This window comes from Rhodococcus sp. OK519, from assembly GCF_003051005.1.
Taxonomy (GTDB): domain Bacteria; phylum Actinomycetota; class Actinomycetes; order Mycobacteriales; family Mycobacteriaceae; genus Prescottella.
On record NZ_QAOW01000001.1, the window covers coordinates 794313 to 850288 of the forward strand.

Annotated in this window: 58 protein-coding genes, 1 tRNA gene, 1 other RNA gene, 2 pseudogenes and 1 riboswitch (2 of these 63 cut by a window edge); of the genes and pseudogenes, 37 read left to right on the top strand and 25 right to left on the bottom strand. The window is 68.2% G+C overall.

The window, feature by feature from the left end:
- The 3 genes from C8K36_RS03760 to C8K36_RS03770 all read left to right on the top strand — a co-directional run.
- Positions 1–409: the 3' portion of a response regulator transcription factor gene (locus C8K36_RS03760; RefSeq protein WP_107983058.1), read on the top strand. 248 nt of this gene lie to the left of the window's left edge; only the last 409 of its 657 coding nucleotides appear in the window; the start codon falls outside the window, past its left edge; its stop codon occupies positions 407–409.
- Entirely contained in the window at positions 406–1401 is a 996-nt protein-coding gene (locus C8K36_RS03765) for a HAMP domain-containing sensor histidine kinase (RefSeq protein WP_107983059.1), read from the top strand. The genes C8K36_RS03760 and C8K36_RS03765 overlap by 4 nt, the downstream gene beginning before the upstream one ends.
- Before the next feature lie 99 nt (positions 1402–1500).
- A complete protein-coding gene (locus C8K36_RS03770; protein WP_107983745.1) occupies positions 1501–3006 on the top strand; it encodes a DUF4153 domain-containing protein in 1506 nt (501 codons plus the stop codon).
- A gap of 5 nt (positions 3007–3011) precedes the next feature.
- Here the strand turns inward: C8K36_RS03770 and C8K36_RS03775 are convergent, their stop codons facing one another.
- From C8K36_RS03775 to hisN, 3 genes are all read right to left on the bottom strand, one after another.
- Positions 3012–3341, bottom strand: coding sequence for a hypothetical protein (locus tag C8K36_RS03775; protein ID WP_107983060.1), 330 nt, complete (start codon positions 3339–3341; stop codon positions 3012–3014).
- 21 nt (positions 3342–3362) lie between these two features.
- The gene (locus C8K36_RS03780; RefSeq protein ID WP_107983061.1) at positions 3363–4901 is read right to left on the bottom strand and encodes a multicopper oxidase family protein; all 1539 of its coding nucleotides are present in this window, start codon (positions 4899–4901) and stop codon (positions 3363–3365) included.
- Between the two features lie 149 nt (positions 4902–5050).
- The gene (gene hisN / locus C8K36_RS03785; protein WP_258195013.1) at positions 5051–5827 is read right to left on the bottom strand and encodes a histidinol-phosphatase; all 777 of its coding nucleotides are present in this window, start codon (positions 5825–5827) and stop codon (positions 5051–5053) included.
- Between the two features lie 99 nt (positions 5828–5926).
- Here hisN and prfB point away from each other — a divergent pair, with 99 nt between their 5' ends.
- From prfB to smpB, 6 genes are all read left to right on the top strand, one after another.
- Complete coding sequence (gene prfB, locus C8K36_RS03790) at positions 5927–7030, top strand: peptide chain release factor 2 (RefSeq protein ID WP_107983063.1); 1104 nt, start codon at positions 5927–5929, stop codon at positions 7028–7030.
- A gap of 5 nt (positions 7031–7035) precedes the next feature.
- Positions 7036–7941 (top strand): mechanosensitive ion channel family protein, encoded by a 906-nt coding sequence (locus tag C8K36_RS03795; RefSeq protein WP_107983064.1) that lies wholly within the window; start codon positions 7036–7038, stop codon positions 7939–7941.
- Positions 7938–8426, top strand: a complete 489-nt coding sequence (locus C8K36_RS03800) for a hypothetical protein (protein ID WP_107983065.1) — start codon at positions 7938–7940, stop codon at positions 8424–8426. Before C8K36_RS03795 ends, C8K36_RS03800 begins: the two co-directional genes overlap by 4 nt.
- Before the next feature lie 67 nt (positions 8427–8493).
- Positions 8494–9183, top strand: a complete 690-nt coding sequence (gene ftsE / locus C8K36_RS03805; RefSeq protein WP_107983066.1) for a cell division ATP-binding protein FtsE — start codon at positions 8494–8496, stop codon at positions 9181–9183.
- A 61-nt stretch (positions 9184–9244) separates the two neighbouring features.
- Positions 9245–10162: a permease-like cell division protein FtsX gene (gene ftsX, locus C8K36_RS03810; protein WP_107983067.1), complete on the top strand. Its 918-nt coding sequence runs from the start codon at positions 9245–9247 to the stop codon at positions 10160–10162.
- A gap of 88 nt (positions 10163–10250) precedes the next feature.
- On the top strand, positions 10251–10724 hold the full coding sequence (gene smpB / locus C8K36_RS03815) for an SsrA-binding protein SmpB (RefSeq protein ID WP_107983068.1): 474 nt from the start codon (positions 10251–10253) through the stop codon (positions 10722–10724).
- Positions 10725–10793: 69 nt separating this feature from the next.
- Here the strand turns inward: smpB and C8K36_RS03820 are convergent, their stop codons facing one another.
- Positions 10794–12863: a membrane dipeptidase gene (locus tag C8K36_RS03820; protein WP_107983069.1), complete on the bottom strand. Its 2070-nt coding sequence runs from the start codon at positions 12861–12863 to the stop codon at positions 10794–10796.
- Positions 12864–12997: 134 nt separating this feature from the next.
- Positions 12998–14203 carry a lipase family protein gene (locus C8K36_RS03825; protein ID WP_107983070.1) on the bottom strand — a complete coding sequence of 402 codons (1206 nt, stop codon included), beginning with the start codon at positions 14201–14203 and terminating at the stop codon, positions 12998–13000.
- Positions 14204–14427: 224 nt separating this feature from the next.
- Between C8K36_RS03825 and ssrA the strand changes: the two genes are divergently transcribed.
- The 12 genes from ssrA to C8K36_RS03885 all read left to right on the top strand — a co-directional run bounded on the left by ssrA (position 14428) and on the right by C8K36_RS03885 (position 25806).
- Positions 14428–14799, top strand: a transfer-messenger RNA (tmRNA) gene (gene ssrA / locus C8K36_RS03830).
- A gap of 77 nt (positions 14800–14876) precedes the next feature.
- Positions 14877–15836, top strand: a complete 960-nt coding sequence (gene pip, locus C8K36_RS03835; protein WP_107983746.1) for a prolyl aminopeptidase — start codon at positions 14877–14879, stop codon at positions 15834–15836.
- 78 nt (positions 15837–15914) lie between these two features.
- Complete coding sequence (locus C8K36_RS03840; RefSeq protein WP_258195014.1) at positions 15915–16532, top strand: alpha/beta fold hydrolase; 618 nt, start codon at positions 15915–15917, stop codon at positions 16530–16532.
- A gap of 29 nt (positions 16533–16561) precedes the next feature.
- Entirely contained in the window at positions 16562–17851 is a 1290-nt protein-coding gene (locus C8K36_RS03845; protein ID WP_107983072.1) for an NAD(P)/FAD-dependent oxidoreductase, read from the top strand.
- The gene (locus C8K36_RS03850; RefSeq protein WP_107983747.1) at positions 17848–18591 is read left to right on the top strand and encodes a DUF1365 domain-containing protein; all 744 of its coding nucleotides are present in this window, start codon (positions 17848–17850) and stop codon (positions 18589–18591) included. Before C8K36_RS03845 ends, C8K36_RS03850 begins: the two co-directional genes overlap by 4 nt.
- Entirely contained in the window at positions 18591–19865 is a 1275-nt protein-coding gene (locus tag C8K36_RS03855; RefSeq protein ID WP_107983073.1) for an SAM-dependent methyltransferase, read from the top strand. The genes C8K36_RS03850 and C8K36_RS03855 overlap by 1 nt, the downstream gene beginning before the upstream one ends.
- A complete protein-coding gene (locus C8K36_RS03860; protein WP_107983074.1) occupies positions 19865–21160 on the top strand; it encodes an SAM-dependent methyltransferase in 1296 nt (431 codons plus the stop codon). The genes C8K36_RS03855 and C8K36_RS03860 overlap by 1 nt, the downstream gene beginning before the upstream one ends.
- Positions 21157–21948, top strand: coding sequence for a DUF1295 domain-containing protein (locus C8K36_RS03865; RefSeq protein WP_107983748.1), 792 nt, complete (start codon positions 21157–21159; stop codon positions 21946–21948). Before C8K36_RS03860 ends, C8K36_RS03865 begins: the two co-directional genes overlap by 4 nt.
- A gap of 57 nt (positions 21949–22005) precedes the next feature.
- Positions 22006–22368 (top strand): fluoride efflux transporter FluC, encoded by a 363-nt coding sequence (locus C8K36_RS03870; RefSeq protein WP_107983075.1) that lies wholly within the window; start codon positions 22006–22008, stop codon positions 22366–22368.
- Positions 22365–22709: a fluoride efflux transporter CrcB gene (gene crcB, locus C8K36_RS03875; RefSeq protein ID WP_107983749.1), complete on the top strand. Its 345-nt coding sequence runs from the start codon at positions 22365–22367 to the stop codon at positions 22707–22709. Before C8K36_RS03870 ends, crcB begins: the two co-directional genes overlap by 4 nt.
- A gap of 68 nt (positions 22710–22777) precedes the next feature.
- Complete coding sequence (gene pgm / locus C8K36_RS03880; protein ID WP_107983076.1) at positions 22778–24415, top strand: phosphoglucomutase (alpha-D-glucose-1,6-bisphosphate-dependent); 1638 nt, start codon at positions 22778–22780, stop codon at positions 24413–24415.
- Between the two features lie 35 nt (positions 24416–24450).
- Positions 24451–25806 (top strand): MFS transporter, encoded by a 1356-nt coding sequence (locus C8K36_RS03885; RefSeq protein ID WP_107983077.1) that lies wholly within the window; start codon positions 24451–24453, stop codon positions 25804–25806.
- Here the strand turns inward: C8K36_RS03885 and C8K36_RS25045 are convergent.
- Positions 25753–26448: pseudogene (locus C8K36_RS25045) on the bottom strand (VIT1/CCC1 transporter family protein); the annotation flags it as partial. The gene C8K36_RS03885 and the pseudogene C8K36_RS25045 overlap by 54 nt on opposite strands.
- 43 nt (positions 26449–26491) lie before the next feature.
- Between C8K36_RS25045 and C8K36_RS03895 the strand changes: the two are divergent.
- The 3 genes from C8K36_RS03895 to C8K36_RS03905 all read left to right on the top strand — a co-directional run bounded on the left by C8K36_RS03895 (position 26492) and on the right by C8K36_RS03905 (position 28047).
- Positions 26492–26980, top strand: a complete 489-nt coding sequence (locus tag C8K36_RS03895; RefSeq protein WP_107983750.1) for a MauE/DoxX family redox-associated membrane protein — start codon at positions 26492–26494, stop codon at positions 26978–26980.
- An 86-nt stretch (positions 26981–27066) separates the two neighbouring features.
- Positions 27067–27816, top strand: coding sequence for a DsbA family protein (locus tag C8K36_RS03900; RefSeq protein ID WP_107983079.1), 750 nt, complete (start codon positions 27067–27069; stop codon positions 27814–27816).
- A gap of 158 nt (positions 27817–27974) precedes the next feature.
- A tRNA-Ala gene (locus C8K36_RS03905) sits at positions 27975–28047 on the top strand.
- A gap of 246 nt (positions 28048–28293) precedes the next feature.
- Here C8K36_RS03905 and C8K36_RS25050 read toward each other — a convergent pair.
- From C8K36_RS25050 to C8K36_RS03935, 7 genes and pseudogenes are all read right to left on the bottom strand, one after another.
- Positions 28294–28422: a hypothetical protein gene (locus C8K36_RS25050; protein ID WP_258195015.1), complete on the bottom strand. Its 129-nt coding sequence runs from the start codon at positions 28420–28422 to the stop codon at positions 28294–28296.
- Between the two features lie 179 nt (positions 28423–28601).
- Entirely contained in the window at positions 28602–28898 is a 297-nt protein-coding gene (locus tag C8K36_RS03910) for an antibiotic biosynthesis monooxygenase family protein (RefSeq protein WP_107983080.1), read from the bottom strand.
- Positions 28899–29103: 205 nt separating this feature from the next.
- Positions 29104–29682 carry a DUF7676 family protein gene (locus C8K36_RS03915; RefSeq protein ID WP_107983081.1) on the bottom strand — a complete coding sequence of 193 codons (579 nt, stop codon included), beginning with the start codon at positions 29680–29682 and terminating at the stop codon, positions 29104–29106.
- Positions 29679–31415 (bottom strand): ATP-binding cassette domain-containing protein, encoded by a 1737-nt coding sequence (locus tag C8K36_RS03920; RefSeq protein ID WP_107983082.1) that lies wholly within the window; start codon positions 31413–31415, stop codon positions 29679–29681. Before C8K36_RS03920 ends, C8K36_RS03915 begins: the two co-directional genes overlap by 4 nt.
- A complete protein-coding gene (locus C8K36_RS03925) occupies positions 31412–32536 on the bottom strand; it encodes a FecCD family ABC transporter permease (RefSeq protein ID WP_107983083.1) in 1125 nt (374 codons plus the stop codon). Before C8K36_RS03925 ends, C8K36_RS03920 begins: the two co-directional genes overlap by 4 nt.
- On the bottom strand, positions 32533–33735 hold the full coding sequence (locus C8K36_RS03930; protein WP_107983084.1) for an ABC transporter substrate-binding protein: 1203 nt from the start codon (positions 33733–33735) through the stop codon (positions 32533–32535). The genes C8K36_RS03925 and C8K36_RS03930 overlap by 4 nt, the downstream gene beginning before the upstream one ends.
- Positions 33736–33998: 263 nt before the next feature.
- Positions 33999–34190: riboswitch (cobalamin riboswitch) on the bottom strand.
- 15 nt (positions 34191–34205) lie between these two features.
- Positions 34206–34418: pseudogene (locus C8K36_RS03935) on the bottom strand (rhodanese-like domain-containing protein); the annotation flags it as partial.
- Positions 34419–34550: 132 nt separating this feature from the next.
- On the opposite strand from C8K36_RS03935, the gene C8K36_RS03940 reads away from it, so the two are divergent.
- Together C8K36_RS03940 and bluB are read left to right on the top strand one after the other, a co-directional pair.
- Complete coding sequence (locus C8K36_RS03940) at positions 34551–35624, top strand: CobW family GTP-binding protein (RefSeq protein ID WP_107983751.1); 1074 nt, start codon at positions 34551–34553, stop codon at positions 35622–35624.
- A gap of 45 nt (positions 35625–35669) precedes the next feature.
- Entirely contained in the window at positions 35670–36299 is a 630-nt protein-coding gene (bluB, locus tag C8K36_RS03945) for a 5,6-dimethylbenzimidazole synthase (RefSeq protein ID WP_107983086.1), read from the top strand.
- A 6-nt stretch (positions 36300–36305) separates the two neighbouring features.
- Here the strand turns inward: bluB and C8K36_RS03950 are convergent, their stop codons facing one another.
- Complete coding sequence (locus tag C8K36_RS03950) at positions 36306–37823, bottom strand: DEAD/DEAH box helicase (RefSeq protein ID WP_258195016.1); 1518 nt, start codon at positions 37821–37823, stop codon at positions 36306–36308.
- On the opposite strand from C8K36_RS03950, the gene C8K36_RS24510 reads away from it, so the two are divergent.
- Positions 37777–37959, top strand: coding sequence for a hypothetical protein (locus C8K36_RS24510; protein ID WP_146176457.1), 183 nt, complete (start codon positions 37777–37779; stop codon positions 37957–37959). The genes C8K36_RS03950 and C8K36_RS24510 overlap by 47 nt on opposite strands.
- Positions 37960–38060: 101 nt before the next feature.
- On the opposite strand, the gene C8K36_RS03955 is transcribed toward C8K36_RS24510, so the two are convergent.
- Genes C8K36_RS03955 through glp form a run of 3 tightly spaced genes read right to left on the bottom strand, consistent with a single transcriptional unit; the run spans position 38061 to position 40673 of the window.
- Positions 38061–38474 carry a molybdenum cofactor biosynthesis protein MoaE gene (locus tag C8K36_RS03955; RefSeq protein WP_107983754.1) on the bottom strand — a complete coding sequence of 138 codons (414 nt, stop codon included), beginning with the start codon at positions 38472–38474 and terminating at the stop codon, positions 38061–38063.
- Positions 38467–39462, bottom strand: a complete 996-nt coding sequence (moaCB, locus tag C8K36_RS03960) for a bifunctional molybdenum cofactor biosynthesis protein MoaC/MoaB (RefSeq protein ID WP_107983753.1) — start codon at positions 39460–39462, stop codon at positions 38467–38469. The genes C8K36_RS03955 and moaCB overlap by 8 nt, the downstream gene beginning before the upstream one ends.
- A 14-nt stretch (positions 39463–39476) precedes the next feature.
- Complete coding sequence (glp, locus tag C8K36_RS03965) at positions 39477–40673, bottom strand: gephyrin-like molybdotransferase Glp (protein WP_107983087.1); 1197 nt, start codon at positions 40671–40673, stop codon at positions 39477–39479.
- Positions 40674–40746: 73 nt separating this feature from the next.
- Between glp and moaA the strand changes: the two genes are divergently transcribed.
- On the top strand, positions 40747–41826 hold the full coding sequence (gene moaA / locus C8K36_RS03970; protein WP_107983088.1) for a GTP 3',8-cyclase MoaA: 1080 nt from the start codon (positions 40747–40749) through the stop codon (positions 41824–41826).
- On the top strand, positions 41819–42088 hold the full coding sequence (locus tag C8K36_RS03975; RefSeq protein WP_258195017.1) for a MoaD/ThiS family protein: 270 nt from the start codon (positions 41819–41821) through the stop codon (positions 42086–42088). The genes moaA and C8K36_RS03975 overlap by 8 nt, the downstream gene beginning before the upstream one ends.
- 6 nt (positions 42089–42094) lie before the next feature.
- Here the strand turns inward: C8K36_RS03975 and C8K36_RS03980 are convergent, their stop codons facing one another.
- A complete protein-coding gene (locus C8K36_RS03980; RefSeq protein WP_107983089.1) occupies positions 42095–42862 on the bottom strand; it encodes an SDR family oxidoreductase in 768 nt (255 codons plus the stop codon).
- Between the two features lie 22 nt (positions 42863–42884).
- Positions 42885–43730 carry an ammonia-dependent NAD(+) synthetase gene (gene nadE, locus C8K36_RS03985; protein ID WP_107983090.1) on the bottom strand — a complete coding sequence of 282 codons (846 nt, stop codon included), beginning with the start codon at positions 43728–43730 and terminating at the stop codon, positions 42885–42887.
- Between the two features lie 105 nt (positions 43731–43835).
- Between nadE and C8K36_RS03990 the strand changes: the two genes are divergently transcribed.
- Positions 43836–44390 (top strand): nucleosidase, encoded by a 555-nt coding sequence (locus C8K36_RS03990; protein ID WP_107983091.1) that lies wholly within the window; start codon positions 43836–43838, stop codon positions 44388–44390.
- Between the two features lie 13 nt (positions 44391–44403).
- Here the strand turns inward: C8K36_RS03990 and C8K36_RS03995 are convergent, their stop codons facing one another.
- Together C8K36_RS03995 and C8K36_RS04000 are read right to left on the bottom strand one after the other, a co-directional pair.
- Positions 44404–45216: an META domain-containing protein gene (locus C8K36_RS03995; protein WP_107983092.1), complete on the bottom strand. Its 813-nt coding sequence runs from the start codon at positions 45214–45216 to the stop codon at positions 44404–44406.
- Between the two features lie 9 nt (positions 45217–45225).
- A complete protein-coding gene (locus tag C8K36_RS04000) occupies positions 45226–45849 on the bottom strand; it encodes a TetR/AcrR family transcriptional regulator (RefSeq protein ID WP_107983093.1) in 624 nt (207 codons plus the stop codon).
- Between the two features lie 94 nt (positions 45850–45943).
- Between C8K36_RS04000 and C8K36_RS04005 the strand changes: the two genes are divergently transcribed.
- A complete protein-coding gene (locus C8K36_RS04005) occupies positions 45944–46507 on the top strand; it encodes an NADPH-dependent FMN reductase (RefSeq protein ID WP_107983094.1) in 564 nt (187 codons plus the stop codon).
- 94 nt (positions 46508–46601) lie between these two features.
- Here the strand turns inward: C8K36_RS04005 and C8K36_RS04010 are convergent, their stop codons facing one another.
- Positions 46602–47495, bottom strand: coding sequence for a siderophore-interacting protein (locus C8K36_RS04010; protein ID WP_107983095.1), 894 nt, complete (start codon positions 47493–47495; stop codon positions 46602–46604).
- A 555-nt stretch (positions 47496–48050) separates the two neighbouring features.
- Between C8K36_RS04010 and C8K36_RS04015 the strand changes: the two genes are divergently transcribed.
- From C8K36_RS04015 to C8K36_RS04035, 5 genes are all read left to right on the top strand, one after another.
- Positions 48051–48284: a redoxin NrdH gene (locus C8K36_RS04015; RefSeq protein ID WP_107983096.1), complete on the top strand. Its 234-nt coding sequence runs from the start codon at positions 48051–48053 to the stop codon at positions 48282–48284.
- A gap of 58 nt (positions 48285–48342) precedes the next feature.
- Positions 48343–48801 carry a class Ib ribonucleoside-diphosphate reductase assembly flavoprotein NrdI gene (nrdI, locus tag C8K36_RS04020; protein WP_107983097.1) on the top strand — a complete coding sequence of 153 codons (459 nt, stop codon included), beginning with the start codon at positions 48343–48345 and terminating at the stop codon, positions 48799–48801.
- Positions 48759–50945 (top strand): class 1b ribonucleoside-diphosphate reductase subunit alpha, encoded by a 2187-nt coding sequence (gene nrdE / locus C8K36_RS04025; RefSeq protein ID WP_107983098.1) that lies wholly within the window; start codon positions 48759–48761, stop codon positions 50943–50945. Before nrdI ends, nrdE begins: the two co-directional genes overlap by 43 nt.
- A gap of 46 nt (positions 50946–50991) precedes the next feature.
- Positions 50992–51999: a class 1b ribonucleoside-diphosphate reductase subunit beta gene (nrdF, locus tag C8K36_RS04030; RefSeq protein WP_107983099.1), complete on the top strand. Its 1008-nt coding sequence runs from the start codon at positions 50992–50994 to the stop codon at positions 51997–51999.
- Positions 52000–52166: 167 nt separating this feature from the next.
- The gene (locus tag C8K36_RS04035; protein ID WP_258195018.1) at positions 52167–52403 is read left to right on the top strand and encodes a VOC family protein; all 237 of its coding nucleotides are present in this window, start codon (positions 52167–52169) and stop codon (positions 52401–52403) included.
- 4 nt (positions 52404–52407) lie between these two features.
- Here the strand turns inward: C8K36_RS04035 and C8K36_RS04040 are convergent, their stop codons facing one another.
- From C8K36_RS04040 to C8K36_RS04050, 3 genes are read right to left on the bottom strand one after another with little or no spacing between them, the layout of a single operon-like run.
- On the bottom strand, positions 52408–52884 hold the full coding sequence (locus tag C8K36_RS04040; protein ID WP_107983100.1) for an NUDIX hydrolase: 477 nt from the start codon (positions 52882–52884) through the stop codon (positions 52408–52410).
- A gap of 9 nt (positions 52885–52893) precedes the next feature.
- The gene (locus tag C8K36_RS04045) at positions 52894–53901 is read right to left on the bottom strand and encodes an ABC transporter substrate-binding protein (protein ID WP_107983101.1); all 1008 of its coding nucleotides are present in this window, start codon (positions 53899–53901) and stop codon (positions 52894–52896) included.
- A gap of 49 nt (positions 53902–53950) precedes the next feature.
- Positions 53951–54952 carry an ABC transporter substrate-binding protein gene (locus C8K36_RS04050; protein WP_107983102.1) on the bottom strand — a complete coding sequence of 334 codons (1002 nt, stop codon included), beginning with the start codon at positions 54950–54952 and terminating at the stop codon, positions 53951–53953.
- A 347-nt stretch (positions 54953–55299) separates the two neighbouring features.
- On the opposite strand from C8K36_RS04050, the gene ctaD reads away from it, so the two are divergent.
- A protein-coding gene (gene ctaD / locus C8K36_RS04055; protein ID WP_107983103.1) for a cytochrome c oxidase subunit I crosses the window boundary here: on the top strand, positions 55300–55976 show its 5' portion. Its footprint extends 1060 nt past the window's final position; 677 of the gene's 1737 nt are visible here — the first part of the coding sequence; its start codon is at positions 55300–55302; the stop codon falls past the right edge of the window.

Consider the following 55976-nt stretch of genomic DNA (forward strand, 5'->3'; position numbering starts at 1 on the left):
CATGGTGATCGGACTCGGGGTGGGCGCCGACGACTACTTGAGCAAGCCGTTCAGCATGCGGGTGCTGGTTGCGCGGGTCTCGGCGTTGTTGCGTCGGGCCGATCGCGCCGCAGACGCCGATCTCCTGGTGCTCGGCGAGGTGTCGGTCGACCTGAGCGCCCGCCTGGTCCGGGTCGCGGGAGTCGAGGTTCATCTCACGCGCACCGAGTTCGACCTGTTGGTTCACTTGGCATCTCGGCCGCGTGCGGCGATCGCTCGTGAAACCCTGCTCGAACAGGTGTGGGGCTGGGGCGGCGCGGCCGGCAGTCGTACCGTCGACAGTCACGTGAAGGCGTTGCGTCGCAAGCTCGGTGGGGACCTGATCCGCACGGTGCACGGCGTCGGCTACGCGTTGGAGGTGCCGCGATGAGCTGGCCGCGTCCCCTCGACCCCTTCCGTTCCTTCAAGGTCAAGACCGGGCTGCTGGTTGTCGCGTCGCTACTGCTCGCGTCACTGACGTTCTGGCTCACGTCGCAGTGGCAGTTCCGATTCGCCCTCCTGTCTGCGCTCGTTGCGGCGCTGGTGGTGACGCAGGTGCTCGCGCACGGCATGACGTCGCCGCTGCGGGAGATGACCGCGGCGGCGAAAGCGATGGCGACCGGCGACTATTCGCGCCGGGTGCGGTCGACATCGCGGGACGAGATCGGCCAACTGGCCGTGGCGTTCAACCAGATGGCCGAGGATCTCGAGGCCGAGGATCGGTACCGCCGTGAGCTGATCGGCAACGTCTCGCACGAACTGCGCACGCCCATCGCGGCATTGCAGGCGGTGCTCGAGAACGTGGTCGACGGCGTTGCGACCGCCGACCGGCCGACGATGGTGTCGGCGCTCGCACAGACCGAGCGGCTGGGCAGCCTGGTCGCGGATCTGCTGGACCTGTCCAGGCTCGAGGGAGGTGCGGTCCCGCTGCGCCGAGCCAGCTTCGAGATCGAGCCCTTCCTGGACGAGGTGATCGTGCAGGCGTCCAGCCCCGAGCGGCCGCTGCGGGTGGACATCGACGTCGCCCCGGTGGGGCTGCGCGCGGTGGCGGACACCGCGCGTCTGCATCAGGTGATCGCGAACCTCGTCGACAACGCGGCACGGCACGGCTCGCAGGATTCGCCCGTGTGGATCCGGATCCGCGTGCGCGCCGACCCGCATGCCGACGAGCTGATCCTGGACGTGCACGACGACGGCCCGGGAATCCCCGACGCCGACCGTTCACGGGTGTTCGAACGTTTCGCGCGTGGCGGCGCACAGGACGGCGGGACCGGGCTCGGGCTCGCGATCGCCCGCTGGGCCGTGGAGCTGCACGACGGCCGGATCGAAGTTCTCGACACGTCCGACGGCTGCTGCATCCGAGTGGCGTTGCCGCAGAGCTAGACCGCACTCACGATCGATATCCCTTCGGGGCCGGACCATTCCGACCGGCCCCGTGATGACGCCTGCCCATCGACGGCCGGCATGGACGAGGAGGACATGATGACCGCACCGACGACGAGCCCGCGGGAGACGACTTCGGATGACGGCCTGTGGCATTGGCGGCGCGACGTGTGGCGCCGCGACCGGACGACGATGGTCCCGCGAGCGACGCTGGTCGCGGCGCTGGGGGCGGGCGCGATCGCGACCCTGATCCTGCAGACATCGGTGGTGAGCATCGCGTACCTGCTGACCGGGGCTGCGGTGGCGGTCACTGCCTTCGCCACCGTGCGTCCGCGTCCGACACAGCTCCAGCTCGCCGCTGTCGCGGGCGCGCTCGCCCTGCTCGCGGTGGCGGCCGTCCGCGGAGCCGAATGGCTGATCGTGCTGTGTGTGGTGGCGAGCTGGGTGGTGGGATCTGTTGCGCTGGTTGGAGGCTGGACGTGGACCGGACTCACGCTCGCATCCGTCGCGCTCTGGCTCACACCGGTACGGCTGGTCGGCTGGGTGGAGCGGGGCCGAAGCCGGCTGAGCATGGGCGGCGGTGTCAAGCCGGGACGGGTGATCGGCGTGACGGCGATCAGTGTGGCGCTGGTGGCGCTGTTCGGTTCACTGTTCGTGAGCGCGGACCCGGAGTTCGGCCGGATGTTCGACTCCGTGGTTCCCGATGTACGGGTGAGCAACCCGGTCGGACGCCTGCTCGTCGGGTGCTTCGTCGCGGTGGCCGCACTGGCGGCTGCCTACTTGCGGCGGCGGCCCCCGACATTCGACGCCCTTGCGCCGGGCGGCGGTCGTCCGATCGCGCGGTGGGAGTGGGTGGTACCGCTGGTGCTGCTCGATGCGCTGTTCGCCGGCTTCGTCGCGGTGCAGGTGCGGGTGCTGTTCGGCGGCGACCGGCACGTCCGGGACACCGCCGGACTTACGTACGCGAACTACGCGCGGCAGGGTTTCTGGCAACTCGCGGCGGTGACCGTCCTGACGCTGATCGTCGTTGCCGTGGCGGTTCGGAAGGTGGACCGCGGCAACGCGCGGGACCGGGTATCGGCACGGGTGCTGCTGGGCGCGCTGTGTGTACTGACGCTCGTCGTCGTCGCGTCGGCCGTGCATCGGATGGCGCTGTACGAGAACGAGTTCGGTTTCACCCGGTTGCGTCTGGGTGTGATGGCGGCGGAGCTGTGGTTGGGCGTGGTGTTCGTGCTGCTGCTCGCGGCCGGGATTCGGATGTCGGCGCGGTGGCTGCCGCGGGCGGTACTGGTGTCGGCTTCCGTGGGTTTGCTCGGATTCGCCGCGATCAATCCGGACGGCTACATCGCCGAGCAGAACGTGAAGCGATACGCCGACACCGGCGACATCGACGTCCAGTACGCGCGCGGCCTGTCCGTCGACGCCGTGCCCGCGCTCGACCGCCTACCCGAACCGGTGCGGTCGTGCGCACTGAACGGCATCGGTATCGGCGTCCGCGACGAGCCGGCATGGTTCGAGTACAACGCGTCCCGGTCGCGGGCGACGCAGATCCTGCGGGCGAGGCCGGTGGGTCCGTGTAGCCCGGGATTCGGCTCCACTCTCTAGCGGGGCTAGCTCCAGGGCTGGATCGGCCGCTTCACCCACATGATCTTCTCGTCCGCATGCGCCGGCGTCGCCCGCGGATGACCCGGATGCGCCGCAGCCCAGCGCGACTTCTCGTCGAGCTGTTCCGCGACAACCGTCCAGGTCTCTCGCGTGCTCGGCGGATTGACGCTCGCCTCCCGCGCCAGCTTGCGCAGTTGCGCGTCGGGCAGGTCGAGGAGTTCGGCGCCGCTGATGGCGCGCTCCCAGATGTATCGGGCCAGCTCGGTCGCCTTCTCGCGTCGCTTCCGGTCGGCCGCATCCGTGTGGGCGAAGTCGACCTCGTTCGGATCCGTCATCTACATGTACCTCTCGCCGGACTACCCGCCGTGACCGCCGTGTCCTGCGGTCGCGGGCGCGCTCGTACCCATCTGCATCGGGCGCGGTGTCGCGCCGGGTTCCAGAACCAGGAACTGTCCCATCATGCCCTGATCCTCGTGCAGCAACAGATGGCAGTGGAACATGTAGGGGATGGTGGGATCGGTGTACTCGGTGAAACGCAGCGCCAGCCGGATCTGCTGTCCCGGCGGGGTGTAGACGGTGTCCTTCCAGCCGGACAGGTGCGCGGGCGGCGGGGAGCCGTCGATGTCGACGACCAGGAACTGGACGTCGTGGACGTGGAAGTTGTGCGGCCAGTTGTCGACGTTACGGACCGTCCAGATCTCGGTGGTGTCGACGGTGGGAGAGAAGTCGATGCGGTTCATGTCCATCCGCGCGCCGTTGATCATGAACCACTGCAGCTCGAAGTCGCGCTCGGTGACGGCCGTCGACGGGGCCAGCCGAGCGATCGGCGCGAGGGTCGACGGCAGGCCGGGCGACGGGCCGAGGGTGCGTTCGGGACGCAACTCGACGATGTCGACGGTATCGGTGAACCCGAATCGCGCGGCGGCCGCGCGGTCGAGCCCACCGTGGTCGTCGGCGGGAACGGAGCGCAGCACTACGTCGGAGCCGCCGCGCATCGCAACCACGATCTCGGCGCGTTCACCCGGGCTGAGCGGTAGCCGCCGCAGGGCAGTGGGCTCGGACACCAGACCGCCGTCGGTGGCGACCAGTCGGAACTCGCGGTCGTCGGAGAACGCGAGGTTGTAGGTTCGGCCGCCGGAACCGTTGAGGATGCGCAACCGGACCAGTTCGGTGGTCACCGGCAGGTAGGCGCCCGAGATTCCGTTGGTGACGATGGTGTCGCCCAGCAGTCCGACGTCGGTGGGGTCGGACTCGTCCAGCGCGCCGTCGGAGGTGAAGCGCTTGTCCTGGACGATCAGGGGGATGTCGTCCACCCCGTAGTTCTTCGGGAGGTCGATCCCGTCGGTGACGTCGTCGTCGACGAGGAATAGACCCGCCAACCCCCGGTAGACGTGCTTTTCGGTGGAGCCGTGCGGGTGCGGGTGGTACCAGAGCGTCGCGGCCGGCTGATTCACCGTCCATGTCGGCTCCCACCGCGCTCCCGGCTCGACGGCCTGGTGCGGGCCGCCGTCGTACCGGGCCGGCACGTGCATGCCGTGCCAGTGCACGGTGGTCGGCTCGGGCAGTGCGTTCTCGATCGTGAACGCGACGGCCTCACCGCGTCGGGCCCGGATCGTCGGCCCCAGCAGGGACCCGTTGAAACCCCATGTCGCAGTGCTCTTCCCGGCCAACAGCTCGGAGTTCCCCGTGCGGGCCGTGAGTGCGAAGTGCCGGGTGCCCGCGGCGTCCACGGTCGAGTCCGCGAGCGGCGGGATCGGGAGGGCGCGCGTGAACTTCCCGGTCGGTGCGGCGCCCGGTGCTGGGGGGCTCGACTGCGCCGCCACACATCCGGCGGACGCGGCCAGTGGGACGGCGGCGAGGCCGATCAGGAAGGACCGGCGGGATATGTGCGTCACTGTGCTCCTCGAAGACTGCGGCGAATTTCTGCCTGAATCCAGTCTTCGTGGCGAGCGACGAGTAAACCCCCGCCCTGGGGCCGGTGAGTACGACCGGAGAGTCCTACCCGTGGGCCTTGTGCGGGCCGCGACGCCGTGCTACTTCGGTGCTAGCGCGACCGCAGGCGGGCGAGGACCTCGTCGTGCAACCGTCCGTTGGTGGCCACCGCGCTGCCGCCGTGCGGGCCGTCGGCGCCCTCGATGCTCGTGAACCGACCGCCGGCCTCGCGCACCAGGATGTCCAGCGGCGCCAGATCCCACAACGACACCTCGGGCTCGGCCGCGATCTCGAGGGCGCCCTCCGCGAGCAGGCAATAGGAGAAGAAGTCGCCGTAGCCGCGGATGCGCCACACGTCGTCGGTGAGATCGACGAACTGATCGCGGATCCCGCGGTCCTTCCACCCGGACAGTGACGAGAACGCCAGGCTCGACGACGCCAGGTCTGCGACCGCGGATACCGACAGCTTGCGGGCGTCGCCGCCGTCGTACGACGTCCACGCGCCCTCCCCGGCCGACGCCCACCAGCGGCGGTTCAGCGCGGGCGCGCTCACGGCGCCGACGACGGGGACACCGTCCTCGAGCAGTGCGATCAGGCTGGCCCACACGGGGACGCCGCGGACGAAGTTCTTGGTGCCGTCGATCGGGTCGATCACCCACTGGCGTCCCGCGAACTTCGCGTGGCCGCCGAACTCCTCGCCGAGCACGTCGTCGCCGGGACGCTCGACGCCCAGCACCGCACGCAGCGCACGCTCGACAGCCAGGTCGGCGTCGGAGACGGGCGTGAGGTCGGGCTTGGAGTCCACCCTCAGATCCAGCGCGCCGAACCGGGCGCGGGTGATGGTGTCGGCTTCGTCGGCGAGACGCAGGGCGAGTTCGAGATCGGTCACGGATTCGACGCTACTGCACGGTCGGTGCAGCCTCGATCGGTCGCACATGTGGCCGGTGCAACGCCGAACCCGTCGATACACCCGGTAGCCTGGATAACTGTGCATCCTGACGTTTCCGCTGACCTCAACGAGCTCGACGCCACTCTGACCACGGTCGAGAAGGTTCTCGACGTCGAGGAGCTGCGCCGCCGCATCGACGAACTCGAACACCAGGCGTCCGATCCGGAGCTGTGGAACGACCAGGAGCACGCTCAGAAGGTCACGAGCCAGCTGTCGCACGCGCAGGCCGAACTGCGCCGTGTCGAGGAGCTGCGGTCGCGGCTCGACGACATGGGCGTGCTCTACGAGCTCGCCGAGGAAGAAGGCCCGGACGCCGTCGCCGACGTCCATGCGGAGCGCGCCCAGCTGCGCACCGACATCGAGGCGATGGAAGTCAAGACGATGCTGTCGGGCGAGTACGACGCGCGTGACGCGCTCGTCAACATCCGCGCCGGCGCCGGTGGCGTCGACGCCGCGGACTGGGCCGAGATGTTGATGCGCATGTACATCCGCTGGGCCGAGAAGCGCGGCTACAGCGTCGAGGTCTACGACACGTCCTACGCCGAAGAGGCCGGCATCAAGAGCGCCACCTTCGCCGTCAAGGCCCCCTACAGCTACGGCACCCTCTCGATCGAGATGGGCACGCACCGCCTGGTGCGTATCAGCCCCTTCGACAACCAGGGCCGCCGCCAGACGTCGTTCGCCGAGGTCGAGGTTCTCCCCGTCGTGGAGACCACCGACCACATCGACGTCGACGAGAACGACGTCCGCGTCGACGTCTACCGTTCGTCCGGCCCGGGCGGCCAGTCGGTCAACACCACCGACTCGGCGGTGCGCCTGACACACGTCCCCACCGGCATCGTCGTCACCTGTCAGAACGAGAAGTCGCAGCTGCAGAACAAGGTCTCGGCGATGCGGGTCCTGCAGGCCAAGCTGCTCGAGCGCAAGCGCAAGGAAGAGCGGGCCGAGATGGACGCCCTCAAGGGCGACGGCGGCAGCTCGTGGGGCAACCAGATGCGCTCGTACGTCCTGCACCCGTACCAGATGGTCAAGGACCTGCGCACCGAGTACGAAGTCAACAACCCGTCGGCCGTGCTCGACGGTGAAATCGACGGATTCATCGAGGCCGGCATCCGCTGGCGTATGAGCGAAACCCAAGCCTAGGACGTATGCAGACCACACATCTCGCCCTGACGTTCACCCCGTACGACCGTTTGCTCGAGTGGCTGAAAGTCACCGGACTGCCCATCGCGCTGACGATCCTCGGTGCGCTGATCCTCGCCCGGTTCGTGAACTGGGCGGGCGGTCGCATCACGCAGCGCATCGACGACAACTACCAGCAGGGCGACGCCCTGGTGCGGTCCGAGGCGACCAAACATCGGCACTCGGTGGCGCAGGTCATCACGTGGGTGGTGATCACGATCATCTATGTGATCACCGCGATGAAGGTGCTCAACCAACTGGGTCTTCCCATCGGAAGCCTCGTGGCCCCGGCCACGGTGCTCGGTGCCGCGCTGGGCTTCGGCGCGCAGCGCGTGGTGCAGGACATCCTCGCCGGATTCTTCATCATCACCGAGCGGCAGTACGGCTTCGGCGACACCGTCCAGATTGCGATCACCGGGTCGGGCACGGACGCCGAGGGCGTGATCGAGGACGTGACGCTGCGGGTCACCCGCATGCGGAACGCCGATGGTGAGGTCATCACGGTCCCCAACGGGCAGATCGTGAAGGCCGTCAACCTGTCGAAGGACTGGGCGCGGGCCGTCGTGGACGTGCCGATCCCGGCCACCGCCGACATCAATCGCGTCAACGACATCCTGCACCGGGTGGGTGTCGACGCGTACGAGGACAAGAGCCTGCGGCCCTTGCTGCTCGACACCCCGTCGGTGATGGGTGTCGAGAGCCTTGCAGTGGACCAGGTGAGCGTGCGCATGGTGGCTCGGACCCTGCCTGGCAAGCAGTTCCAAGTGGGCCGCGCGCTGCGAGTCCGGGTCGTGACGGCGCTGCGCCGGGCCGGAATCACGGTCGCGGCCGAACTCGAGACCGATCCCGTGGTCGGAGGTGACGACGCATGAGCCCGCAGGAGAAGGTGTCGCTGCTGTGGAAGCGGATTCCCCGCAAGCTGTTCGGCGGCAGGATGCGTACCACCACCGTCGTCATGTGTCTGCTGTGGTTGGGCCTGGCGATGCTCAACGCGGATCTCAACCCGCCGGTCGAGCCGGCGACGACGAACCATGTGCCCGCCGTGAGCGAACCCAGCCCCGCGGCGCCGGTCCCGGAACCGGCCACGTCGTCCGCGGAGCCTTCGACCACCACCACCGCGCCCTCGTCGGTGTCGTCCTCCGAGACGGCGACGGAGACGTCCACCGGGACCTCTCGGCCCGGCCAGCAGTCGGGGACCTCCACCACCACGCCGGGCGCTGGCCGCCAGACGACAACCGAGACGAGTGCGCCGACTTCCTCGTCGCAGTCGTCGGCAGGTACGCAGACGCCGGAGCTGAACCAGGACCAGAACCCGGTGGGCGAGGCCACGACGACGGCGCCGACGCCGCAGGGCTGACGCTTGCTCGATCCGGGGCGCGTCGTTACCCAAGGTCACCGTTAGATAACGGCTAGACTGGCTCCCTGTGATCAGCGTCAAGGATGTCTCCAAGTTCTACAAGGCCTCCACCAGGCCCGCCCTGGACAAGGTGAGCGTCGAGATCGACAAGGGCGAGTTCGTCTTCCTGATCGGACCGTCCGGCTCCGGCAAGAGCACGTTCATGAAGCTCCTGCTCAAGGACGAGGCGCCCACCTCCGGCGACATCCACGTCGCCGACTTCCACGTCAACAAGCTGTCGGGCCGCAAGGTGCCCAAGCTTCGGCAGAGCGTGGGCTGCGTGTTCCAGGACTTCCGCCTGCTGCCGAGCAAGACGGTGTCGCAGAACGTCGCGTTCGCACTCGAGGTGATCGGCAAGCCCCGCTCGGTGATCGAGCGGACGGTGCCCGAGGTGCTCGAGCTGGTGGGGCTGTCGGGCAAGGCCGACCGCCTGCCCGGCGAGCTGTCCGGCGGTGAACAGCAGCGCGTCGCGATCGCCCGCGCCTTCGTGAACCGTCCGCTGGTGCTGCTCGCCGACGAGCCCACCGGCAACCTGGACCCCGACACCAGCGCCGACATCATGCTGCTGCTCGAGCGGATCAACCGCACCGGTACCACCGTGCTGATGGCCACGCACGACCACCACATCGTGGACTCGATGCGCCGCCGCGTCGTCGAGCTCGACCTCGGCCGTGTGGTGCGAGACGAAGCACGGGGCGTGTACGCCGTCGGCCGCTAGGCCCGACGTCCTACAACCCAGCCGAACCGTTCGACCTGACGACGTAAGGACCCCCTCCCCGATGCGTGCCAGCTTCATCTTCAGCGAGGTCTTCACCGGCCTGCGCCGCAACCTCTCGATGACCGTCGCGATGATCCTCACCACCGCGATCTCGTTGGGACTGTTCGGCGGCGGCCTGCTCGTCGTGCAGATGGCCGACAAGACGCAGCAGATCTTCCTCGACCGTGTCGAGGTGCAGCTCTTCCTCACCGAGGACATCTCGACGTCCGATCCGGACTGCGCGGCGGACCTCTGCCGCGGCATCCGCGCCGATCTCGAGAGCACCGACGGGGTGGTCGCGGTGCAGTACCTCAACCAGGACGACGCCGTCGCCGACGCCACCGACCGCGTGTTCAAGGACAACCCGGAACTGGCATCGCTGGTCAGCGCGGAGAGCTTCCCGGCCTCGTTCAAGGTCAAGATGAGCGATCCCGACCAGTTCATGTACATCAACGCCGACTTCTCGGCTCGGCCGGGCATCGACAGCATCCTCAACCAGCGGGAATTGGTGGATCGGCTCTTCAGCGTGCTCGGCGGCATCCGCAACGCAGCCTTCGCGATCGCGATCGTGCAGGCGATCGCCGCGATCTTCCTGATCGCCAACATGGTTCAGGTGGCCGCGCTCACCCGTCGCACCGAGGTGGGCATCATGCGACTCGTCGGCGCCACCCGCTGGTACACGCAGTTGCCGTTCCTGCTCGAGGCCGTCGTCGCATCGCTCATCGGTGCGGGGCTGGCCATCGCGGGTCTGTTCGGCGCGAAGAACCTGTTCATCGACAACGTTCTCGACGACATCTACGACGCGAACATCGTGGCGCGGGTGTCCAACAGCGACGTACTCCTGGTGGCGCCGTTCGTCGTGATCGTGGGCGCCGGCATGGCCGCGATCACCGCGTACATCGCGCTGCGCCTCTATGTCAGGGACGGGCGCGATAGCTAATCGGCTTGCATGGGCTCCTATGCTGGAGTCGTACCAGTACAGGTCAGTGCAGAGCTGACAGCGGATCGACGACGGTGAGGGCCCGCACGTGAAAGAGAAGGGCCGCAAGGTCATCGCGACCAATCGCAAGGCGCGACACAACTACACGATCATCGACACCTACGAGGCGGGCGTCGCGCTGCTCGGCACCGAGGTGAAGAGCCTGCGCGAGGGCAAGGCTTCGCTGGTGGACGCGTTCGCGACCGTCGACGACGGCGAGGTGTGGCTGCGCGCGCTGCACATCCCCGAGTACACGCAGGGCACGTGGACCAACCACTCGCCGCGCCGCACCCGCAAGCTGCTGCTGCACAAGCGGGAGATCGAACATCTCGTCGGCAAGACCCGTGAGGGCAACCAGACGCTGGTGCCGCTGTCGATGTACTTCTCGGACGGCAAGGTCAAGGTCGAGCTCGCCCTCGCGAAGGGCAAGCAGGACTACGACAAGCGCCAGGACCTGGCGCGCCGCACCGCCGAGCGTGAGGTCACCCGGGAGATCGGGCGCCGCGTCAAGGGCATGCGCTGACCCCAGAGCTGTCGCAGGTGATCGCGGTGGCCGCCGCGTGAGGGGTGAACGCGGCGGCCACCGCAGCCTCTATCGAGCGACGCGCTCCCACATCTGCAGGTACGCCTCGGCCCCGCGGGACATGTCGTCGATGAACTGGTCGCCGTCCTTGCCGGCGTAGGTGCGCATGTCCTCGATCCAGTCGGGGATCATGCCGTACTGCGCCAGGCCGTCGGTGTTGAAGTCGAACGTGCGGGTGCCCGCGCGCTGCTGCTCCATCACCGTGCCGCCGTCGAATGTGGTGAACGGGTACTCGACGCCCCGCGTCCCGTCCTTGTGCGGCGCCGGCTGCGCGCCGAACCCGTTGGTGTCCGCGCCGAATCCGTACCCGAAGTAGTAGTCGTCGTCCCGATCCTCGCGGGCCGAGCGCCACTCACCGACGAAGTTCTCCGACGGCCCCGCATACGACGCCACGAAGCCGCCGAGCTGGTAGATGCGCGGGTAGTTCGACGGGTCGGTCCAGCCGTGGCTGGACACGACACCCGAGTACCGCGCGTCCTCGAGGATCTTCAGCGCCGAGTCGGCGGTCTTGACGCCCATGTGATCGACGTCGACGATCATGCCGCGCTGCATGAGGCCGCGGATCGCGTACTCGCCGAGTGGTGTCAGACCGCGGGCATTGCAGGTATCACCGGTCGGGTAGATCGGCACGGTGACGCCGGGCGGGAGCGACTTCGTCAACTCGGCGGTGGGTCGGTCGACGTTCCCGATCGGGTTGTCCGTCGCGACGCCGGTGCACGGTTCGGCCTTCCAGAACTCGCCGGTTCCGATGAAGTTGCCGATGTTGACCGCGATCCCGGTGATCCCTTCGTCGAAGCGGACGCCACCGAAGGCGTTGTCGAACTTGTGTGTCAGGACCACCTGCCGCACACCCATCGCGTACAGCTCGTCGAGGCCGGCGTCGATGTCCTGCTCGGTGCACTGCGGGACACCGTTGCGGACGCCGCATCCGAACGACTCGGAGATCTCGATGCCGAGCGTGACGGCGAGCTTGCCCGCCGCCGCGACCGCCCTGGCGTCCTCGGGGGTGCTGACGATGCGGAACCAGCCACGGCCGGGACCGCCGTACTGCGCGTCCACGTAGTCCTGGATCTCGTGCGCCTGCCGGGCCTCGATCCGGGCGGTCTCCATCTCGTCGCACGAATTGCTGCGTAGCGGATACAGCTCGCACAGCACACGATTCGACACCAGCAGGTTCGTCAGGATCCGCAGACCGCCGCGCCACGCGCGCTCCACCCAGCGGTAGTACATCTGCTCGTGGGTCATCGAGTCGTAGGACGGCACGTCCGCGAAGCTCGGCCACATGGTGGTGTCGTGCGATCGGAAGGGGTCACCGTGCGAGAGCACGTTCTCGAGCACGGCAGGCAGGCCGTCGGGCTTGTGGTCCTCGCAGTCCTGCAACGCAACCGTGACACCGAGCGGCGAGTAGGGCTCGCCGCAACGGATCTCGCCGCCGATGAACTCGTTGGCGTTCATGTGGACGTGCGCGTCGATGAAGCCACGGACCTCTTCGGGGGACGAGACGAGCGGAGCTCCGCGGGCGCCGATCTCCACCTCGGGGAAGTCGGCGCAGCCGTCTGCCGGTTCGAGTCGGAATCGTCCGGCCTCCGGATCCTGCCCGGGAGCGGTCACCGTCAGTCGGCCGTCGGCGCGGTTCACGCCCAACTGCTGACCGTCGACGATCGACGTCGCGGTGTAGGCGCCGTCGGTGAACGTGAACGTCCAATCGGTGGCGGGCGTGGGCTGTGGCGCCGCGAACACCCGGCCGGACTCGCCCGCGATGAGCGCGGTGTCGTTGCCGTAGAACAGGAATCGGCCGAGCTGCGCGGCGTGCATCCGGAACTTCGCGGCACCCGCCGCATCGGCACCGACGCGGTAGCCGTCACCGTCGCGGGCCACGAAGCCGGGGTTGGTGTCCGACGCGAGGGCGTAGCAACCACCCGCGAGTCCGTACACCGGATCGGTCGGCGGTCCGGGGTCGGTGGGATCGGGCGACAGCGGAACCGACACGGCGATCGCCGTCCCGGCCAGTGCCAGCGCCAGGGAGGCGCCGAGCACCGGGATCAGTCGGCGGCGAACGAATCTGGAGCGGACGGACATTCGGTGGGTCCCCTAACGAGCGCACTGGGCTTCAGGCGAGGAGGTTAGGGGAACCTGAACGGACGTCCAGGTGCTTTTGCGAACAAATCCCGAACAGTGGACATATACGATTTGACGGTCCGCGTAAACGCAGGTCAGCAGTCCGTCGGAGCGGGAACGCCCGCGAAGCGATCCTTCAGATAGAGGAAGGCCTCGGGCAGGCCCACGATTGCGTTGGTCATGTGTTCGGCGATGGGGTAGCCGCGGAACACGAGTGTCGCGCCCGCCTTGCAGTAGCGGTCGGCAGTCCTTGCCACCGACCCGAACGGCGTCAGGCCGTCCGTCGATCCCTGCCACATGAACACCGGTGCGGTCGGGATGCCGGGATAGTCGACGAGGCTGTTCTCCCGCATCACGGCGCGAGTCCGCTCGTCGTTCAGCAGGCTCGTGGACTTGGCGACCTCGCTGACGCCGTGCAGCACGCCCTTCGCGATGATCAGCGTGCGGCACTCGTCCTTGAGTTCCTCCCGCAGTCCGAGTCCTATCGGGGTCAGCTGGTCGCCGATGGGCAGCCGGTCGGGATATTCGCGCTCGAGTCCCACCGCCGCGGCGAAGCCCAACCCGAATCCGGGGTGCCGGTCTGCCAGGCCGAGTCCGACCGCCATCTCCTCGATATCTGCCGGGACACCGCCCTGTGCGACGCCCGCGAGCTCGACGTCCGGTGCGTACGTGGGGTTGAGGGCTGCCGCCCACGCAGTGGCCATGCCGCCACCGGAGTACCCGGCGAGCGCGACGGGGCTGTTCGACAGTCGCAGTTCCGGCAGTCGCTGCACGGCGCGGACGCCGTCGAGGGTGATCATGCCGCCGAGCTTGGCGGCGCCGTAGGCGCTGTTGGGGCCCAGGTGGTCGGGGATAGCGACCGCCCAGCCCTGTGCCAGCGCGAGAGGCAGACCGAAGACATCCTTGATCTCGCCGGTGAACAGGGCGGCCGACGGCGCGCATCGCATACCGAGCGAGTTGACGATCGCCTGGTACGACAGCACGGGCATGTCCGTCGGCGAGTTGAACGGCTTGATGACCGTCGTCACCGCCGGAATGGGTGCGCCCGCCGAGTTGGTGGACCGGTATTTGATCTGCCACACCTCGTTGCCCGGGACGAGCCACGTGTCGGCGCGGCGAACTTCGAGAATGTCACCGGGGGCCTTCGACGCGATGTCGGCCGGAGCCGCGTAGAAGGGGTCGGCGTACGGCGTCGGATACGCCGGCGCGGCGCCGGCCGTGGGCGCGGCGATCGTGCCCGTGACCGCAGCGGTGAGAGCGAGTGCGGCAGCGGCCGCCAATCGGCGCGCGAACGACGTCATCCCAGTTTCCCCCTGCGAGTGTCGAGTGACGAATGTCACCGAAAAGTCCGTCCCGGGGCCAGACATTAACGGAATGAGCAGCGGCTGAGGGGCGAAACGCATGGATGTGGCCTGCATCGACGGCGGTGTCGGCGACGGGCCCGGAGCGGTCACTGAATATCGGGATGATTCCCGCCCGCTCGCGGGTTAAAGTAAGTAGCCCCATGAAAGACGTGGGGACGTACGGGGCTGAACGGTTTCGACTGCGTACGTTGAGTTAGGGGAAGCGTGTCGGTGCAGGCAAGAGACCACCGTAAGCGTCGCTGCAAACCAATAAGCGCCGATTCCAATCAGCGCGACTACGCCCTCGCTGCCTAAGTAGCGACTGCGTGTCTGTCAGACCGGGTGTGCCCTCGCCCCGGACCCTGGCATCAGCTAGAGGGCTTTACCGTTCCACTCGGTCGCGGAGTGGGTCGGGACAACCAACAGCGACTGGGATCGTCATCACGGCTTGTTCGCGGGACCGGGAGATCCAAGTAGAGACTTAGCGAACTGCACACGGAGAAGCCCTAGCAAAGCGGCGGAGGACCCGGGTTCGATTCCCGGCAGCTCCACTCGAGAGGGGCCCGATCGGAAGCACTTCCGATCGGGCCCCTTTGCGTTGTCCGCAAGGCCGTTGCAGCAGACTCTGGGCATGGCCGCCCGCTATCCGTTCGTCGAACCGTACGAGTCCGGTCTGCTCGAGGTGACCGATGGTCACCGTCTGTACTGGGAGACGGTGGGCAACCCGGACGGCGTGCCGGTGGTCTATCTGCACGGCGGCCCCGGTTCCGGGGCGGGGCCCGGTAGACGACGGCTATTCGACCCGAACGCGTTCCGGGCCGTATTGTTCGACCAGCGTGGGTGCGGGCGCAGCACGCCCCTCGCGGACGACCCGCGGACCGACCTCTCGACCAATACGACCGCCGATCTCATCGCCGACGTCGAACGATTGCGTGAGCACCTCGGGATCGAGAAGTGGATCGTGGTGGGCGTGTCATGGGGCGTCACGCTCGGACTGGCGTATGCGCAGGCGCATCCGGATCGGGTGATTGCGATGGCGCTGGGCGCGATCACGTCGGATCCTCGTCGCGACATCGAGTGGATCACCCGCGACATGCGGCGGGTCTTTCCGCGCGAATGGGAGCGCTTCGTCGAACCGGTCGCCGAGGACGCGAAGGACGGCAACCTCGCCGCGGCGTACGCCCGATTGCTCGCCGACCCGGATCCGTCGGTCCGCGACCACGCGGCCGTCCGCTGGTGCGAGTGGGAGGACACGCATGTCTCTCTCACCCCGGGCTGGACACCGGACGCGAGATATCGGGACCCCACGTTCCGATCGGTCTTCGCGCGCCTGGTCACGCACTATTGGGGCAACGACTGCTTCCTCGCCCCGAACCAACTCCGCGACGGCATGCACCTGCTCGTCGACATCCCCGCCGTTCTCGTGCACGGCCGATACGACGTGTCCGGCCCGCTCGACATCGCCTGGGAACTGTCACGCCTGTGGCCGGGCAGTCGGTTGGACGTCGTCGAGGATGCCGGACACGGCGGAGGAAGTTTCACCGAAAATCTGATCGACGCGATCGATGCGTTTGCAGGCGTCACTCCGTGACGGGGCGATTTCGCGGCTATGTGTCGGGGGGTCCGGATCCCACCCGTCCGCCGGGGCGGTCGGTTCCGAATACCGATCGTGCGGCTACCGAGACGAACGAGTAATGCGCCGGCACTGATCGTGCTGGTGCTGCCTGGCGGCAAGGCGCGGGACCGGCGTCGATTCAGGCACTGGCAGGCGGCCGCCCTGCGGATGTGGCCGTTCACATGGATCGTTCGGCGACGTGTTCCCGGCGTCGAGGTCCGCCAGGTGCGTTACCGGGTGCGCGGGTGGAACGGCGCCGACCGCAGTCCCGTCCGCGACGTTCGGAAGGTGCTCGACGGCCTCCGTCCCGCCGGCGTCCCGGTGGTGTTGGTCGGCCATTCGATGGGAGGCAGGGTCGCGGCGGTCGTCGCCGACGATCCCCTGGTACGCGGGATACTCGCGCTCGCCCCGTGGTGGCCGGACGGTGAGGGCGCAAAGGCCCCGGCCGGCAAGCGGATGGTCGTCGTGCACGGTACGGCGGATAGCTGGACCGACCCCGTCGCATCGCGGACGCAGACCGAGCTGGCGCGCATACGCGGTGTGGACGCGCAGTGGATCGGCATTCCCGGCGCGCGGCATGCGATGCTCCGCGATCCAACGCGGTGGCACCGGATCGCGGTCGACTTCGTCCGGGACCAATCGCACCGCCTCTCGTCTCCGAATGCCACGTGAGCACCGGACACCAGGCGAGAGGGACACAGATGATCGACGGTCGGAGCTGGGGCACACGACGCAGCGTTGCCGTCGTCGGATCCGGGGTGGCGGGGTTGACGGCCTCGTGGGTGTTGGCGAAGAGCGCCGACGTGACGCTGTACGAGGCCGACGGCCGTCTCGGCGGGCATGCCGACACACATCGGGTGCGCACATCGGCCGGCGACGAACTGAGCGTGGACACCGGATTCATCGTCCACAACGACCGCACCTATCCGACGCTGCTCCGACTGTTCGCCGAACTCGGGGTGGAGACGCAGGAATCCGACATGTCGATGTCGATCCGCTGCGATGGCTGTGGGCTGGAATATGCGGGAGGGCAGGGTGTTCGAGGACTGGTACCGAGGGTCTCGACGGCGTTTCGCAGCGAGTACGTGCGGATGCTGTCCGAGGTCAGGCGCTTCCACCGACTCGCGAAGGCGACGCTCGCCGGCGCCGACTCCGACGACCGCACGCTCGGCGACTTCCTCGTGGACGGCCGCTTCTCGCCATACTTCACCGCGCACTTCATGACCCCGCTGGTTTCGGCGGTGTGGTCGTGCAATCCCGAAACCGCGCTGCGCTATCCGGCACGGTTCCTCTTCACCTTCCTCGAGCATCACGGGATGCTCGGTGTCGGCGGCTCGCCCACGTGGCGGACGGTGCGCGGCGGCAGCGCCGAGTACGTGCGACGGGTGGCGGAGCGCATCGGCGAGGTCCGGTTCTCGACGCCGGTGCGGGCGATCCACCGGCACGGCGATCGCGTCGAGATCCGCGACGACGGCGACGACCTGCGGCAGTTCGACGCCGTCGTGGTCGCGACGCATCCGCAGCAGGCCCTGAAGATTCTCGCGGCCCCCACCCCACTGCACCACGAGGTGCTCGGCGCGATGCCGTACTCCGTCAACCACACCCAACTCCACACCGACGAATCGGTGCTGCCGAGGTCCACGCGCGCACGGGCGTCGTGGAACTACCGCATTCCGTTCTGCGCGGCGCGACCCGAACAGGTTCTCGTCAGCTACGACATGACCCGGCTGCAGCGGCTGCCCGACACCGGCGAGCGGTACCTCGTGACTCTGGGCGGAAACGACATCGTCGACCCGAGTCGGGTGCTGGACACGATGGTCTACGAGCATCCGCAGTACACCCCGGCCTCCCTCGCGGCGCAGCGCCGACTGCCGGAACTGAGCGACGGCGTCGTCGCGTTCGCGGGGGCTTACCACGGTTGGGGATTCCACGAAGACGGTGCGTTGTCGGGCCTGCGTGCCGCGCAGCGTGTAGGAGGGCAGTGGACATGAGCGCCTCACCCTTGCCCCGCACCCCGGCCATCTACCGGACGGCGATCCGTCACGTGCGAACCGCGCCGCTGCGCAACGCCTTCTGCTACCGCAGCTACAGCTGGCTCGTCGACATCGACCACCTCCCGAGCCTGCCGCGGATCCTCGCCCCGCTCGCGGGATTCGCCTCCGCCGATCATCTCGGCGACCTGTCGTGGAGTCTGCGGCAGAACGTCGACGCGTTCCTCGCGGCACACGGGATCGACCTCGAGGGCGGAAAAGTGCTGATGCTCACCAACGCCCGCGTGTTCGGGTACGTGTTCAATCCGCTCAGCGTGTTCTGGTGCCACGACGCGGACAACCGACCGGTGTGCGTGATCGCCGAGGTGCACAACACGTACGGGGAGCGGCACTGTTACCTGCTGCGACCCGACGATCGCGGGAACGCGCGGGCGGTCAAGGCGTTCTACGTCTCGCCGTTCAACGACGTCGACGGTGAGTACCGCATGAGATTGCCCACCCCGGGGGAGGCGCTACACGTCGGAATCTCGCTCGAGCGCGCGGGTCAACCGCCGTTCGTCGCCACGGTCGTGGGTGAGCGCCGTGACGCGACACCGCGCGAGGTGCTGCGAGCGGCGCTCGCGGTCCCGATCGCACCACTGCGGGTGGCCGCGCAGATCCGCTGGCAGGGAATTCGACTGTGGGCCAGAGGCCTACCCGTCCGGCAGCGACCGGCGCATCGACGACAGGAGGCAGTGTGATGACCGCGACCGTGATCCCGACCGGGCGGCCCGTCGATCGGTGCGCGTGGGGAGACCTGCACCGCGCACCGTCCGGGGTGCGTGCCCGCGTCGCCGGACGCGTGGCCGACGAACTGTTCCGGCGCGCGGTCTCGCGCCTGCCGGTTCGAGTGCACTTCCCGGACGGAACGGTGCTCGGCGGCCCGTCGGCGGCCGATCCGCCGGTGATGGTCCTGCACCGACCCGCCGACTTCGCGGCCCGGGTCGGGGAGAGCGGCCTCATCGGGTTCGGTGAGTCCTATATGGCCGGAGACTGGTCGGCGCCCGACCTCACGGCGGTCCTCGAGGTCTTCGCGGCCCGCGCCGCGACGCTGATTCCGCGACCGCTGCAACGGATGCGCGGCATGGTGATCCCGAAGCCTCCGGGCAGCGAAGAGGGCACCACCCGCAATACCCGGTCGAACGTCTCTCGCCACTACGACCTGTCCAACGATCTGTTCGGCGGGTTCCTCGACGAGACGCTCACATACTCGAGTGCGCTGTTCGCCGACGACGATTCCGCTCCTGTCTGGGACGATCTCGCCGCCGCGCAGCACCGCAAGATCGATCGCCTCCTCGACGGCGCGCGGGTGCGGGAGGGCAGTCGGGTCCTCGAGATCGGGACCGGGTGGGGCGAGCTCGCCATCCGGGCTGCCGCACGTGGCGCAACGGTCCGCTCGATCACCCTGTCGACCGAGCAGCAGGATCTGGCCTGCAAGCGGATCGCGGAGGCCGGGTACGCCGACCGCGTGCAGGTGGACCTGCTCGACTACCGGCAGGTGGACGGACAGTACGACGCGGTGCTGTCGGTGGAGATGATCGAGGCGGTGGGACACCAGTTCTGGGGCACCTACTTCCGGACCCTCGACCGGGTGCTGGCCCCGGGCGGCCGCATCGCGATCCAGGCGATCACGATGCCGCACGATCGGATGCTCGCCACCCGCAACACCTACACGTGGGTGCACAAGTACATCTTCCCCGGCGGTTTTCTGCCGTCGGTGCGGGCGATCGAGGAGATCACCGAGCGGCAGACGAGTCTGTCGGTGCGGCAACGACTGTCGATGGGCGACCACTACGCGCGCACGCTGCGGCTGTGGGACGAACGGTTCGCCGCGCACGCCGACGAGATCGCCGCGCTCGGCTTCGACGACGTCTTCCGGCGACTGTGGCACTTCTATCTCTGCTATTCGGAGGCCGGATTTCGCTCCGGCTACCTCGACGTCCAGCAAATCGTCCTCGACCGGAGGGATACGTGATGACCACGTCCGTGACCAGCGCGCACACCGGCATCGCCCACGACATCGCCGCGGTCCTCGAACCACTCGTGGGCGGGGATCTCCCGGTGCGGCTGACGGTGTGGGACGGCAGCGCGGCCGGTCCCGAGGACGCCCCACCCGTCGTTCTCTACAGCCCGAACGCGTTGCGGCGCATGCTGTGGCATCCCGGCGAACTCGGTGCGGCGCAGGCGTACGTCACCGGCGACCTGGACGTGCCCGGTGACCTCGACGACGCGCTGACCCACGTGTGGGAGACCGCGCGGTCCCGCGGACTGCACGGGATCCGTCCGACTCCGGCCCTGTTGGCCCGCGCGGCACGTCTCGCCCGGTCGGTCGGTGCCTTCGGGGCACCGCCCCCACCACCCGCGTCGCAGGCCCGGGTCCGCGGACGCCTGCATTCGAAGGTCCGGGACCGTGCCGCGATCAGCCACCACTACGACCTGTCGAACGAGTTCTACGCGCTGATCCTCGACCCGCACATGGCGTACTCGTGCGCGTACTGGACGTCGGACGACCCCGGATACACCCTCGGTGACGCGCAGCGCGACAAGCTGGATCTGGTGTGCCGCAAGCTCGGTCTGGACCGGCGACCGGGTCGGCGTCTGCTGGACGTCGGCTGCGGGTGGGGATCGCTGAGCCTGTACGCCGCCGCCGAGTACGACGCCAGCGTCGTCGGCGTGACACTGTCGCAGGAACAGAAGAACTACGTCGACGCCCGGATCGCGGAACGCGGTCTCGGCGGCCGGGTCGAGATCCGGGTGCAGGACTACCGGGAGATCCCCGACGGCCCGTTCGATGCCGTCGCGTCGCTGGAGATGGGTGAGCACGTGGGCCGGCGCAACTACCCGGTGTATGCGCGGGCGTTGCGCGACAACGTCGTCCCCGGCGGACGGGTCCTGGTGCAGCAGATGTCGCGCACCGGTCGGCACCCCGGGGGCGGCCCGTTCATCGAATCCTTCATCGCGCCCGACATGTTCATGCGTCCGGTGGGGGAGACCGTCGGGCTGATCGAGGACGCGGGACTCGAGATCCGGGACGTGCATGCGCTGCGCGAACACTACGTCCGCACTGTGGCTGTGTGGCACCGCACGTTCGAGTCGCGCTGGGACGACGCGGTCGCGATGGTGGGTGAGGAGGCGGCCCGGGTGTGGCGGCTGTATCTCGTCGGCGGCGGCATGGCGTTCCGTGACGGGCGCATGGGTGTCGATCAGATCCTCGCGGTCCGGCCCGGGGGAGACGACGTGCCCGAGCGGACCGAGTGGACGGCGCGATGAACGGCTTCGACTGGGGCGGTTTCGCGCTCGTCACCATCACCAGCGTGGTCGCCGCGGCGATCCTCATGGTCGTCACGGCGGCGTTCGGGTTCGCGCGTGGTCGACACAACGTCGTCGACGTGTCGTGGGGCGCCGGCTTCGTCGTCATCGCGCTCGTCGCGGCCGCGTTCGGTGACGGTGACCCGTGGCGGCGCTGGCTGCTCGCCGCGCTGGTCGCGGTGTGGGGCCTGCGCCTGGCGTCGCACATGGCGCGGCGCACCAGCGGACACGGCGAGGACCCTCGCTACGAGAAACTGCTCGACGACGCGGGCGGCAACCGGACGTGGACGGCGATCCGCAAGATCTACCTCACGCAGGGGCTCGCCCTCTGGTTCGTCTCACTGCCGGTGCAGGTCGCGGCCGTCACGCACGGCGGGGTAGGAGTGTTCACGATCCTCGGTGTCGCAGTGTGGCTGGTGGGTGTCGTGTTCGAATCCGTCGGCGATGCACAGATGTCGGCGTTCAAGGCGGAGCCGTCGAATCGCGGCACGATCATGGACCGCGGATTGTGGGGCTGGACGCGGCATCCCAACTACTTCGGCGACGCGTGCGTGTGGTGGGGCATCTTCCTGATAGCCGCACAGTCGTGGCCGGGCGTGCTCACGATCCTCTCGCCCCTCGCGATGACGTACTTCCTCGTCTACGCCACCGGTGCCCGCCTGCTGGAACAGCACATGGCGCGGCGCCCGGGCTACCGCGAATACCAGGAGCGCACCAGCTACTTCGTGCCGCTGCCGCCGCGCCGCTGATTCCGTGATCCGGCCGCGTCTGCCACAGTTGTTCCCGGTCGGCAGACAGGAGGGGCGATGACGGAGACGCGGACGCTGGCGGTCGTCGCTGCCGGCGGCGCGATCGGTGCGAGCACGCGGTACCTGCTGGCGCAGCAGTTCCCAGGAATCTGGACGGTGCTGATGATCAACATCGTCGGATCGCTGCTGCTCGGCCTTCTCGCGGCGGTGCTCGGACCCGACCGGTTGTGGCGACTGTTCCTCGGCGTCGGCGTACTCGGCGGATTCACGACCTTCTCGACTTTCGCCGTCGACGTCGTGGAGAACCCGGGATCGGCGGTCGTCTACATCCTCGCGACGCTGCTGCCGGCGTTGCTGGCGGCCCGCCTCGGGATGGGAATCGGCGAGGCGTGGCACAGTCGGCGCGAGACGGCGTCGTGACGGTTCTGTGGGTCGCGCTCGGCGGCGGCGTCGGCGCGGGGGCGCGCTATCTCGCCGGACGGCACCTGTCGTCGTACGCCAGTTTCCCGGTGCCGACATTCGTCGTGAACGTCGTCGGCTGTCTGATCCTCGGCCTGCTCGCCGGTGCGACGCTGCCGCCCGCGGTGTTCGCGCTGCTGGGTACCGGCTTCTGCGGCGGACTGACCACCTACTCGACGTTCGCCACCGAGTCGGTCGGCCTCACCCGCGTCGGCCGGTCCGTCACGTCCGTCCTCTATGTCGCGGCCAGTCTCGCCGTGGGTATCGGATTCGCGTGGCTGGGGTTTCGGATCACCGCTTGAACGCGCCGGTAGCTTCCCGCCCTGGCACGATGGTTCATGAGTTTCCAGCATGAGAGTCGGAGGGGTCGATGGTGCACGAACGAGCGGGACAGGTGGCGTTGCCGGAGGATCTGGAGGATCTGGCGCACCTGGTGTCCGCGTACTACACGCGCACCCCCGATCCGTCCGATCCGTTGCAGCAGGTGGTGTTCGGTACGTCCGGACATCGCGGCTCGAGCCTCGACTCCGCATTCAACGAGGCGCACATCCTCGCGACGACGCAGGCGATCGTCGAGTACCGCGCGGCGCAGGGCATCACCGGACCGCTGTTCCTCGGCCGCGACACCCACGCATTGTCGGAGCCCGCGTGGGCAACGGCACTCGAGGTGCTGGTGGCCAACGATGTTGCGGTGGTGATCGATTCACGCGACCGATTCACGCCGACGCCGGCGGTGAGCCACGCGATCCTGCGGCACAATGCATCCGGCTCGGCCGCGCGCGCCGACGGAATCGTCGTCACCCCGTCGCACAACCCGCCGCGTGACGGCGGCTTCAAGTACAACCCGCCGCACGGTGGGCCCGCGGACAGCGATGCCACCACCGTGATCGCCGACCGTGCCAACGACTTGCTCCGCACGGGGCTGTCCGAGATCGCCCGGGTACCGCTGGCGCGGGCACTCGCGTCGGCCGGGCGGTACGACTACCTGGCCCAGTATGTCGACGACCTGCCGAGCGTCGTCGACCTCGACGCGATCCGGGCGTCCGGATTGCGGATCGGTGCAGACCCACTCGGTGGCGCGTCCGTCGACTACTGGGGAGCCATCGCCGAACGGCACCGCCTCGACCTCACCGTCGTCAACCCGCTCGTCGACGCCACGTGGCGGTTCATGACGCTCGACGGCGACGGCCGGATCCGCATGGACTGCTCGTCGCCGCACGCGATGGCCTCGCTCATCGCCGCCCGCGACCGATTCGATCTCGCGACCGGCAACGACGCCGACGCCGACCGGCACGGCATCGTCACCCCCGATGGCGGCCTGATGAATCCCAACCACTACCTCGCGGTCGCGATCGACTACCTCTACACGTACCGCGCCGGGTGGTCGCCGACCACCAAGATCGGCAAGACCCTCGTCAGTTCGTCCATGATCGACCGCGTCGCCGGTGGGCTGGGGCGTCCCGTCGTCGAGGTGCCGGTCGGTTTCAAGTGGTTCGTGCCGGGACTGCTCGACGGCTCGCTCGGCTTCGGCGGCGAGGAGAGCGCCGGCGCTTCGTTCCTGCGCCACGACGGCAGCGTGTGGACCACCGACAAAGACGGAATCCTGCTGGCCCTGTTGGCCGCCGAGATCACGGCCGTCACCGGTCGGAGTCCGTCGGCCCGGTACCGCGAACTCACCCGGCAGTTCGGCGACCCCGCGTACGCCCGGATCGACGCCCCCGCGACGCGGGAGCAGAAGGCGGTGCTGTCGAAGCTCTCTCCCGAACAGGTCACCGCGACCGAGTTGGCTGGCGAGGCCGTCACCGCGACGCTCACCGCCGCGCCCGGCAACGGCGCGGCCATCGGCGGGCTCAAGGTCACCACCGAGAACGCGTGGTTCGCGGCCCGCCCGTCGGGCACCGAGGACGTTTACAAGATCTACGCCGAATCCTTCCGTGGCCCCGAACATCTCGCGCAGGTACAAGCGGCCGCGCAGGATGTTGTTTCCCGGGCACTGGGACTGGGCTGAACGCGCGTTCACCGACGTAGATAGATTTATCGGCAATGAGAAACACTGACACGGCGACGGGAGCCGACACAAAGCTGCCCAAGGAGATCTGGGTCCTCGTCGTGTCGGCGTTCATCGTCGCTCTCGGGTACGGAATCGTTGCCCCGGCGCTGCCTCAGTTCGCCAGCAGTTTCGGGGTCGGTCTCACCGCGGCCAGCGCGGTCATCAGTGTCTTCGCATTGATGCGACTGCTGTTCGCACCCATGAGCGGCGTACTCGTCCAGAAGCTGGGCGAGCGGCCCACCTACATGTCCGGCCTGCTCATCACGGCGGCTTCGATGGGCGCGTGCACCGTTGCGAACGAATACTGGCAGTTGCTCGTCTTCCGGGCCCTCGGCGGTATCGGTTCCACGATGTTCACCGTCTCCGCGCTCGGCCTGCTGATCCGGATGTCCCCGCGGCAGGGCCGCGGCCGGGTGTCGGGGATCTACACCGCATCGTTCCTGATCGGCACCATCACGGGCCCGCTGTTCGGTGGCGTGTTCGCCCGGTTCGGGCTGCGGGTTCCGTTCGCGATCTACACCGTCGCGCTCGTGGTCGCTGCCGCCGTGGTGTTCGTCGCGCTCCGGAACTCGCGTCTCGCAGTGCCCGAGGTGGACAGCGGCCTGACCACGATGACGCTGCGTGAGGGGCTGCGGTCGCCGATGTTCCGGGCGGCGCTTGGGTCCAACCTCGCAACCGGTTGGGTGATCTTCGGTGTCCGGATCGCGCTCGTGCCGCTGTTCGTCGTCACCGCCCTCGACGGGGATACTGCGTCCACTGCCATCGCGCTGACCGTGTTCGCGGTCGGCAACGCCCTGGTTCTGTTGCGATCGGGTCGGTTGTCGGACCGCATCGGGCGCAAGCCGTTCGTCATCGTCGGACTTCTCGTCTGCGGGCTGTCGACCATGACGATGGGCCTGACCGACGACCTCGTCATCTTCTACATCGCGACGGCGATCAGCGGCATCGGCTCGGGCATCATGGGGCCGGCGCAGCAGGCGGCGGTGGCGGACGTGGTCGGATCCGAGCGACGCGGCGGACCGCTTCTGGCCGCGTTCCAGATGACCAGCGACGTCGGTGGCTTCGCCGGCCCGCTCGTGGCGGGGATGATCGCGGAATCGATGTCCTTCGCGGCAGCATGGGCGGTGACCGGCGGGATCATGCTGCTACCGGTACTGCTGTGGGTGGTTGTCCCCAAGGGGTCCGGCCGTGAGGCTGCGGGCGCGTCAGCCGCTCACACCGACCCCGATGAGCACGCCGACGATGTAGGTGGCACCGACCGCGATAGCCCCGAACAGCAGCTGACGGATGGCGCCGCGGAGCTTGGATTGGTCGGTGAAGTGCGCCGCGAGCCCGCCCGCGAGCAGTAGGCCGAGGCCGCCGACCGCCAGTCCGGCGAACAGCGACTCGAAGCCCAGCAGGTACGGGATCAGCGGGATGATCGCGCCGATCGAGAACATCACGAACGACGATCCCGCGGCGACGAGCGGGGACGGCTTCTCCCGGGGATCGACGCCCAACTCGTGCGTGATGTGGATGTTGACCGCGCGTTCGGTATCCGCGTGGACCTCCTCGGCGGCCGCGGTCGCCGTCGCCTCGCTCATGCCCATCGTGGTGAAGGTCTCGACCAGTTCCGCCTCCTCGGCCTCGGGGTGCGTGCGCAGTGCGCGCCGCTCCACCCGGACCTCGGCGTCGATCTGCTCGTTGGACGTGGACACCGATGTGTACTCGCCGAGGGCCATCGAGAAGGCGCCGGCCACCAGACCGGCGACGCCACTGAGGATCACGGTGTGCGCCTCGACGCCCGCAGCGCCGACACCGGCGATGAGCGAGGTGTTGGTGACGAGGCCGTCCATCGCGCCGAACACCGCCGCCCGCAGCCAACCGCCGGACACGTCCGAGTGCGTGTGGTCGAAGTCGTGCGGCCGCGACGGCGGCGTCGAGGCACTCGACATCTCGGGATCGTGACCTTGATCGTTCACACGGCCGAATCTAGCTGCGAAAACGCACATGATCTAGAAAGCTGAGGCATACCTGTTCGGTAGCGTGTACGGCGTGTGGATACGCATAGTGAGCCTCCTCGCGCGCCTCGGTCTGGCCGCCGTGTGGCTGATCTCCGGGTGGATCAAGTTCATCGACCCGACGCAGACCGTCGTCGCCGTCCGGGCCTACCAACTGCTGCCGGAAGATCTTGTCCGGCCCGTCGCGTACACGATGCCGATGCTCGAGATCGCGCTCGGACTGTTCCTGGTCATCGGACTGGGCGTACGGGTCACGGCGATCGTGTCGTCGGCGGCGCTGCTCGTCCTCATCGGCGTCATCATCTCGGTGTGGGCGCGCGGCCTGTCGATCGACTGCGGATGCTTCGGCGGCGGGGGCGTCGCCGACGTCGACGGCTGGGACTATGCCAAGGAAATAGCCCGGGACGTCGGGTTCCTGGCGATGGCGGTGTGGCTCGTCGTATTCCCACGCAGCCCGTTCTCTCTCGGGCCGCGGTCCCGCGCGCCGTTCTCAGTGCCCGCTCAGGCGACGGTGGCAGAGTAGAAGACGAGTAGTGCCTGCTCGCGGCCACGCGGCGGGCGCTCCGGTCAGTTCCCCACGGATCTCACACCCATGACGAAGGACGCGAAGTGAGTTCGAAGAAACCGAAGTCGGCGAAGTACAACCCGCAACCGACCTCCAGTAAGGCCACCTACATCGTCGGCGGTCTCGCGATCGTCGTGATCGCGGCACTCGTGATCGGCGGCATTCTCCTCACGCGGGACAGTGACAAGCCACGCAACGAGGGATACGGGGCGGTGCAGAACTCCGCCGTCCAGGTGACGATGGGCGACGCCGGCGTCGTGCGCCTCGGCCTGCCGGACGCCACGAACACCATCGACGTGTTCGAGGATCCGATGTGCCCGTACTGCGCACAGCTCGAGGAGAAGCACGGTCAGGAGGTGGCGCAGGCCATCGACGAGGGCAAGCTCGCCGTCAACTACCACATCCTCAACTTCCTGAACCGGCTCTCGGCCAGCGGCGACTACTCCACGCGCGCCGTGGCCGCATCGCAGTGCGTCGCGCAGACCGGTGACGCCGTCGCGTACTCCAAGTTCCACGGTGAGCTGTTCTCGCCCGCCAACCAGCCTGCCGAGAGCGGCAAGTCGGATCTGTCGAACGAGGACCTCGCGAAGCTCGCGAAGGACGCCGGTGCCAACGAGGCCGCCGTCAACTGCATCACCAGCGGTGAGCGCATGCAGCAGGCAGCAGCGGACGCCGAGACGGGACGCCAGGCACTCGCTGCGTCGGGTGCCACCGGCACTCCGGCCGTCGTGCACAACGGTCAGGTCATCGACGCCCTGGGCGATCCGGACTGGGTCTCGCAGGTTTCTCAGTAGGAGCCCGAGGTGGCCGGCCCTGACGGGGTCGGCCACCGTGGTCGGCCGCCGAGGGTCCATGGCGGCTGACCTGCCGATTTGTAGCCCGCGACGGCGATGGTGTAACTTTCTTTCAGCACGAGGGAGTCACTCCCGAAGCGCTGAGAACAAATCAACACGGGGCTATGGCGCAGCTGGTAGCGCACCACACTGGCAGTGTGGGGGTCAGGGGTTCGAATCCCCTTAGCTCCACTTCGAACTCCGGTTCACGATCATTCGATCGTGAACCGGAGTTTTTCGTATTCCCGATGCTGCCGCTCCGGTTCTGGTCACGCCGCGCCGCCGATTGCAGACGCGGCGCGGCGATGAGGGGAGCGGCAGGAATCGGTGCCGAAGTTCTCGTGTCCGGTCTCGCGGTGGGCGCCTTGTCGCCTCGAACGAGGAAACCCCCGATCCGTCCGGGGACGGGTCGGGGGTTTCGAGACTACGGCTGACGAATCAGCCGAGGGCGGCGATCGCGCCGATGAGGCTCAGGATGGCGCCGATGCCGCCGACGACGGTGCCGATGCCGCTCACGACCGGCTGAATCTGCTTGATCAGCGCGAGATCTGCGTCAGACGAACCCATTTTTACTCCTCTGTTGTGTTCCGTACCGGCACCGGGGCCGGATGTCGATAGCCGTCACCAAGCAAACCTTCGATTGGCTAAGGACGGCGGATCGACCGTAAACCAGATTGTGGCGCGTGTCTCGTCGAACGGTCCGCTGTGCGGAACACGACTGCGGCGGGGTTGACCGGTGCGCCGCATCAGGCGTGGTCGACGGCCGCGTAATGCTCGACGGTGGGGAACGGGTCGTAGAAGTGGTGCAGAAGCCGGCGCCACTCCAGGTACTCGGGCGAGCCCCGGAAGCCTTCGGTGTGGTCCTCGAGGGTGTTCCACTCGACCAGGAGTAGGTAGGCGTCGGGGCGTTCGATGCATCGGGAGAGACTCAGCCGCCGGAATCCGGGCATGGCGGCGATGATCTGCTTGGCCTGACCGAATGCTGCTTCGAATTCGGATTCCTGGCCGGGCTTCACCTGCACCGGTGCGTGTTCGAGGATCATCCGCGCATCCTGTCAGCCGCGCGGGGACGGTGCCAGGTGGTGGCGCGGAGTGTTCTCACGCGCCACCACCCGACTGCTCATCCGGACAGGGGGGAAAGCCGGACGAGCGCCGTTGCTGCCCAGGGGGGAGGGGCAACGTTTTTGTACTGTAGTGCAATTTGTGGTCGGGGGCACGTCGTGTCGGTCTAACGACCATATTGGCTGGTCAGCCGTCGTGTCGGCCGTACCCCTTGCCCTGACGATCCAGCGCGTCCGGTCCGATCCCGAGGTATTGCCGGCGCAGCCGGTCCCACAGTTCGAGCTGCGAGAAATCGAGCTCGTCGCGGATCTGTTGCGTCTTCGTCAGGAACGGGTTCGGCAGCATGGCGGTCATCATCTGTTCGTCGCGGCCGTTGAACAACCGGACGCCCCACGAGTGCGGAGTGCCGTCGGCGCCGAGGCTCCGGTACAGCTCGGCACGTGAGCATCGGCGGATCCGGCCCAACTCCGGCCCACTGTCGTTGTGCTCGCCGATGCACAGGTGAAAGTGCCAGCGGCCGAAGTCGATCGTGGCGTAGCCGTCGAACATCGAGATCCGCTTCGGCGCATTGGGCGCGGCGACCTCCCACGCCGCACCCTCCATGAGGATGCCGAACCAGATGTCGTCCCAGTACTCGTCGAACAGTAGATGGATCAGCTGCAGCAGTGAGTTCTCGTCCGCCGGGATGGGCCAACGCTGTTCGCGTCCGCCGCTTTCGGTGACGACGATCGACGGCTCGACCTCTTCGGGTTGTGCGGTGGTCATGCCGACTCCTCCTTCTCCTCGGGTTCGTTCGGACGGGTGAGAACGCAGTCCCCGCAGTAGCCGGAGACGGGTGTGCGATAGAACAGGCAGCAGCTTCGACGCCGAAAGCCGGTGCCTTCCCGGTCGACGGTGTCGACCAGTCTCGGATCGAGCAGGATCGTCTCGGCGAGTCCCGCAGCGGCTGTTCGGGTCTCGCCGTCGAGTACCCGGGCGGCACCGATCAGCGCCGACGCCGCATTGCCCCACAGCAGCCGTTCCGACATCGGCTCGGCGGCGCGGATCGCGGCGATCATCGGTGCGAGGTGACGGTCCACGACCGTCTCTCGCGCCAGGTCGACCAGATCGCCACCCTCCCAGCCGATCGGCTCGCGCACGTGCAGGTCGATCCGGCCGTCGACGTCGCGCCACACCAGTCCGTCGATGTCCGGCAGGATGCGGCCCCGGACGATGCCGCCGAGGGTGAGCGACCACAGTCGGGCCGCATAGCCGAGGAACAGCGTGGACGCCGCGACCCGGTATTCGGTGGACCCGATGCGGGAACCGACGTGCCCGACGACGTCGGCGAGTGCGGCCGCGTCGGTGTACAGATCGCGCACGGGCCGCCAGTCGCCCGACCCGGAATCGCCGGTGGTGGCGGTGAAGTAGGGTCCGAGGCCGGCCAGATCCGCCAAGATCGTCGTGACGGTGTCCGAGGACGTCAGCGTCAGTTCGGAGAGCGGGAGCGCGCGCAGGGCACGGGGGAGCGCATCCAGTCCGTCGACAGGAAGGCCCTGCCCCGCATGATGGACGACGACACCCTCGCGCGCATCGACCTGCAGGTCTGCCGGGCCGTCGTCGCCGATCACCACGACGCCCTCGCGGCCCAGCAGCCTGCCCAACGTCGATGCCGTGGGTTCGGGTGCGCGAACCCTGGCTCGGAGTGGGGACTCGTGCGTGGAACGCAGCGCGAACACCCCGGAACCGACATCGAATCTCAGTGACTGCGAATCGAACACGGCGCCGATCCTGCCGTCCAGTGCGAGTTGCTCGGGTGTGCCGGTGGACAGCCGGCCCGAACGGTCGAGCAGCCACACATGGTCCGCGACGCGCAGGGCCAGTTCGAGGTCGTGCGTCGACATCACCACCGCGAGTCCGTGTTCACGCGCTGCCCGCCGCATGAGTTCGACCAGAGCGACCCGGGACGGCACATCCAGGAAGGCCGTCGGCTCGTCGAGAATCAGCAGTGTCGGTTCCTGGGCGAGGGCGCGAGCGGTGAGGACCCGCTGGCGTTCGCCGTCGGACAGTTCGCTCGCCGGTCGATCGGCGAGGTGCGCTGCCCCGACCGCCTCGAGCGCCCACTCGACGACGATGTGATCGCGGGCACTCATCCGGCCGCCCAGGCCGAGGTGTGGTGTGCGGCCGAGGCCGGCCAGTTCGCGGGCCGACAGCATGCCTGGGTCGACGCGGTCGGTGAGCACGACGGCGATCGCGCGGGCGACGTCGTCGGCGGCCATGGTGCGCAGATCCTTGCCGGACAACGTGATCGACCCGGTGAGAGCGGGTTGCAGACCGCACAGCGTGCGCAGCAGCGTGGATTTGCCACTGCCGTTGGGGCCGAGCAGCACGGTCAGCTCGCCGCGTCGTGCGACCGCGTCGATCTTGGACGCGACGGTCCGCGTCGTGGTCGGGCGGAGCGCGCGGCGGGCGTGATAGCCGACGGCGACGTCGGCGAGGTCCAGGGCGATGTCGTTCACAGCGCACCCCCGACGCCGCGTCTGCTGCGGACGAGGATCGTCACCACGATCGGTGCGCCGATCAGGGCGGTGACGGCGTTGAGTGGGAGGACGGAGTCGCTGCCCGGCACCTGGCTCACGATGCCGCACGCGAGTGCCACGGCCGACCCCATCAGGATCACGGTCGGCATCAGGGATCGATGGTCGGACGTGCCGACCGCGAGGCGGGACAGATGGGGGACGGCGAGCCCCAGGAAGCCGATCGGGCCGCAGAACGCGGTGGTCACTCCCGCCAGCAGCGATGCGGTGAGCAGCGTGACGAGGCGGGCGCGGCGCACGTCGATGCCCATCGTGCGGGCGTAACCCTCGCCGAGGAGCAGCGCGTTGAGCGGCCGAACCGTGGCCAGCGCGACACCGATGCACGCGACGACGATCGGTGTCATCAGCGCGAGATCGCCCCACGTGGTCGCGGCGAAGCTGCCCAGCCCCCACAGCAGGAACTGTTGTGCGCGTTGGGGATCGGTGTACACCAGCAGCACGCTCACGATCGCAGTGGTGGCCGAGCCGACCATCACGCCGATCAGGAGCAGGGTCACCGCGTTCTTCACCCAGTGCGAGAGCGCCAGCACCAGCAGCAGAACGACGGCGGCCCCGGTGGCGGCCACGGCCACCACCCCCGCACGTCCCGCCCCCGCGAAACCCGACGTGAACGAGGCGGCGCCGGCGCCTCCCGCGGCCACGACGACCAGCGCGACACCGAGGCTCGCTCCCGAGCTGGCGCCGAGCACGAACGGGTCGGCGAGCGCGTTGCGGAGCAGCGTCTGCATCTGCAGGCCGGCGACTCCGAGCGCGGCCCCGACGAGGACGGCGGTGACGGCGCGGGGCAGACGTAGTTCGTGGACCACTACCTGCCAGCGCGGATCGGAGGGCGCGGCGCCGACGAGAACCCGGACGGTGTCGGCGAGAGGGACACGCACCGGGCCGAGCGCCAGCGCCAGCACGAACAGCACGACCGTCGACGCGGCCAGCAGTGCCAGCGTCACCGCGGTTCGCCGCGAGAACGCCCGCGGTGTCGTCGGCAGCCCCCTCCCGTCCGCCGGCCCGGTGAGCGGGGCCGGCGGACGGGACAGGAGCGTGGTCATGCCCGCGGCACCTGGCGGTAGAACACGAACTCGTGGTCCGGCATCAGATCCGGGTGCAGGATCGCGACGACGTCAGCGAGTACCAGATCGGGGCGGGTGACGCCGCGCTCGTAGAAGTCGTTGCCGCCGGTGGGGCCGATCGCCTTCGTCGCCGACCAGATCGCGCCGTCCTTCACCGCCGCGAGCTGACCGTAGCGGGGATCCTCGGCGACCGCGTCGGCCGTCGTCTCCCACGAACTGGTCACGAACCACGTGGGCGCCGTGCCTGCCTGCGCGTACACGGACTCGAAGTTCAGCTGCAGGCTGCCGGTGGCGGGGTCGTTCTGCCACGGGTAGCTGCCGCCCGCGTCGCTCACGAGACCGCCGATGTAGCTGCCGCCGGCCGGCATGTACCACGTGCCCTGGTACATCGTGCCGGGCAGGACGGCGCTCGGTTGCGCGCCCTGCGCCTTGGCCGCCACTTCGTCGTAGTCGCTGCGGATCCGCGAGTACGCCTCTGCTGCCTGCGCTTCGGTGCCGGTGAGGGCAGCCATCGCCTTGATCCACTCGGCGCGCCCGAGGGCGGTCGACTCGAGGTACTCGGCGTTGGCTACGACGGGAATGCCGGCCGACCGCAGCTTCGCGTACGAAGGATCGTCGGTGCCGCCGGTCATCAGGACGTCCGGATCGTCCGCGACGACCTTCTCGGTGTTCACGGTCTGGCCGGGCGCGTACTCGACGACCTTGCCGGCGTCGATGCGCTCACGCACCGTGGGGTCGGAGACGAATCCGGCGTTTGCGACACCCGTGAGGACGTCGACCTGACCGAGTTCTGTCATGAGCGGAAGGTGCGTGGTCGACGCCGAATACAGGCTGGTGATCGGCGTCGTGATCTTCGGTGCCGCGGCGAGGTCGCCGGTCAGCGCCGGATCCGGCGCGCCGCACTTGACCAGTACGTACGACTCCGGGGCGCCACCCGGGTACGGCTGGTTCACCGTGAGCACCTGGTAGCTGTCGTGGTATTCGAGCGTGAAATTCTTCGCGTCCGACACCGACGACTTGTCGGGGAAGTAGTCGGTGCTCGCGTCGAAGTCGGTGATGCAGGCGTCGCCACCCTGCGCGGCACCGCTCGTCTGCGACTCGGCAGACGAACAGGCAGTGAGCGCGAGGGTCGCCACGGCAAGGACGGAAAGCGCAGCGGTCGTGGACCGTTGGGACATGTGTTCTCCACAGGTGAGCGGGACGGTCGGCCGTCGGCTCGACTCGTTCTCGTGTGTGCCTGAACAGGCGCACGGGCGACCTGACGAACGAGGCCAGCCTAACGAAAGCCGACGGTGTTCCGGGACGGAATCGGGACGTCAGGCGTGGATGTGGAGAGAGTCGTCCGGCGCGATCGTGACACGACGCGCAACAGCGAATCTTGGGGACGATGCGGTGAACAGCATGGTGGACCGGCCACCTCTCTCGGGGAAATCCGCCCCGAATAGGAGATTGCGATGACGGGAGTCTCCTGGCTCTCGGATCGGCACTTCCCTCCGCCTTCCGGCCTGTCGGCCGTGGCAAGTGAAGGGTCGCTCCCCGATTACAGTGGCGGGACCGCGCCGGTTTTGCACCGGCTTCCTCTTTCGTCATCACCTGACCGGGGCATTGTTGCACGCGGCCCGAATCCGTCGAAACGGACGGTGGTGGATCAGGATGCCGGAGGCGGCAATTCGCGTCCGTCGGCCACCCATGCCCGCATGCCGCCGTCGAGTTCGACGACATCGGTGTACCCCGACTGAGCCAGGTCAGCCGCGGCGGTGGCGCTCATGTTGCCCGACATGCAGTACACGGCGATCGTGGTGCTGTGATCGGACGGCAACGACGCGCCGCGCGCGGGCACCTCGTCGAACGGAATCGCGCTGTCGGTTCCGGCACTACGGTGGTTCTACGTAGATGGCCGGGGTCGGTGACCGGGACCACGCGCCCACGACATCTCGGAGCTGCGAGGCTTGTACGATTACTCGTCGGTGTTGTCGGTGGCGTGGAGGTCGGGGTGGTGAAGAAGCGGGATCCTCGGTCGATCCCTGTCGTCGTCGTGGCCGGATTCCTCGGATCGGGGAAGACGACGATGCTCAACCACCTTCTGCGCAACAACGGCGGTACCCGCATCGGGGTGATCGTCAACGACTTCGGCTCGGTCAACATCGACGCGATGATGGTTGCGGGACAGGTCGATTCGATGATGGCCCTCAGCAACGGATGCCTGTGCTGCGCCGTCGACGTCAGCGACATGGACGAGATGCTGAACAAGCTCGCGCATCGCAAGTCGGAGATCGACGTCATCGTCGTCGAAGCCAGCGGGCTCGCGGAACCGCGCAACATGATTCGGCTCGTACTCGCCAGCGAGAACCCCTACATCACGTACGGCGGCCTGGTGATGCTCGTCGACGGCGCCGAATATCAGAGCAGCCGCCAGCGGCACCCCGAACTGGACCAGCATGTCGCGATCGCCGACCTCGTCGTGCTCAACAAGACCGATCGCATCGACGCCGATGCCCACGACCTCCTGCTCGCCGACGTGTGCCGCATCAATCCGCGCGCCGCGGTGCTGTCCACTGTGCGGGGGCGCGTCGATCCCGGTCTGCTGTTCGATCGCACGCCCCGCCCGGTGTCTCGACCCGGACAGCAGTTGTCGTTCGACGACCTGCTCCTCGGCGCCGACGAGCCGTCCGACCAGTGTGGTGAGTGCGGTGGGCAGCACGATCAGCACATCCATGCGATGTACGACAGCGTCACGTTCACGTCCGACCTGCCGATGCACCCGCGCCGGCTGATCCGGTTCCTCGAGAAGCAGCCGCCCGGCGTCTACCGGATCAAGGGCTTCGTCTACTTCGGTGTGCCCGGCTATCAGCAGAAGTTCCTGTTGCAGGTGGTCGGTGACCACATCAGTTTCCACCCGGGACGCTGGGTGGCGGGGGAGCCCCGGCGTACCGAACTGGTCGTGATCGGAACGGATCTCGACCCGGACGCGGTGGATGCGGTGCTCGACGCGTGCGTCGAACCCGAGGCCGACCACCTCGAGAGCGACACCATGATGGGCGTGCACCGGTACACGGTCGACGCCTGACGAGATCGCGGCGGGCGCGTTCGGTGGGGCGGCTACCGTGGAGGCGTGACCGAATCCCTCGTTTCCGTGTACGAAGCCATCCGCCGACGCCGTGACGTCCGCGCCGAGTTCAGTGGCGAACTGATCCCCGACGAGACGTTGCAGCGTGTGCTCGGTGCGGCGCACGCGGCCCCGAGCGTCGGCAACACCCAGCCGTGGGACTTCATCGTCGTCCGCAACCAGGACACCCTCGACACCTTCGCCGATCACGTCGCCGACCGCCGCCGCGCGTTCGCCGACTCGCTACCGGCAGACCGTCGAAAGACGTTCGACCCCATCAAGATCGAGGGCATTCGCGAAAGCGGTACGGGCATCGTCGTCACGTACGACCCGGCGCGCGGCGGCCAGAACATCCTCGGTCGGCACACCATCGACGACACCGGACTGTTCTCGGCGGTGCTCGCCATCCAGAACCTCTGGCTGGCAGCGGCCGCCGAGAACATCGGCGTGGGCTGGGTGTCGTTCTACGACGAGGAGTACCTCACCGACATGCTCGACATCCCTGGGCCGGTCCGTCCCATCGCGTGGCTGTGTGTCGGCAAGGTCGAGCAGTTCCAGGAAGTTCCCGACCTGGAACGCTTCGGTTGGCGGACGCGTCGGGACCTGTCCGACGCGATCCACTGGGAACGCTTCTAGAAGAGGTCAGCCGCGGCGGCGGCGCGAGCCGCCGCCCGTCGACCCACCGGCCGAACCGGCCGCGGATCCGCTGCCGGCGGCCGAACCCGGGCGACCGCCCGAGCGGCGACGACCGCCACCGGCCTGGCCACCGGCTCCACCGGTCACTTCGGCGCGCGGCCCACGGCTGCGACCACCCTGCCCGCCCTGGCCTTGGCGGCCGCCCTGGCCGCCGCCGGCACGAGCGGGACGCTGTCCCTGTCCCTGGCGACGGCTGTCACCGGCGGGCTTGTCCGTCTTGGGTGCGGGGGCCACATGCGGTGCGGGCTCGCCGACGAGGTCGAGCACGGACGCGGAGTCCGCGGTCACCTGGATGGGCGTCACCTTGATCGACGCCTTGCGCATGAGGGCCGAGAGGTCCTTGCGCTGCTCGGGCAGCACGATCGTGACGACGTCACCGGCGCTGCCGGCGCGCGCGGTGCGGCCCGAACGGTGCAGGTACGCCTTGTGTTCGGCCGGCGGATCGACGTGGACGACGAGTTCCACCTCGTCGACGTGCACGCCGCGTGCGGCGACATCGGTCGCGACCAGCACGCGCGCGGAGCCCTCCGAGAACGCAGCCAGGTTCCGGTCGCGGGCGTTCTGCGACAGGTTGCCGTGCAGGTCCACCGACGGGATGCCGGACTCGGTGAGCTGACGCGCCAGCTTGCGGGCCTGGTGCTTGGTGCGCATGAACAGGATGCGTCGACCCTGGCCCGATGCCAGCTTGTGGATGAGGGCCTTCTTGGCGTCGACGCCGGCGACGTCGTACACGTGATGGGTCATAGCCGCGACGGGCGAGTTCGCCTCGTCCACCGAGTGCAGGACCTCGTTCTGCAGGAACCGCTTGACCAGCTTGTCGACACCGTTGTCCAGCGTCGCCGAGAACAGCAGTCGCTGACCGCCGGTGGGCGTCGCGGTGAGGATGCGGGTGACGCCGGGCAGGAAGCCCAGGTCGGCCATGTGATCGGCCTCGTCGAGGATCGTGATCTCGACGGCGTCCAGCTTGACGAAGCCCTGTTTCATCAGGTCCTCGAGCCGGCCCGGGCAGGCGACGACGATGTCGACGCCGCCCTCGAGGGCCTTGACCTGACGGTGCTGCGAGACGCCGCCGAAGATCGTGGTGACGCGCAGGCCGAGCGTGTCGGCGAGGGGCTCGAGCGTCGCGGTGATCTGTGTCGCCAACTCGCGGGTGGGGGCGAGCACGAGGCCGCGCGGCTTGCCGGAGCGGCGCTTGCCGCCCGCCAGACGGGTCGCGAGCGGAATCGAGAACGCGAGGGTCTTGCCGCTGCCGGTCTTGCCGCGGCCCAGGACGTCCCGGCCGGCAAGGGTGTCGGGCAGGGTGTCGACCTGGATGGGGAACGGGGCGGTGATACCGCCGTCCGCGAGAGCGGAGACGATCGGTGCGGGGACGCCGAGAGATTCGAAGCTGGCCGTGGCAGATTCGTCGGACGGGGTGATGACGCTGGTGGACAAGTTTGTCGGTGCCTTTCGGGCATTCGTCATGCACGCCTACGGCCGGGAAGATCCCGGTGCACGGCCTGCACAAGGTGGCGACATTGCCGGGAGGCAAGATCGATCGCCGCAAGAAATGCTTGTGCTGGTGCACCTCGAACAGATGCTCGGATCCGGCGCGAAATGAAGCGTTCTACGACGCTGGACGTCTCGCAAGCGGACGTCCAGTACACCCGAGCATACCCGCTCGAGGTACCGGCGGCAGTGTCGGGGCGATCACTCCAGGGGCTACAGGCCCACCCATTCCGACCTGCCGGTGGCGAACGTCTGCCGCTTCCAGATCGGCACCTCGGCCTTGATCCGCTCCACCAGTTCGGCGCAGGCCGCGAAAGCCTCGGCGCGGTGCGGTGCGGCCACCGCGGCGACCAATGCCAGGTCACCGATGGTGAGGGGGCCCACGCGATGTACCGCCGCGACGGGCAGGCCGGTGCGCTCGGCGACTTCGTCACAGCACTGCAGCAGGAACCGTTCGGCGTCCGGGTGCGCCTGATACTCGAGCGCCGACACCGACCGGCCACCGTCGTGATCGCGGACCACACCTGTGAACATCACCACCGCGCCGTGTTCCGGTCCGGCGACGGCTGTGTCGACGACGGCGGGATCGAGGGGCTGTTCCGAAATGCGGGCGAACACGTCACTCATCGTGTGCGCCCCCGCCCGCAATCTGGGCGAGCAGGTGGTCGAGTACCGGATCGAGCACCGCCAACCCGTCCTCGACGCCGCCCGGCGAGCCGGGCAGGTTCACGATCAGGGTGCGGTCGCACACACCCGCGACACCACGACTGAGCGACGCGTGCGGGGTCACCTCGGTGCCGCGCCGGCGCATCTCCTCGGCAATTCCCGGCAGCTCCCGGTCCAGCACGGCGAGGGTCGCCTCCGGCGTCGCATCGGTCGGGGAGGCGCCTGTCCCTCCGGTGGTGATCACCAGCGCGGGGGAGTCGGCGAGCGCGTCGGCCAGGCCTGCCGCGATGTCGGCGTCCGCGTAGACGAGGGGGCCGCGCACCGTGTGCCCCCGCGACTCGAGCCACGCGGCAATCGTCGGGCCCGTCGTGTCGGGACGGGTGCCGCGCGCGCCGCCGGTCGACGCGACCAGCACCGTCGCCGAACCGGGGCGTACCTCGCGCTGCGGCTCCGTCGGCTGGGCGGCCTGCGAACGGTTCTCGTCGCGTCGCCAGTGCCCGCGCTTGCCGCCCTCCTTCGTCAGCAGTCGGACGCCGTCGAGCGTGGCGGCCGGGTCCACCGCCTTGACCATGTCGTGCAGGGTGAGGCCGGCGACCGCGACCGCGGTGAGCGCCTCCATCTCGACGCCCGTGGGGCCCTTCGTCTTCGCGGTGGCCTCGATCGTGATGGACGACTCGGTGAAACCGAACTCGACCTTCACCGAGGACAGTGCCAACTGGTGGCACAGCGGAATGAGTTCGGACGTCTTCTTCGCACCCGAGATGCCGGCGATCCGTGCCGTCGACAGGACGTCGGCCTTCGGCATGTCGTCGGCCCGCACCAGGGCGATCACCTCGGGCGTGGTCACGAGTTCGCCGCCGGCGACGGCGATCCGCGTCGTGTCGGCCTTCGCGCTCACGTCCACCATCCGGGCCCGGCCCTCGCCGTCCAGATGGCTCAGTTCGGTCATGTTCTGCTCGCTCACTACAGGGGCCACACCTTCACTCGATCACCCGCGGCGAGGGATGCCGCATCGGTGGGAACGTCGATCAACACATCGGCCCAGGCGAGCGCCGCCACGAGGTGCGAACCGGGACCGGACACCACCTCCACCCCCGAGTCGGTGCGGCGGCCGCGCAGGAATTGCCGTTTGCCGGGGACCGAGGTGACGGCGTGGTCGAGCGCCGCGTCCTCGGTGGGAACCGCAGGCAGACCGGCCGCGCGGCGCAGCAGCGGTCGGACGAACACCTCGAACGAGACCATCGTGCTCACCGGGTTGCCCGGAAAGGTCAGTACCGGGATCTCGTCGACCAGCGCCGAGCCCTGCGGTCCACCCGGTTGCATCGCGACCGGACCGAATTGCGCGCCGAGTCCGGCGAGCACGTCCTTGACCACCTCGTAGTCGCCCATCGACACGCCGCCCGACGTGATCACCAGTTCGGCGCGGGCGACCGCGCGGCGCAGGCACGCGCGGAACGCGTCCGGCTCGTCGCTGCTGCGGTCCACCACCGACACCTCGGCACCGTTCGCACGCAGACTCGCCGACAGCGCGGCGCCGTTGGAGTCGAAAATCTGTCCGGGATCGGGGGTGGCGCCGGCGTCGACCAGTTCGGCACCCGTCGTGATCACCGCGACCCGCGGGCGGGTCCACACCGCCACCGATGCCAACCCCACCGCGGCCAGCACCCCGAGATGTCGTGGTTCGAGCAGGGTTCCGGCGGACAGGAGCAGCATCCCGGCCCGCACGTCGCTGCCGCGCTCCCGCACGAACTCACCCGCCGTCCGTGACCGCAACACGGTGACCTTCTCGCCGTCGACCTCGGTGTCCTCCACCGGCACAACGGCTTCCGTGCCGGCGGGCAGGACGGCCCCGGTCATGATCCGCACCGCGGTCCCCGGCACGTGGTCGGCCGGGCGGGCGGGGCCGGCCGCGACGGTCCCCGCGATCGGCAGTGTGGCCGGAACCGTGGCCACCGACGCCGCGTCCACCGCGAAGCCGTCCATCTGCGAGTTCCGGAACAGCGGCAGATCGACGGGGGAGGAGATGTCGTACGACAGGACACGGCCCAGCGCGTCGTCGAGTCGGATGGTCTCGGACGGCCGTGTGAGCATCGGCGCGAGCAGGTCGGCCACGTCGGCGGCATGGTCTTCGACGGATCGTGCACCGGGACGTTGTGCCATGACAGCCAATCCTAGGCACCCGGACCGGGATCTTCACCGCACTCGGCGGACCCGGCGGCGGCATACTGGTGGAATGACAGCGGCGACGACACGGACAGGGGCGGCGGTCGACGTCGGTATCCCCACCGTGCGCACCGCCCCGCCGTCGATCGGTCGACCCGACGTGCCCGAATTGATCGACACCTTCGGTCGGACCGCGCGTGACCTGCGGGTGTCCATCACCGAGAAGTGCTCGCTGCGGTGCACCTATTGCATGCCCGCGGAGGGCCTGCCCGCCATACCGTCCGGCCGACTCCTCACCGCCGACGAGATCGTCCGACTGGTCGGCATCGCGGTGCACCGGTTGGGCGTACGGGAGGTTCGGTTCACGGGCGGCGAACCACTCATGCGACGCGATCTCGAGGCGATCGTTTCCGGGTGCGCCGAACGCGTGCCCGGTGTCCCGCTGTCGATGACCACCAATGCGGTTGGGCTCGAGCATCGCGCCGACGCGCTCGCCCGCGCCGGTCTCACCCGGATCAACGTCTCGCTCGACACCGTCGACCGCGCGCATTTCGCGGAACTGACCCGCCGCGACCGGCTCGAGTCGGTGCTCGCGGGAATCCGCGGCGCGCAGACCGCGGGACTCGCACCGCTGAAGATCAATGCGGTGCTCATGCGGGAAACACTCGGTGGTGCAGCCGAACTCCTGCAGTGGTGCCTCGACTCGGGGTGCGCGCTCCGGTTCATCGAGCAGATGCCGCTGGACGCCGACCACGAGTGGGCGCGCGAGAACATGGTGGACGCGCGGATGCTCCTCGATGTGCTCGGTGAACGCTTCGATCTCCGTGAGGTCGGCCGCGACGATCCGTCCGCGCCTGCCGAGGAGTGGTCGGTGGACGGCGGCCCGGCCACCGTCGGGATCATCGCGTCGGTCACGCGGTCGTTCTGCGAGGACTGCGACCGCACTCGGCTCACCGCCGAGGGGACCGTCCGGTCGTGCCTGTTCAGCGACCGAGAGGTGGACCTGCGTGACGCGCTGCGGTCCGGCGCAGAGGACGAGGACCTCGCGGAGCTGTGGCGAGCGGCGATGTGGAACAAGTGGGCCGGTCACGGCATCAACGCGGCGGGTTTCGTTCCGCCGCAACGGAGCATGGGAGCAATCGGTGGCTGACACCCTCGAAGCGGTTCGGACCGTGCAGGTGCGGTACTTCGCGGCAGCGGCCGAGGCCGCCGATCGTGCCGAGGAGACGCTGACGCTGCCCGCCGACGCAGACCTGGCGCGGCTGCGGGAAGTGCTCGTCGAACGTTACGGGCAGCGGATGGAGAAGATCCTCGCAGTGGCCGCGTATCTCGTCGACTCCGAACTCACGCGCGATCCCGCCGGCGCCCTCGGGTCGCAGGTGGACGTTCTCCCGCCGTTCGCGGGCGGCTGAGCGCAGCTACCGTCCGGCCAGCCACTGATCGAACGTCACTGTTCCGAAGTGGTTGTCGGGAACCAGATTCCAGCCGTTCCGCCAGAACGCGCCCATCCCGCCGGGCATCCGCAGGCTCGTCACCCGTCCGCGTGCAGCCGTCGACGCCTTCCACGCGGCCGCCATCTCGCGCATCGTGAGTACCTGCGGGCCGCCGACGACGATCGGATCCGGCGACACCGTGCCCTCGTGGGCCGCGTCGACCAGGGCGCGGGCGACGTCCGAGGTGTCGATCGATTGGAAGCGGGTGCCGGTGAACGCCGGGATCAGCCCCAGCTTCGACGTCGGAGCGCACAGCATCGGCACGAACTCGTGGAACTGCGTCGCCCGCACCACCTGCGTCGGCACCGACGCCTCGGCGTAGACGCGTTCCTGCGCGGTCTTCGCCCGGTAGTAGCCGAACGTCCCGCGGTCCACGTTCACGATCGACAGCAGCACCGCACGGGAGACTCCCGCGTCGCGGGCCGCCGACAGCAGATTCGCCGCCCCGGTCGTGAACACCGCCCTGGTGGCGCGGGTCTTGCCGTCGGTCGTATCGACCACCACGTCGACGCCGTCCATGGCGTCCGCGAGTCCGTCGCCCGTGATCAGGTCGCCGGCCGCGTGCTCCACCTCGGCGGCCGGCGTCGCCGCGTGACGGCTCAGGACCCGCACGGTCTGCCCGCGGCGCACCAACTCGGCCACCACCGACCGGCCCGCGACTCCCGTGCCGCCCGCCACCAGATATGTCGCCACGATTCCCCCTGGTCGGTTCGGGTCAGTCCTCGCGCCACCACGTGTCGAGCGGCGTCACCGGCACCGTGCGCTTGTGGCGGGTGTTCGCGAACATCCGCTCGAGCGTGGCCGCCACGTCGTCGGCGACGTCCTTGCCCTCGAGGAAGTCGTCGATCTGGTGATAAGTGACGCCCAGGGCCACCTCGTCGGGCAGTGACGGACGGTCGTCCTCGAGGTCGGCTGTGGGCACCTTCCGCCATGTGGAGTCGGGCGCGCCGAGTTCCTGAAGCAGGGCCGCGCCCTGCCGCTTGGTGAGCCCGGTGAGAGGGGTGAGATCCACGCCGCCGTCACCGAACTTGGTGAAGAACCCGGTGAGCGCCTCCGCGGCGTGGTCGGTACCGACGACGAGGTAGCCCAGTTCGCCGGCAATCGCGTACTGGATCATCATCCGCTCGCGCGCTTTGATGTTGCCGCGCACGAAGTCTCGCAGGCGTCCACCGTCGCCGAGGATCTCGCGCATCGCCTCCGACGCCTCGCCCGCCGTCGCGTCCGCGCCGGGCTTGACGTTGACGGTCAGCGAGCGGTCCGGCGCGATGAATGTCAACGCGACCTGCGCGTCGTGCTCGTCGAACTGCGAGCCGTACGGCAGGCGGACCGCGACGAACTCGGCGGCATGGCCCTCCACGCGCAGTTCCTCGGTCGCCAGTTGCGTCAGCCGCCCGGCCAGCGTGCTGTCCTGCCCGCCGCTGATCCCGAGCACGAAGCCCTTCGCGGGGGTGGAGCGCAGGTAGTCCTTGATGAACTGCACGCGGTTGCGGATCTGGGCTGCCGGATCGATCGTCGGCTCCACGCCGAGTTCAGCGATGATCTGGGCACGCGAAATTGCCATGGCAGAACTGTAGCGAGCGCGGGTCGGGTGTGCAGCACCGCGAATCGGCACGGCAGGATGTGGCTCGGGCGCCCACCGGCGGCGTCCCGGAACCGGGAGAGCGTGATGAGTAGCACCGGCATCCTCGTGGTGAGTGCCACGCGGGAGGAAGCGGCCCACGTGCCCGACGGCCTCGACGTCGTGGTCACGGGAATCGGCAAGGTCGCGGCCGCGGTCGCCGTCACGCAGGCGCTCGCCCGCTATGCGCCGGACGAGCTGCCCCTCGTCGTCAACATCGGGACCGCCGGTGCGCTGCACGGCCACCACTCCGGTCTCTACCTGCCGTCGGCGGTCCTCAACCACGACATCAGCGCCGAGGTGCTGCGCTCGCTCGGACATCCGGTGCGCGACGTGATCGACCTCGCGGACGGCGACGGGTCCGTCCTCGCCACCGGGGACTCGTTCATCTCCGACGCCGAGGTCCGCGACGCACTGGGGGCGCGCGCCGACCTGGTCGACATGGAGGGGTTCGCGATCGCGTTCGCGTGCGCCCGGATCGGCGCCCGTTGCAGGCTCGTCAAGCACGTCAGCGACCACGCCGACGACTCCGCGATGGACTGGCCGGCGCAGGTGGACGCAAGTGCCCGCGTGCTCGCCGGATGGCTGCGCGACGCGCTGTAGTCGCCGGTCGGGGCTAGTGCCCGCGCAGGCCGAGACCGGTGCCGTCGGCCTTCGTCAGCCGCAGGACGGCCCCGTCGATCGTGTACGTGACCTCGCCGTCCAACACGTGCAGTACCGCGCGCTCGACCTCGGCGACATCGGTGGGGCACGCCATCCTCGTCGTCGCCAGCGGGCCGAAGTCGATCGTGCCGTCGCCGACCTGGGCCGGGCCGTTGAACCGGTTGCATCCGGTGGACCCCGTCGCCTGGCCGTTGTCACCGATGGTGAGCGTCGGCGCCGACGTCTCGAGCGCGGCAGACGTCGTCACCGCATCCGGGGTGATCAGCGTGTCGACCACCCACTCGGTGCCCACGATCGGACGGTCCGGATCGGCGGTCTTCTTGTCGGTGAGCGTCACGGTGGTGTCGGGGGTCGTCAGCGTCAGGACGTCGTCGTTCAGTGCCCACGTCGGCTGTGCGGCGAACAGGTCGGTCATCCACTTGTCGGCGCCGGCGACATCGCCGGGGCACGCCATCATCGTGGTCGCGATCGGACCGGTCGTCACTTTTCCGCCCGTGAGTTCGACGCTGCCGACACCGCGATTGCAGCCCGCGCTCATCGCGATCTGGTTCGGCTCGGGGAACGCGACCTCGAGCGGCCCGCCGCCGGGGACCTGTGGACCCGTCACTTCGGTCGATATGAATGTCCGGGTCCATACGGCGTCGGCGGCCGACGGCGCCGCGGAGGAAGTCGTCGACGGCGGAGTGGTGTCGCCGTCGGCACTGTCGCCGCACGCGCTCAGGGTCGCGGTGGCCAGGAGGGCGAGGACGATCAGCGGCGTACGCATGGCCACACCCTAGGCGAAGTCCGCTCCGGATCGGGTGATCCTGCGTGCCAGGTCTTCCCAGCTGTCGGCGATTCGTTCGGGCGGCATTCCGAGGACCCGGATCTGATGCAGGACGAGGCCCGCCTCGAGCGCACTCAGGAGGGCGACGGCGAGCAGTTCCGTGTCGCCGTCGACGCCCGCATTCTCGAGCAGTGTGACGAGGTGGCGAAGACTCACGGCGCGGGCGGGGCCCGAGTAGCGGAACTCGGGTGACCCCTCCGCGGCGCGCAGGACGTCGCCCTGCACGGTGACCATGTCGAGGCGCGCGCGGCCGAACGCGATCAGGCGGACCAGTGGGGGAGCGCCGGGCCCGAGCGGCGCCGGGCCGAACATGAATGCATTCTGGAGTTCGCGCTCGGTGTGGTCGAGCAGCGCATTCATCAGTCCTGGCCGGCTCCCGAACCGGCGGAAGACGGTGCCCTTGCCGACGCCGGCCTGCGCGGCGACGGCCTCCATCGTCACCGCGTCGACGCCGCGTTCCGCGACGAGTCGCGCCGCCGCGTCGAGGAGCAGCTTCCGATTGCGGGCAGCGTCACATCGCTCGGGGATCTCGGCGTCCACCAGCGGAAGGAGCGGGCTGTTCACGTCAGGCATCGTAGCCCAGCGGGAACATAAGTGGACCGCGGTCCGTTTGTGCTGCTATACCTGTTGCAGCTTCAACTACCGCACCACCGAAGGAAGACTCCTCATGTCCGAGACTCGCGTTCTCGCCCTCGTCGGCAGCCTCCGTGCCGGCTCCGTCAACCGTCAGGTCGCCGAGACCGCTGCGGCCGTCGCCCCCGAGGGCGTCGAGCTCACGATCTTCGAGGGCCTGGGTGACCTGCCCTTCTACAACGAGGACGTCGACGTTCCCGGCGCCACGATCGCCGGAGTCGACGAGCTGCGCGCCGCTGCCGCTCAGGCCGACGCCGTGCTCCTGGTCACCCCGGAGTACAACGGCACCGTCCCCGCCGTGCTGAAGAACGCCATCGACTGGCTCTCGCGCCCCTACGGTGCCGGCGCCGTCAAGGACAAGCCGGTCGCCGTGATCAGCGCTTCCCCGAGCCCCAACGCTGCCAAGTGGGCCCACGACGACGCCCGCAAGGCCCTCGGCGTCGCGGGCGGCAACGTCCTCGCGGCCGAGCTGTCCATCGGCGGCACCATCCAGAAGTTCGGCGAGCTGCACCCGCGTGAGAACGCCGAGGTCGCTCAGCAGGTCGGCGCCGTCGTCGCCGCCCTCGTCGACGCGTCCAAGGCGCTCGTCGACGCCTGACGTCGCTGCTCTTGCCGAGAGCTGAAGGGTCCCTTCACGCGCCCCGAGCGCACGAAGGGGCCCTTCAGCTGTTTTTCGGGGTGGGGGGCCGGCGCTACAGCCCGGATTGCTCCATCGCCTTGTCGACGGCGTCGCGCACCGACTCGAAGTCGCCGCCCGCGGACAGTGCGGCGTTCTGTGCGGCCTCGATCCGCTCACGCGCCTGCTCGTACCGCGCGGACCACGCCTCCTTGTCGGCGCGCCAGTAGCCGATGACGTCGTAGCGATCGACCGACCAGCCGAGGTGGTGCCGAACCCAGCCGCGTATCTCGCGCGACAGCCCCGCCTCGCCCGCGAACCAGACGTACCCGGGTCCGTCCGGCGGGGTCCACTGTCGCGCGGCGGCGGCCAGGACGCTGGGCCCGACACCGTTGCCGGTGCCGTGTCGCCACGAGTAGGTCACGTCGCCGGCGGTCTCGAAACGCTGTTCGTCGCCGGGGGCCGTGACCTCCGCGACGACGTGCAGCCGGATGCCCGGCGCCAGGCCTTCGACGATGCGGCCCACCGCGGGCAGTGCCGTCATGTCCGCGATCAGTAGTTGCCACGCGGTGTCGGACGGCGGTCGGTACCAGCCCGATGCCGCGGTGACCCCCAGCGTCTGCCCAGGGCGGGCCTGCAGCGCCCATCGGACGGCGGCGCCGCCGTCGTGGACGGCGAAGTCGATGTCCATCTCGTGCGCGATCGGGTCCCAGCGCCGGACGGTGTAACTCCGCATTTCCGGACGCGGCCCGTCGACGGGGTAGTCGAGGGCGGTCCCGATCCGCTGTGGCGGTGAAGGGGCGTCCTCGCCCTCGGCGGGGAACACGACCAGCAGGCGTTCGTCGGGATCGCCGCTCGAGGTGAAGCGGGCGAGGTCGCCGCCGGTCAAGGTGATCCGCTGCATGTTCGGGGTCACGCGGTGCACCCGCGAGACGGGCGCGAACAGGTACGGGTTCTCATTCGAGGGCACGCCGTCAACCCTGGCACACCGCTTCGCGGGGGAGGTGGAGGATTCCCATCCAGTTACCGGCCAGTTAAGTAGCGATGTGAGGGCGGTCGCTGTTGCCGGTGCAGGCGACCGCCCGGCCGGTCGGACGGGCCACGTCCCTCTTTCCGAAAGCGCCCCGGGGGGTGCGTCGGGATGCGTGTTCCGGCGCGCCGGATGTGGCGGACTGCACTGTCGGATGTGTGCGACACGTAGGCGTCCGACCACTCCTCGGCGTGTCGTGGGCGTGTCGCGGAGACGGCCTGCGACAAGCGGTCCAGGGGTGATCGAACTCACCAGGGGAAATGTGACCTGTGACACGCCGATGGCGGTCGTTGCAGGAGGGGGCGACCTGCGAATATCAACCGTGTCACTCACAAGATCTCGGGTTGTACTTTTCTGTCGGCCACAAGGTGTAGTGTCTAACCAGCCGAGGGGCACAACGGGAACGAACCGCATCCCGGGTCGGAAAACGCGCATTTTCCTCGGCATGCAGAGCACGAATCCGTAGCTCGTCAGGCCGTGGAAAGAGGGACCGTCATGAGCATCACCGTCTACACAAAGCCCGCCTGCGTTCAGTGCAATGCCACCTACCGTGCCCTCGACAAGGCCGGCCTCGAATACGACATCGTCGACATCTCCGAGGACCCCGAGGCCCGCGACTACGTGATGGCCCTCGGATACCTCCAGGCCCCCGTCGTGGTGGCCGGTGACGACCACTGGTCGGGCTTCCGTCCGGACCGCATCAAGACCCTCACCGCAAACGCTGCCTGAGACGGCACGCGGCAGCGCCGCGGGGGATGATCCACTCGAGTGAAATGGGTGAGCGCCGATGGCATCGCTGGTGTATTTTTCCAGCGCGTCGGAGAACACACACCGATTCGTCGAACGACTCGGTATCCCCGCAACGCGCATTCCCCTACATGACCGCGAAGGCACGTTCGAGGTCGACGAACCGTACGTTCTGATCCTCCCCACCTACGGCGGAGGCACGACGTCGTCGGGTCGCGACACGAGTTACGTGCCCAAGCAGGTCATCCGATTCCTCAACAACAAGCACAATCGCGACCTCATCCGAGGGGTGATTGCTGCCGGTAACACGAACTTCGGCGAGTCGTACTGCTACGCCGGGAACGTGATTTCGCAGAAGTGCCGGGTCCCGTACCTGTACCGCTTCGAACTAATGGGAACAGCCGAGGACGTCGTCGCAGTGCGCGAGGGCCTCGCACAATTCATGGAGAGTGAACAGTGGCACCGACCATCACAGATTCAGCCCCGGCTGGGAGTGTAGAGCGCGCTGCGGCACGACCCGACGCGTCGGCGGGCGAGTTGGATTACCACGCGCTCAACGCGATGCTGAACCTGTACGGTCCGGACGGCGAGATCCAGTTCGACAAGGATCGAGAGGCCGCGAACCAGTACTTCCTGCAGCACGTCAACCAGAACACGGTCTTCTTCCACAACCAGGACGAGAAGCTCGACTACCTGGTCAAGGAGAACTACTACGAGCGCGAGGTGCTCGACCAGTACACCCGCAACTTCGTCAAGTCGCTGATCGACCACGCGTACTCGAAGAAGTTCCGGTTCCCCACCTTCCTCGGTGCCTTCAAGTACTACACGTCGTACACCCTCAAGACGTTCGACGGTAAGCGCTACCTCGAGCGCTTCGAGGACCGCGTCTGCATGGTCGCGCTCACCCTCGCGGCCGGCGACGAGGAGCTTGCGGTCAAGCTCGTGGACGAGATCATCGCCGGACGCTTCCAGCCGGCCACCCCGACGTTCCTCAACTCCGGCAAGAAGCAGCGCGGCGAGCCCGTCTCGTGCTTCCTGCTGCGCATCGAGGACAACATGGAGTCGATCGGCCGTTCGATCAACTCGGCCCTGCAGCTGTCCAAGCGCGGCGGCGGAGTTGCCTTGCTGCTCAGCAATGTTCGCGAGCACGGTGCACCGATCAAGAAGATCGAGAACCAGAGCTCGGGTGTCATCCCGATCATGAAGCTGCTCGAGGACTCGTTCTCGTACGCCAACCAGCTCGGTGCTCGTCAGGGCGCGGGCGCGGTGTACCTGCACGCGCACCACCCCGACATCTACCGGTTCCTCGACACCAAGCGCGAGAACGCCGACGAGAAGATCCGCATCAAGACGCTGTCGCTGGGCGTCGTGATCCCGGACATCACGTTCGAGCTCGCGAAGAAGAACGAGGACATGTACCTGTTCTCGCCGTACGACGTCGAGCGTATCTACGGCGTGCCGTTCGCCGACGTCAACGTCAGCGAGAAGTATCACGAGATGGTCGACGACAAGCGGATCCGCAAGTCGAAGATCAAGGCGCGCGAGTTCTTCCAGACCCTCGCCGAGCTGCAGTTCGAGTCGGGCTACCCGTACATCATGTTCGAGGACACGGTGAACCGGGCCAACCCGATCGAGGGCAAGATCACGCACTCGAACCTGTGCTCGGAGATCCTGCAGGTCTCGACGCCGTCGACGTTCAACGACGATCTGTCCTACAGCCATGTCGGCAAGGACATCTCGTGCAACCTCGGGTCGCTGAACATCGCGCTGACGATGGACTCGCCGGACTTCGCGCAGACTATCGAGACGTCGATTCGCGCGCTGACCGCCGTCTCGGACCAGACGCACATCTACTCGGTGCCGTCGATCGAGCAGGGCAACAACGACTCTCACGCGATCGGCCTGGGGCAGATGAACCTGCACGGCTACCTCGCACGCGAGCGGATCTACTACGGCTCCGACGAGGGCGTCGATTTCACGAACATCTACTTCTACACGGTCGTCTTCCATGCGATCCGCGCGTCGAACCTGATCGCGAAGGAGCGGGGCACCCACTTCAAGGGTTTCCCGGACTCCAAGTACGCCTCGGGCGAGTACTTCGACAAGTACACCGACCAGGTGTGGGAGCCGGCCACGGAACGCGTCCGTCAGCTGTTCGCGGACGCGGACGTGCAGATTCCGACGCAGGACGACTGGCGTGAGCTCAAGGCGTCGGTGCAGAAGTACGGCATCTACAACCAGAACCTGCAAGCCGTCCCGCCGACCGGCTCGATCTCGTACATCAACAACTCCACCAGCTCGATTCACCCGGTGGCCGCGAAGATCGAGATCCGCAAGGAAGGCAAGATCGGTCGCGTCTACTACCCGGCGCCCTACCTGACCAACGACAACCTGGAGTACTACCAGGATGCGTACGAGATCGGGTACGAGAAGATCATCGACACCTACGCCGCGGCAACGCAGCACGTCGACCAGGGTCTGTCGCTGACGCTGTTCTTCAAGGACACCGCCAGCACGCGTGACGTCAACCGTGCGCAGATCTACGCGTGGCGCAAGGGCATCAAGACGCTGTACTACATCCGCCTGCGTCAGATGGCGCTCGAGGGGACTGAGGTGGAGGGTTGCGTCTCGTGCATGTTGTGATCGTCAATTCCGAAGCCCCGCACCGAAACTCGAAGAGGGAAGAACGATGAGCTCCGCTCCCCATGCGCACTCCCCGGCCGACGGCACGCGCATCAAGCTGATCGACCGCGTCTCGGCGATCAACTGGAACCGCGTCCCCGACGAGAAGGATGCCGAGGTGTGGGATCGCCTCACCGGCAACTTCTGGCTGCCGGAGAAGGTGCCGGTGTCCAACGACATCCAGTCGTGGGGCACCCTCACGCCGCACGAGCAGCAGCTCACGATGCGGGTGTTCACCGGTCTGACGCTGCTCGACACCATCCAGGGCACCGTCGGCGCCGTGAGCCTGATCCCCGATGCGGTCACCCCGCACGAGGAGGCGGTGCTCACCAACATCGCGTTCATGGAGTCGGTGCACGCGAAGAGTTACTCGCAGATCTTCTCGACCCTGTGCACCACCCGGGAGATCGACGACGCGTTCCGCTGGTCGGAGGAGAACCCGAACCTGCAGCGCAAGGCGCAGATCGTCCTCGACTACTACAAGGGTGAGGACCCGCTCAAGCGCAAGGTCGCCTCGACGCTGCTCGAGAGCTTCCTGTTCTACTCGGGCTTCTATCTGCCCATGTATTGGTCGTCGCGTGCCAAGCTCACCAACACGGCCGACATGATCCGCCTGATCATTCGTGACGAGGCGGTGCACGGCTACTACATCGGCTACAAGTACCAGCGCGGACTCGAGCAGCTCACCCAGGCCGAGAAGGACGATCTCAAGACCTACACATTCGAGCTGCTGTTCGAGCTGTACGACAACGAGGTCGAGTACACGCAGGACCTGTACGACGAGGTCGGGCTCACCGAGGACGTCAAGAAGTTCCTGCGCTACAACGCCAACAAGGCGCTGATGAATCTCGGCTACGAGGGTCTGTTCCCGAAGGACGAGACGGACGTCAACCCGGCGATCCTCTCGGCCCTGTCGCCGAACGCGGACGAGAATCACGACTTCTTCTCGGGCTCGGGTTCGAGCTACGTCATCGGCAAGGCCGTCAACACCGAGGACGCGGACTGGGACTTCTAGTCCCGCCACACCTTCCGTGGCCGAATGTCACATCGGTTCAGCCCAGCTGAATCGATGTGACATTCGGCCATCGGCGTTTCAAGCGGCCGTTGTGCGGGGGATGGCGCCGCGCCTACTGTCGCGCCCGCAACTTATATCGGCAAGTTTTCGGGTGGAACGTGACCGAGATGCCGGAAGAACCCGGCTACATCGGCGGCGGCATGCTCCAACGCGCCGATCAGGGTCCGCGAGGGCCGGTGATCACGATCGACGTCCCCGACATCGATGCCGCGCCGGCCAAGATCGAGGCACTGGGAGGCGCGACGGTCGCGGCGAAGCAACCGGTGGCGGAGATGGGATTTGCCGCCTACTTCCGCGACAGCGAGGGCAACGTCATGGGCCTGTGGGAGACCAGACAGGGCTAGTGGCTCACTCGCGCGCGAACCACGTGCGGTCGTCGCCGCGCAGGGCTGCGGCGATGCGTCCCCGCGACGACTCGGTGAGGTCCGACGGCAGGCCGTCAGGGGAGAACCAGCGCACGTCGAGGTTCTCGTCGTCGGCGACGTGTGCCTCACCTGCGACCGCCCGGGCGAGGAAACACACGTCGAGATAGCTGGCGACGTCACCGTTGGGGTACGTGATGGGGCCCGCCGTGTCGACACTGCTCACGCGAACGAGTTCGGCGTCGATTCCCGTCTCCTCACGGATCTCCCGCAGCGCGGCCGGGCCTGGTTCCTCGCCAGGTTCGAGGATGCCTGACACGACGGCCCACTTCTCGTTGTCGGCGCGTTGCGTCAGCAGGATCCGGCCGTCGTCGTCGACGACGACGGCGCTGACCCCAGGTAGCCACAGCGGTGAGTGACCCACGTGTTCGCGAAGCGCCGCAACGAATTCCGGTACCGGCACGGTGAACTCCTAGGCGTAGCCGTTGAGGCTGGGCTGCAGATCGGTGAGGATGGCACGTGCGGCGACGATGCCGTTGCCGCCGTTCCAGATCTCGTCGTCGACGGCGAAGACACGCTTGTCGGGGACGGCGCCGAGTGCGTACCAGTCGTCGGTGTCCATCACCGACGTGCCGTGTTCGAGACCGGCGGGGCCGTCGAAGCTGACATAGATCACGTCGCCTTCGGCCGCGCCCAGATCCTCGATGTCCTTCGACGCCACCTCGAGTCGCTGATAGGGCGGACGCTGGACACCGGCGTCGGCGAGGACCTGGCCGGAGAAACTCCCCGGACCCTCGACGGCGAGCGAATCGGACCGGAATCGGACCACGGACGCCTGTGTCTGTCGCGCGTCGAGTTCGGCGCCGACCCTCGAGGCGTCGGCGGTGTAGGAATCGAGTGCCTGTCGGGCCGCTCCGGTACGCCCCAAAGCGGTTCCGGTCGCGAGGAATCGGGCCTTCCAGAAGACGGGGTCGTCGCCGACGAACTCCGTCGGCGCCACCGCTCGCAGTCGATCGGCCAGTGCCGGGTCGGCAGGCGCGCCGCCGAGAATCAGGTCGGGTGCGGACCTCACGACGGTGTCGATGTCCGGAGTGCCCTCGGAGCCGATGGCGGGTAGCCCGGCGACGGCGGGACCCAGATACGACGGCTGCCGGTCGGTGCCCTCGGGCGTCGTCGCGCCCACGACGCGACCCCACAGGCCCAGTGCGCACACGGCGTCCAAAGTAGCGCTGTCGAGTACGACGATGCGCTGCGGATCGGGGGCGCCCGGGTCGGCGGGGGTGGGTTCGGCGCACGCCGCGCCGGTGTCGCGTTCGACGCTCACGACACCGGCGCCGGCGATCTTCGTCGTGGTCCGCACGATGGTGCTCTCGTCGTCGTTCGTCGAGGTGCCGCAGCCGACGAGCCCTGCGAGCGTCACGGTCGCGAGCGCGGCGACTGCGATGCGGCGGAAGGGGCTTGCGAGCTGAGAACTGGACAATGCGACGACTTCCTGTTCGGCGAGCGCGGCGTGTGCGGGCCGACTCAGGTTAGCCGTTGTGCGGGTCGACCCCGAAGGCCTCGGCGAGGTCGTCGAGGATCTTGTGCGCGCCCTGGATGCTGACCGGCGTCATCCACATCGCGTCGTCGACGTTCACGATGCGTCCCTTCAGCGTTCCCCACAGCGGGTTCTGCAGGAAGGCCTCCGCGGCCTTCATCGACTTGCCGTCGGGATCCTCGTACGTCGCAACGAAGATGACGTCGGAGTCGGCCTCGTTGATCCGCTCCGGGCTGATCGAGTTCATGATGCTCCCGGCGTCAGCGGGATCGGGGCCCTGGCTGTCCGGTCGGGCCAGTCCGGCGTCGGCGAGGACGATGCCGCTGAACGACGTGGTCCGGTAGAGGCGGGCGGTCGGCTCACCGGCGAAGCGGACGACGGAGACCTTCGGGGTGTTCGCCTTGGCGTTGATCTCGTCGCCGATCGCCTTGGCGCGTGCCTCGTAGTCGCCGATCTTCTGCTCGGCGAGATCCTCCTTGGCCAGTGCTTTCGCGACCAGGCGGATGTTGTCCTTCCATGTCGGCCCGGTCGACTGCGAGAACACGGTGGGTGCGAGTGCGGACAGCGCCTCGTAGTTCTTTCCGTCGCGCACTTCGGCGGAGAGGATCAGATCGGGTTCCAACTGGGCGATCTTCTCGACGCTCACGGACTGGACCTTGCCGACCGAGACCGCGTCGGCCGCGTACTGATCGCGGGCGTCTCCCAGATAGTCGGGCAGGCCCTGCTCGCGGTAGTCGACGAAGCCGACGAGTGGCGACTCGAGCAGGAGGACGGCGTCCGCATAGCTGTTGTCGAGCGTGACGATGCGCTGCGGCTGGGCATCGATGTTCGCCACACCACGGAAGTGCTGGACGGTTCGCGGGAACCCTGCCGACGCGGTGGCCGTTGTATCGGCGGTGCTCTCGGTGGACGAGCAGCCGGTGAGGGCGAGGCTCACGGCTGCTCCCACCGCAGCCAGGGACGAGAGCGTGCGGCGTCGAGTCTTTGTATGCACGGGCAGAACTCCAAGGATGGGATGATTAGGCAAGGGAAACCTTAATAGTATGGAGGTGGCATCGGTCCCGGCAGTCGCCGGTGCCCGCCGCCCGGCATCGGGGCGCACCGACACGCCGCGGCACGGTGACCGAGTAGTCCGATCGGGGACTAAAGGCCTGTTCGCGGCCTTATCGGTGGAAGGTCGTAGTGCCCGAGTACGACAGGGAGTAGGACCCGGTCCTCGGGTCCCGAAAGCACCGTCTACGATTCGATGAGCGCAAGCCAGCGATCGCCTCTTCCGCCAGTCCGGGGTAGGCGCTCAGAGCGCGGCCTGCGGAGCGACCAAGGGCACAATCAGGAGGATCAGTGACTGCCGTAGCGCCCCAGCCAGTCCCGGCGATAGCAGCGAGGCCGTACCCGCCGCGGCAGGGACCCAAGGGCTCGTTCATTTACAAGATGGTGACGACCACTGATCCCAAGGTGCTCGGGATCATGTACCTGGTCACCTCTTTCGCGTTCTTCCTGATCGGCGGCCTCATGGCCCTGCTCATGCGAACCGAACTGGCGATCCCGGGGATGCAGTTCCTCTCGAACGAGCAGTTCAACCAGCTGTTCACGATGCACGGCACGATCATGCTGCTGCTGTACGCGACCCCGGTCGTGTTCGGCTTCGCGAACTACATCGTTCCGCTGCAGATCGGTGCTCCCGACGTGGCGTTCCCGCGTCTGAACGCGTTCAGCTACTGGCTGTACCTGTTCGGCGCGATCATCACCACCGCCGGCTTCATCACCCCCGGTGGCGCTGCCGACTTCGGTTGGACCGCTTACACCCCGCTGACGAGCGCGCTGCACTCGCCGGGCGTCGGTGCCGACCTCTGGGTCCTGGGCCTCGCGGTCGCGGGTCTCGGCACCATCCTCGGTGGCGTCAACTTCATCACCACCATCGTCTGCCTGCGTGCACCGGGTATGACCATGTTCCGGATGCCGATCTTCACCTGGAACATCCTGATCACCAGCATCCTCGTGCTGCTGGCCTTCCCGCT

Excerpts from the sequence above, each read along its gene's own strand:
- C8K36_RS03925 (WP_107983083.1), bottom strand. The coding sequence starts at position 32,536 with ATGACCACGCTCCTGTCCCGTCCGCCGGCCCCGCTCACCGGGCCGGCG.
- pip (WP_107983746.1), top strand. The coding sequence starts at position 14,877 with ATGGCCGCCCGCTATCCGTTCGTCGAACCGTACGAGTCCGGTCTGCTC.
- C8K36_RS03825 (WP_107983070.1), bottom strand. The coding sequence starts at position 14,203 with ATGACGTCGTTCGCGCGCCGATTGGCGGCCGCTGCCGCACTCGCTCTC.
- C8K36_RS24510 (WP_146176457.1), top strand. The coding sequence starts at position 37,777 with ATGACGCTGGTGGACAAGTTTGTCGGTGCCTTTCGGGCATTCGTCATG.
- C8K36_RS03995 (WP_107983092.1), bottom strand. The coding sequence starts at position 45,216 with ATGCGTACGCCGCTGATCGTCCTCGCCCTCCTGGCCACCGCGACCCTG.
- moaCB (WP_107983753.1), bottom strand. The coding sequence starts at position 39,462 with ATGACCGAACTGAGCCATCTGGACGGCGAGGGCCGGGCCCGGATGGTG.
- C8K36_RS03765 (WP_107983059.1), top strand. The coding sequence starts at position 406 with ATGAGCTGGCCGCGTCCCCTCGACCCCTTCCGTTCCTTCAAGGTCAAG.
- C8K36_RS04000 (WP_107983093.1), bottom strand. The coding sequence starts at position 45,849 with ATGCCTGACGTGAACAGCCCGCTCCTTCCGCTGGTGGACGCCGAGATC.
- C8K36_RS03955 (WP_107983754.1), bottom strand. The coding sequence starts at position 38,474 with ATGAGTGACGTGTTCGCCCGCATTTCGGAACAGCCCCTCGATCCCGCC.
- C8K36_RS03795 (WP_107983064.1), top strand. The coding sequence starts at position 7,036 with ATGCAGACCACACATCTCGCCCTGACGTTCACCCCGTACGACCGTTTG.
- C8K36_RS03915 (WP_107983081.1), bottom strand. The coding sequence starts at position 29,682 with ATGACCACCGCACAACCCGAAGAGGTCGAGCCGTCGATCGTCGTCACC.
- glp (WP_107983087.1), bottom strand. The coding sequence starts at position 40,673 with ATGGCACAACGTCCCGGTGCACGATCCGTCGAAGACCATGCCGCCGAC.
- C8K36_RS03855 (WP_107983073.1), top strand. The coding sequence starts at position 18,591 with ATGACCGCGACCGTGATCCCGACCGGGCGGCCCGTCGATCGGTGCGCG.
- C8K36_RS03910 (WP_107983080.1), bottom strand. The coding sequence starts at position 28,898 with ATGATCCTCGAACACGCACCGGTGCAGGTGAAGCCCGGCCAGGAATCC.
- C8K36_RS03770 (WP_107983745.1), top strand. The coding sequence starts at position 1,501 with ATGACCGCACCGACGACGAGCCCGCGGGAGACGACTTCGGATGACGGC.
- C8K36_RS03930 (WP_107983084.1), bottom strand. The coding sequence starts at position 33,735 with ATGTCCCAACGGTCCACGACCGCTGCGCTTTCCGTCCTTGCCGTGGCG.
- C8K36_RS03775 (WP_107983060.1), bottom strand. The coding sequence starts at position 3,341 with ATGACGGATCCGAACGAGGTCGACTTCGCCCACACGGATGCGGCCGAC.
- C8K36_RS04015 (WP_107983096.1), top strand. The coding sequence starts at position 48,051 with ATGAGCATCACCGTCTACACAAAGCCCGCCTGCGTTCAGTGCAATGCC.
- nadE (WP_107983090.1), bottom strand. The coding sequence starts at position 43,730 with ATGGCAATTTCGCGTGCCCAGATCATCGCTGAACTCGGCGTGGAGCCG.
- C8K36_RS04005 (WP_107983094.1), top strand. The coding sequence starts at position 45,944 with ATGTCCGAGACTCGCGTTCTCGCCCTCGTCGGCAGCCTCCGTGCCGGC.
- C8K36_RS03990 (WP_107983091.1), top strand. The coding sequence starts at position 43,836 with ATGAGTAGCACCGGCATCCTCGTGGTGAGTGCCACGCGGGAGGAAGCG.
- C8K36_RS04035 (WP_258195018.1), top strand. The coding sequence starts at position 52,167 with ATGCCGGAAGAACCCGGCTACATCGGCGGCGGCATGCTCCAACGCGCC.
- C8K36_RS03860 (WP_107983074.1), top strand. The coding sequence starts at position 19,865 with ATGACCACGTCCGTGACCAGCGCGCACACCGGCATCGCCCACGACATC.
- C8K36_RS03850 (WP_107983747.1), top strand. The coding sequence starts at position 17,848 with ATGAGCGCCTCACCCTTGCCCCGCACCCCGGCCATCTACCGGACGGCG.
- nrdI (WP_107983097.1), top strand. The coding sequence starts at position 48,343 with ATGGCATCGCTGGTGTATTTTTCCAGCGCGTCGGAGAACACACACCGA.
- C8K36_RS03845 (WP_107983072.1), top strand. The coding sequence starts at position 16,562 with ATGATCGACGGTCGGAGCTGGGGCACACGACGCAGCGTTGCCGTCGTC.
- C8K36_RS03820 (WP_107983069.1), bottom strand. The coding sequence starts at position 12,863 with ATGTCCGTCCGCTCCAGATTCGTTCGCCGCCGACTGATCCCGGTGCTC.
- nrdF (WP_107983099.1), top strand. The coding sequence starts at position 50,992 with ATGAGCTCCGCTCCCCATGCGCACTCCCCGGCCGACGGCACGCGCATC.
- C8K36_RS03950 (WP_258195016.1), bottom strand. The coding sequence starts at position 37,823 with ATGACGAATGCCCGAAAGGCACCGACAAACTTGTCCACCAGCGTCATC.
- ftsX (WP_107983067.1), top strand. The coding sequence starts at position 9,245 with ATGCGTGCCAGCTTCATCTTCAGCGAGGTCTTCACCGGCCTGCGCCGC.
- moaA (WP_107983088.1), top strand. The coding sequence starts at position 40,747 with ATGACAGCGGCGACGACACGGACAGGGGCGGCGGTCGACGTCGGTATC.
- C8K36_RS25050 (WP_258195015.1), bottom strand. The coding sequence starts at position 28,422 with ATGGGTTCGTCTGACGCAGATCTCGCGCTGATCAAGCAGATTCAGCCG.
- C8K36_RS03865 (WP_107983748.1), top strand. The coding sequence starts at position 21,157 with ATGAACGGCTTCGACTGGGGCGGTTTCGCGCTCGTCACCATCACCAGC.
- C8K36_RS03800 (WP_107983065.1), top strand. The coding sequence starts at position 7,938 with ATGAGCCCGCAGGAGAAGGTGTCGCTGCTGTGGAAGCGGATTCCCCGC.
- pgm (WP_107983076.1), top strand. The coding sequence starts at position 22,778 with ATGGTGCACGAACGAGCGGGACAGGTGGCGTTGCCGGAGGATCTGGAG.
- C8K36_RS03870 (WP_107983075.1), top strand. The coding sequence starts at position 22,006 with ATGACGGAGACGCGGACGCTGGCGGTCGTCGCTGCCGGCGGCGCGATC.
- C8K36_RS03885 (WP_107983077.1), top strand. The coding sequence starts at position 24,451 with ATGAGAAACACTGACACGGCGACGGGAGCCGACACAAAGCTGCCCAAG.